The sequence below is a fragment of the Aeromonas sp. QDB62 genome, assembly GCF_027705695.1.
GTDB lineage: Bacteria > Pseudomonadota > Gammaproteobacteria > Enterobacterales > Aeromonadaceae > Aeromonas > Aeromonas allosaccharophila.
In genome coordinates, this window is sequence record NZ_JAPDCD010000041.1 from 1 (window position 1) to 48,540 (window position 48,540).

The following is a 48,540-nucleotide window of genomic DNA, read 5'->3' on the forward strand; positions in this document are numbered from 1 at the left end:
AGCCAAGGCCCCAGAGGTATAGTGTGAAAAAAGCCAATAAAAACAATGCCAGTCAGGCTTAACTGACTGGCATTACGCCCGCAGGCGCCGTTTTTTCATTCCCGTCATGTTGTTTTCATCGACGGGGCAAACAAGCCAGAGGCTTATTCGTCTTCCAGATAGGCGTAGCCTTGCAGACCCAGCTCCAGCTCGTCGAGCAGAGCTTTGCGGGTTGCGTCGTCCAGCGCCGGGTGGGAGGCGATCCGCTGGTAGTTCTCGCGAATGACAGACGGGTCAATGTTGACGTAACGCAGCAGCTGATCGACGGTATCGCCGCGTACCACGTTGCGAATGTCCATCTTGCCTTCCTCATCCAGCCACACTTCCGCGCAGTGGGTGTCACCGAACAGGTTGTGCAGATCCCCGAGGATCTCCTGATAGGCGCCGACCAGGAAGAAGCCGACGTGGCACTCTTCGTTCTCGCCGTAGACCGGCATCGGCAGGGTGCTCTCGACCCCCAGACCGTCGACGTAGTGCTCGACCTGACCGTCGGAGTCGCAGGTGATATCCATCAGGATGCCGCGACGGGTGAGCGGACGCTCGAGGCCAGCCAGCGGCATCACCGGGAACACCTGACCGATACCCCAGGCATCCGGCAGGGACTGGAACAGGGAGAAGTTGGCAAAGCACTTGTCCGCCAGCTTTTCACTCAGTTCGTCAGCCAGCGCACGGTGGTTGCGGTTGACCGGGTTGAGCAGCTCTTTCAGCGCCAGACAGGTGTTCTGGTGCAGCATCTCGGCCCAGGCACGCTGTTCAAGGTTCAAGAGACCCATGGTGTACTGGGTATTCACATCACCGAGGTCTGCCACCGAGTCGTGGAAGATCTCCAGCAGGGAGGGATCTTCGCTGCGCAGATCCAGCCAGCCTTGCCACATGTTCTGCAGAATGGTCGGTGCATCTTCGCCCGGTGCGCTGATGTCGTTCATCTCCACCCCTTCGGCACCAATGATATTGGTAACCAGCACGGCGTGGTGGGCGGTCAGGGCACGGCCAGACTCGCTGATGATGGTCGGGTGCGGCAGATCGAACTCGCGGCAGACATCGCCGATGCCCCACACCACGTTGTTGGCGTACTCGGAGAGGCTGTAGTTGGCGGAGCAGTGGCTCTGGGAACGGGTTCCCTCGTAGTCCACGCCCAGGCCGCCGCCGACGTCCACAACTTCGATGTTGGCACCGAGGCGACGCAGTTCAGCGTAGAAACGGCCGCACTCGCGGATGCCGCCCTGAATGTCGCGGATGTTGGCGATCTGGGAACCTAGATGGAAGTGCAGCAGTTGCAGGCAATCCAGCTTGCCCAAGCCGCGCAGACGCTCGATCAGTGCCAGGATCTGGGAGGCGGATAGACCGAATTTGGACATGGAGCCGCCGCTCGATTCCCACATGCCGGAGCCGGTGGAAGCGAGCTTGGCACGCACCCCGATGTTGGGCTTGATGTTGAGACGAGCTGACTCGTCCAGCACCATTTCCAGCTCGGAGGGCTTCTCCACCACGATGTAGACCTTGTGGCCCATCAGGTTGCCCAGCAGGGCGTGGCGGATATATTCGCGGTCTTTGTAACCGTTGCAGACGATCACCGAGCCTTGCTCATGGTGATGGGACAGCACGGCCAGCAGTTCCGGTTTGGAACCAGCTTCCAGGCCAAGCCGGGGCTTGTCGCTGTAGGACTGGCTGATGGTCTCGATGACACGACGCTGCTGGTTTACCTTGATCGGGTAAACGCAGAGGTAGTCCCCTTCATAGCCTGACTTCTCGATGGCCTGACCAAAGGCGTTGAACAGCGCATCGACCCGACTCTTGAGAATGTCGGGGAAGCGCAACAACACGGGGGTGGTCAGCCCGGACTGACGCAGCTGTTCGATGGCATCAGAGATGACGATATGCGCGTCAGGGCGTGATTTGTCGGGGGCGACGGTCACATGACCGGCGTCATTGATATTGAAAAAACCCGCACCCCAGTAGGGAACGTTGTAGACCTTCAAGGAGTCCTTGCTGGACCAGTTAGTCATGGGCTATGCCTCGCAAATGAGCGACCCAGAGTCGCCTTCGTTACCCTCAATCACATCCAGACCATCTAGTGCAGAGTGCGGCGGGTGCTGCCATCACGAGACGCAGCCACCCAAACCAGCGCTTTGCACATCGCGGCAAGCCAGAGGCTGCCTGGTGGATCTTGGGGAAGTAACGAGTCTTGATGTGGGGCTGGTGGCTTTACATCAAGCTCAACGGTATGCGGTGCCACCTTAAACGGGGCGCCGCGGTACTTTGATGACAGACGACATCAGCCACGCCGTCAGTTCATCATTCGGCAGCGATCCCGACAGAAGGAGAGGGTTCCAAGGAAGAGAAGCGAAGGCGCCAGCACGCATGCGTGTTGATAGACGACAACAACCACAGCCCACCTCACCGTCAGTGACCGCCCATGACAAGGGAAGATGATGAGCCGGTGGCCCACTCGGTCAAATGAAGGATGAGAGTCTGTTGTTCTCCCTGATACCGGAGCCTAACCGGTATTAAAGAAACCATTCCCCAGCAGTGTCTGTCGTTTCTGCGTGCCTCGCCCTATAGGCGTATGATCGGTCGGGTTTCTGGCGGCTCTGCCTGCTTCAGGGTTGCCCTTGGATCGGCGCGGAGTGTACACACTTACCGCAGGCGGTGACAATAAAAAATAGTGTTCAAAATCCCCTTTTAATAAGTCGATCAAATCTTGCTGGCGGGCAGGCGGGCTCTGGGATGGCGCAGGTTATGCGACAGCCCGCTTTCCCCTTGAAAAGTGTGTGAAAACGCCATGATGGGGCTGACGCCTTGCTGTGCGGTGGCCGGGGGGAATTTGGCCGTGACCGCCAGCGCCTAAATATCGCGATAAACGCAACATTTATGCGATCTCCCTCCCCGACGCTGCGCCGCGCGCCGCACATTCCCCGCCCTCCCCTTGCGTCAAAAAATGGGAAAAACCTGCGCTGACGCAATGAGTCGCCTGCACGGATTGGCCACAATGACCGCTCACAACCGGTTAGAGGCTGACTAATGGATACCCTGCTTGAGCGTTTTCTGCGTTACGTGACTTTTCATACCCGCTCCGATGAGACCAATCCTGCCTGCCCCAGCAGCGAAGGCCAGCTGATCTTCGCCCGTGCCCTGCAAGAAGAGATGAAGGCGCTGGGGCTGACCCAGGTCACCCTGGATGAGCACGGCTACCTCACCGGCTGCCTGCCGGGCAACCAGCCGGACGCCCCCGCCATCGGCCTGATTGCCCACATGGACACCGCCGACTACGAGGCGGAGCAGGTCAAACCCCAGATCATCGAAAACTATCAGGGTGGCGACATCTGCCTTGGCAAGGGTGACGAGGTGCTTGCCATCCGTGACTACCGTTTCCTGAAAAACTATCTGGGTCAGGATCTCATCACCACTGACGGCACCACCCTGCTGGGCGCCGACGACAAGGCGGGTATCGCCGAGATCCTTACCGCCATCGACCACCTGCAAGCCCACCCCGAGATCCCGCGCGGCGATATCTGGGTCGGCTTCACCCCGGATGAAGAGATCGGCCGCGGCGCCAACCTGTTCCCGCTGGAGAGATTCCCGGCCAAGTGGGCCTATACCGTGGATGGCGGCGAACTGGGAGAGCTGGAGTATGAAAACTTCAACGCCGCCAGCGCCAACCTGCGCTTTGTCGGCAACAACGTCCACCCCGGCACCGCCAAGGGCAGCATGATCAACAGCCAGACCCTGGCCGCCCGCTTCCACGCCGCCATGCCAGCCGACGAGACCCCGGAGTGCACCGACAGTTATGAGGGCTTCTTCCATCTGGCCCAGATGAGCGGCACGGTGGAAGAGAGCACCCTGCACTACATCATCCGTGACTTCGACGACGAGCGTTTCGCCGCACGCAAGGCTGAGATGCAGAGCCGGGTCGCCGCCATGCAAGCCGAGTATCCCAAGGCCCGCATCGAGCTGACCCTGACCGACAGCTATCGCAACATGCGCAGCCAGATTGAGCCGCACATGCATATCGTCGAGCTGGCCAAGGCCGCCATGGAGGCCGCCGACGTGGTGCCGAAGATCAAGCCCATTCGCGGCGGTACCGATGGTGCCCGCCTCTCCTTTATGGGCCTGCCCTGCCCCAACCTCTTCACCGGTGGCCACAACTTCCACGGCAAGCACGAGTTCATCCCGCTGCAATCCATGGAGAAATCGGTCGCCACCCTGGTGGAGCTGGTGCGCCTCACCGCGGCCTGGCGCGGCTAATCGGGTCGCTATCCTTACCACGACCACCGAGGGGGGAGCCGGTTAACCGGCTCCCCCCTTTGCTATCTGGCCGCGAGCCACTGGCCGCCGCTGCCATCAAACTGTCATCCCGCTGACATGTCGCGGGAACAGTGCCACACCATGCTGGGGACAACGGATCGCCGGAGCCCCCAGATGTTCACTATCGATACCCTGCTGACCCAGCACTTCCCCCGCCTGCTTGGCTACCCCCTGCTCACCCCGCTGTGCAAGCGGCTGCTGAGCTGGCTGCTCAACGAACGGGCCTTTGCCGACTTTGCCGCCCGCTACCCGCACCTGCGCGGCCTCGACTTTGTCGAGCAGGCGCTGACCCGGCTCGATTTCGACTATCGGGTCAGCGAGGCGCAGCTGGAGCATATTCCCGCCAGCGGCCGGGTCATTCTTGTTGCCAACCACCCAATCGGCTCGCTGGATGGACTGGTGCTGCTGCAGCTGCTCGGCCGCATCCGCCCCGATGTGAAGATCGTCGCCAACCAGCTGCTGGCCCAGCTCGCGCCGCTGCGCCCTTTGCTATTGCCGGTGGACAATATGGCGGGCAAGACCGACCGGCAGGCCATCCTCGCCATGAACGAGCACCTCGCCCATGAAGGAGTGCTGGTGATCTTCCCTGCTGGCGAAGTCTCCCGGCTTGGCCTCAAGGGGGTGAAAGATGGCCCCTGGCAGGCGGGCTTTATCAAGCTGGCCCAACGCACCCGCACCCCGCTGGTGCCCATCCATCTGGGGGGGCGCAACAGTCTCTGGTTCTATCTCGCCTCCTGGCTCAACAAGCCCGCCTCTGCCCTGTTGCTGGTGCGCCAGCTGTTTCGCCAGCAGGGGCAGACCCTGCCGGTGACCATAGGGGCGCGCATTCCGCTTGGCAGTTTTCAGGATCTGCCCGCCAAGACGGCGGCGCGGCTGGTGCGCAACCACCTCTACCGAATTGGTCGGGGCAAGGCGGGGCGCCTGCAGACCGAGGCCCCCATCGCCCTGCCGGAGGATCGCCGCCAGCTCAAACAGGCCATCGAAAGCTGCGAGCAGCTCGGCACCACCCCGGATGGTCAGGGGATCTACCTCTACCGCCGCCACGAACTGAGCCACTCGGTGATCCTGCGCGAGCTGGGGCGGCTTAGGGAAATCGCCTTTCGCGCGGTGGGGGAAGGGTCCGGCAAGCGGCGGGATCTCGATGGTTTTGACAACGACTATCACCACCTGATCCTCTGGGATCCGGCCCGGCTCGACATCATCGGCGCCTACCGGTTCGCCCCGGTGGCGGAGCTGCTGGCCAGCAAGGGGAAGGATGGTCTCTACAGCCACACCCTGTTCGGTTTCGAGGAGAAGCTGCTGCCCCGGCTGGAGCAGGCCATCGAGCTTGGCCGCAGCTTTATCCAGCCCGCCTACTGGGGCAAGCGGGGGCTCGATTATCTCTGGTTCGGCATCGGTGCCTATCTGGCCCGCTATCCCCGCTACCGCTATCTGTTTGGCCCTGTGTCGCTCTCCGGCAGCCTGCCACCGGCGGCCAAGGATCTGCTGGTGAGCTTCTACCGCCAGCACTTTGCCCCCGAGCTGGCGCTGGCCCCCTCCCGCCGTCCCTACCCCGAGACGCAACCTCTGTTCGACGGGGTGGACTACGGCGCCGACCTCAAAGCACTCAAGGCCCGTCTCGACAATCTGGGCTGCGCCATCCCCCCCCTCTACAAGCAGTATTCCGAGCTGTGCGAGCCGGGCGGGGTGCAGTTTATGGATTTTGGCATCGACCCCGACTTCAACCACTGCATCGACGGGCTGGTGTGGGTGGATGTGAGCCGCATCAAGCCCCACAAGCGCGCCCGCTATATCGGCAGCCATCTGGCCGAGCCGCGCCCATAGCCCCGCAGGTGCCAGGCAAACAGCCAAATGCAAAAAAGGAGAGAGAGGCCATGGCCTCCCTCTCCTTTCGCTCTAATGCTGAACACCTTTTCGAGGCGCCCGGCCCATCTGGCGTTACTCGGCCGCTTTGCGATCCGAGTGGCCGAGATCCCGCTCAGGGGCGATAACATCGCGCACCCGCTGCTTGATCTCCTTGGCCTCGGGGAAGCCGTCATCGACCACCCGATCCCACACCTGCACCCCGCCCACCAGAATGCGGAACTCCCCCTTGCTGGCCGGCACCAGCGCCACCTCTCCCAGATCGCTGTCGAAGGTGGAGAGCAACTCCTGCGCCAGCCAGGCGGCGCGCAGCATCCAGCGACAGAGGGTGCAGTAGCGGATTTCGATGCGGGGTTTGCTGATCAGGGTTTCAGACTCGGTCATGAGTGACTCCATAAAAAAAGCGGCCAATGGCGGGAAGTGGCGTACCGCCGCCCAATGGCCGCTCCCGGTTTGGTCAAATCAGTGCTGATCAACCCCATGAAAATCGGCCAGCCAATGGCGGGCAATGGTACGCATCGCCGATTCTGGCAGCTCGAACAGGCCGGGAGCAAGGGGGCCTGCCGCCAGCATCCGGATCCCTTCCATGATCTCCGCCAGCACCAGATAGACGTATTCGCCAATCACGGCGCCATGGACAAAGTTGACCGCCTCGCCCCGATTGAGCAGGTAGATCTGGCTGCCATCCGGCCGATTAAGGGCCAGCACATGGGGGCACACCTCTTCGCTCGGCCACGGCAGCTGGGCCAGCGAGAAGGCGAACTCGTCGTCGGCCGAAGTGACCGAGGCCACCATGGTGCCGGGGCGCAGCGCCTGCAGATCCGCCAAGTCCAGCGAGCCATTGCCGGTGGAGCAAATCACCAGCTCGGCGCGGCCGAGGGCCTCGGCCTTGGTGATCAGGCGAAAACCGTGGGAGAGCGCTTCCACCTGTCGCAGCACATCGGTCTCCACCAGTCCGAGATGGAGGTTACGACAGCGCAGGTCGCGGGCGATGCTGCGCCCCACCTTGCCATAACCAAACAGCACGGCTTCGCAGACGTTGAAGGTGCGGTTGAGGGTGCGCGCCAGCGACTCGGCGGAGTAGACCACGCTCAGACCAATCTGGATATCCTCGGCCTGCTTGAGGGGACTGCGTGCCACCGATACCACCGGGGTCGCCAGCACCTCCTGCTCATAGCGCTGATGGCCGTTCTCGGTCATCTCCACCACCCCGAGGAAACGGGGGCCGAAGTATTCGCTCAAGATCAACTGGGTTCTGGCGAAGTAACCGCCGATATCGAGGATCAGCAGCCGCTCGTGGGGGGCCACCAGCGGTGCAATCTGCTGGATGAGGCTGTCGGGATCATTGGTCCAGTGCCGGTTGAGGGGCAGCACCGGATAGTGTTGGGATACCCACTCCAGGGTCGGGCCGTGTACCGATTTCGGTTTGGGCAAAATGGCGCCGATCCGCCCAATCCGGGAAAGCGCTTCGATAAAACGGGGGCGATCGGGAAGCAGGTGAGTGACCAGCAGAATGCAGAGACCGTCGATACGTCCCTGTCCGGTGAAATGGCGAAAAAACAGATGCTCAGATCCTTGACTGCGCAACTGTGGCCTCCTTATGTGCCGCAAAGCAGGCAAACAGAACCCGGCTCGGCCGGGTTCTGTGTGTGTCCAAATAAAATGAAAATCCTTTTTATCTGAAACACATAGGGGGCTCAATCATTATCTGCCAAGAGTATGAGCGGGTATGCAAAAATGACTGTAATTGCCTGTTTTTCATGCAAAAATCAGTACAAAGAAGCAGCGGGCCACACCCACCACAGGCTAAGTCCGGTCCCCGCCGCGGCGAGCAGGATCAGTGCCCCCCAACGCAGCGGCCACGGCTTGTCACGCAGCGCCCACTCCAGCAGCGGCAGCAGCCAGACCGGCAGCAATACCACCAGCGGCACCTCCACATATTGCCAGGCGAGCATCTGGACAAAAGCGAGGGCCAGCGCCAGACCGGCGGGAGCCACCTTGATGCCAACAAAGGTGGCGAGCAGGGCGCGAAAACCGGCGAAAGCGGCCAGCGCACCGGCCAGCTGGGCAATCAGCAAGCTGCCATCGATGCCGATCACCAGCGCCAGCCAGATAAAGCCGAGAGCAAACCCGAGCCCCTCGCGGCTGTCACAGCGCAAGGTGCTCCAGCCAAACCAGCAGATGGCGGGCAGCAGCGCCAGCCAAGTCACAGGCTCGCTCGCCAGTACCGAAGCCAATCCCTGCCACCACACCAGCGCACTGAACACGGCAAAAAGCAGCAGCGAACCGCGCAGATCGCTCACCTGAGCCGCAATGGCGGGCACCAGCAGGGTCAGCGGCAGCCACTGCCACGCCTTGGCCGGAATGCCATAGAGGCCGCCAAGCAAGGAGCCCACCAGCCAGAGCGCCAGCGCGCCCCACAGATAACCCAGTCGCGGCCAGCGCCACGATAGCAAAGCGGCTCCCAGAGGAGCCGCCAGGGTTTGCAGCAGAAGTTCCGCGCCCATTACTTGCGCACGCCTTCGACAAACAGGTTGATGTTCATCTCGTCCGGGATGCCGGGCAGCATGTAGCTCACGCCAAAGTCACTGCGCTTGATGGTGGTGGAGGCGTTGAAGCCACTGCGGTAGCCGCCCCAGGGATCCTTGCCCTCGCCGATCTTCACCAGATCGAAGGCCACTTCTTTAGAGACGCCGTGCAGGGTCAGGGTTCCTTTCAGCACGCCTTTATCCTTGCTGCCCTCGTAAGCGGAGCTGACGAAGGTCATCTTGGGATACTGCTTCACGTCGAGGAAGTCCGGGCTGCGCAGGTGCTTGTCGCGGGCTTCGTGATTGGAGTCGACGCTGGCGGCATCCACTTCAAAGCTCGCCTTGGCGGCCGCCGGGTTGGCGTCATCCATGCTGAAGGTGCCGCTGAAGGTGTTGAAGCGACCCACCAGCTCGGAGAAGCCCAGGTGACCCACCTTGAACTGCACCGTGGTGTGCGCCGCATCCACATCGTAATCCGCCGCCATCAGAGGGGTAGCCATAAACAGGCAGGAGGCCAGCAGAGCCTTGGTCATTTTCATCCGTTCGTTCCTTCATCTTGGGGTTCACATCAGTGGCTAAAATGCTAACCTCGTTCTGAAGATGAATAATCAGTGATTTATTAAATTCATTATTTACTGAGGATGGAAAATGGACCAGATCGCCGCCATGCGCACCTTTATCAAGGTGGTGGAGTGCCAGAGCTTTACCAAGGCCGCCAACCAGCTCGGCATCTCGGTCGCCATGGCCTCCAAACTGATGCAGCAGCTGGAAGAGTCCCTCGCCACCCGGCTGTTGTCGCGCACCACCCGTCAGGTCAATCCCACCGAGGCGGGCCAGTTCTACTACCAGCGCTCCCTCGCCCTGCTGGCAGAGCTGGAAGAGACCCATAGCCAGCTGACCCACCACAACCAGCAGCCGAACGGCACCCTCAAGCTCTCGGTGCCGATGGATTTTGGCTATCTGCACCTCTCCCCCGCCCTGCCGCTGTTTCGCCAGCGCTTTCCCGATCTCAAGCTCGACATCGAGTACAGCGACCGGCGAGTAGCGCTGGTGGAAGAGGGATTCGATCTGGCGCTGCGTATCGGCCATCTCAGCGACTCCTCACTGGTGGCGCGCCAGCTGGCCACCATCAAGCTGGAGCTCTGCGCCAGCCCCGCCTATCTGGCTCGCAAGGGGGCGCCACAGAGCCCGGAGGATCTCAAGCAGCACGACTGTCTGATCTATACCCTGACCCAGCCGGAGTGGCACTTCAAACAGAGGGGCGAGGCCCAGAGCATCCGGCCGCAGGGGCCGCTGCGGGCCAACAACGGGGTGGCGCTGACCCGCGCCGCTTGTGATGATCAGGGCATCATATTGCAACCCACCTTTATCGTGGGGGAGGCGCTGCGAGCAGGGCAACTGGTGAGCCTGCTGCCGGAGTGGGACAAGGGGGAGGTGGGGCTCTATGCGGTCTATCCGCACCGCCGCTTCGTTTCAGCCAAGGTGCGCTGCTTTATCGAGTTCGTGCAGGAGCGCTATCTCGCCCCGCAACAGTGGGATACGCCGACCTGATTACCAGAGCAGAGAGTACGGCCTGAATGTCCGGCCTGCTGGCCCGGCTTGAACCCTAGCGCTGGCCTGGGGCCGCGGCAGGAACCAGCTTCGCCAGCAGACGCTCCTGCTCGAGACTCAACTGCCAGCGCGGCAGCCGGGTGCGGATCACCGACAACTGCGGTTCACTGAGGGCATAGGGGAGCGCCACCTCCAGCTCGGGGCAGTCAAACATGGCGGCCAGCTGCAGGATCAGAATGAGGTTTGCCTCGTCGGTCTTGTGCTTGTTGACCCGTTTGCGGATCTCGTGGCGCAACTGGGTTTCCGGGTCCTGGGTCATCGCCTGCCAGCCGAAACCGAACAGCGGCACCAGCGCACTGACAATCCCCAGCGCCGTCATCGGCTGCTTGGGGGGATGATAGAGCTCGTTGAGATCCAGCAGAACAGGATTCTGACGAACCTCACCCTCACCAAATAAAGTCGTTTTCGTCATTGGATTACCCGTTATATTCCACTAGACTGCGCCGCATATTTTACCCCGATATGCCAACGAGGTGCTGATGCTAAGCGATATCGAGATCTCCCGCCAGTCCCCCCGTCTCTCCATTCACGCGCTGGCCGAACGCCTCGCCATCCCCCAGCACCTGCTCAGCCCCCATGGCCACTACAAAGGCAAGCTCAGCCTCGACCTGCTCAAGTCTCAGCCCAAACAGCGCGGCAAGCTGGTGCTGGTGAGCGCCATCACCCCCACTCCGCTCGGTGAAGGGAAGACGGTGACTACACTTGGCCTCTCCATGGGGCTCAACCATATCGGCCAGCCCAGCATCGCCACCATCCGCCAGCCGAGTCTCGGCCCGGTATTCGGGGTCAAGGGGGGGGCAGCCGGTGGCGGCCACGCCCAGGTGGTACCGATGGAGGAGATGAACCTTCACCTCACCGGCGATTTTCACGCCCTGACGGCGGCCCACAATCTGGCGGCGGCGGCCCTCGATGCCCGCCTGTTCCACGAACAGAAACTGGGTGCCGAGTTCACCGCCAAAACCGGCCTGCAGCGGCTCGATATCGATGCCGACAACATCCTCTGGCCGCGCACCCTCGACATGAACGATCGCGCCTTGCGCCACCTCACCATAGGTCAAGGTGGAGCAGCCGATGGTGTGGAACGCAGCGATCGCTTCGTCATCACCGCCGCCTCCGAGCTGATGGCCATTCTGGCGCTGGCGAGCGATCTGAAAGACCTGCGCCAGCGCATCGGCCGCATCCAGCTGGCCCGCGATATTCACGGCAACCCCATCACCGCCGAACAGTTGGAAGTGGCGGGCGCCATGACGGTGCTGCTCAAAGATGCGCTGCAACCGACCCTGATGCAGACCACCGAGCAGACCCCGGTGCTGGTACACGCTGGCCCCTTTGCCAATATCGCCCACGGCAACTCCTCGGTGATCGCCGATCGCATCGCCCTTGGTCTCACCGACTATGTGGTGACCGAGGCGGGTTTTGGCTCCGACATGGGGCTGGAGAAGTTCTTCAACATCAAGAACCGCCAATCCGGTATTACCCCTGCCTGCGTGGTGCTGGTGGCCACGGTGCGCGGCCTCAAGGCCAACAGCGGCCTGCTCGATATCCGCCCGGGCCAGCCGCTGCCAGCCAGCCTGCAAGGGGAAGATCTGCCGACCCTCAAGCAGGGCTGCGCCAACCTCGCCTGGCATATCCAGAACGCCCGCCGCTACGGGGTGCCGGTGGTGGTCGCCATCAACCGCTTCCCCACCGACAGCGAGGCCGAACTGGCGCTGCTGGCCCATGAAGCGCAGCAAGCCGGTGCCTGCGGCGCAGCCATCTCCAACGCCTTCACCCAGGGTGGTGCCGGTGCCAGCGAGCTGGCCCGCGCCGTGGTGGCCGCCTGCGAGCAACCCGGCAAGGTGAAACTGCTCTACCCCGACGAGATGAGCCTCGACGCCAAGCTGGCGACCCTGGTGGAGTGCGGCTACGGTGGCCGCGGGGTGCAACTCTCCGACAGAGCCCGCCAGCAGCTGGCGCAACTCTCCGCCGAGGGGTGGGACCACTTGCCCATCTGCGTGGCCAAGACGCCGCTCTCCATCAGCCATGACCCCGCCCTCAAGGGGGTACCGACCGATTTCGAGGTGCCCATCGACGAGGTAAAGCTCTGCGCCGGTGCCGGGTTCGTCTATGCGCTGGCGGGCCCCATCATGACCATGCCGGGGCTGGGCAGTCTGCCCGCCTATCGCCATATCGATATCGATGAAGATGGCGAGATAGTCGGCCTGAGCTAAGCCCTTCCATAACGCCAGAAACAACAAGGCCCCGCCAATTTGGCGGGGCCTTCTGTTATCCTGGCGTCATGGTTTAGAGGGTGAAGCGCTGGGTCATATGGTGCAGGGTGTTGGCCAGCTTGCTCAGTTCACCACAGGCCTGGGCGATCTGATGGGCGCCCTGGGCATTCTCGTCAGCGGCATTGTGAATGTTGACGATGCTGCGATTGAGCTCTTCTGTCACCGCGTTCTGCTCTTCGGTGGCGGTGGCGATCAGGGTGTTCATGTCGGTGATACGCACCACGGCACCATTGATGGTGTCGATACTGGTACCGGCATCCCGTGCCAGACCGACGCTCTCCTGCATTTGATGACGGCTCAGTTGCATGGCGTTGCCCGCCTCGGCGGCACGGCTCTGCAACAGCTCGATCATCTTGCTGATCTCGGCGGTGGAGTCCTGGGTACGTTGGGCCAGGGAGCGCACTTCATCGGCAACGACTGCAAAGCCACGGCCCTGCTCACCGGCACGGGCTGCTTCGATGGCGGCGTTAAGGGCCAGCAGGTTGGTCTGACCGGCGATATCGCGGATCACATCCAGCACCACGCTGATGTTGGCGCTGTCGGCCTCCAGCTGCTGCACCACGGTGCCCGCCTGCTCAATCTTGACCGACACCTCTTCGATGCTGGCGATGGAGCTGCGTACCACTTCGCTGCCGGCCGCGGAGGTGCGGGAGGCATCCTTGGCGGCGCTCATGGCATCCGTGGTGTTACGGGCCACTTCGTTAACGGTGGACTGCATCTCGTTCATGGCGGTCGCCACCTGGGAGACTTCGCTCTGCTGGATGGCCATGCCGCTGGCAGACTGGCTGGAGATGGCGCTCACCTCCTCCACTGCGCTGCTGAGCTGGCTCACGGAGCCAGCGATCTCGCTCACCAGATCGGAGAGGGAGCCCTGCATCCGGTTGATGGCGGAGCCCAGCTGACCCAGTTCGTCGCGGTTGAAGCGGCTGTCGCGGATCCACTGCTGCAGTTCGCCCTGACCCAGCTCGCCATTGGCAATGCGTTGGGCCTGACGGGCCAGCATGATCAGCGGATCGCGGATCTGGCGGGTCAGTACCATGGAAAGCACCACCACCAGTACTAGACCAAACACCAGCGCGATGGTGACGCTCAGCTTGGCGGATTGGTAAGACTCCACCACATCATCACGGGATTCAGACGCATAACCGTGGTTGATCTGGATAAGATCGGCCACCGACTTGTTAAGTTCGGTATAAATAGGGATACCTTCAGCCAGAAAGATACGCTGGGCTTCTGCGAGCTGATCGCTATCTTGCAGCTGCTTGACACGCTGATGCAGTGCCACATAACGATCCCAGTTAGATTTAACGGTATCGAAAGTGCGGCGTTCCGCCACATCCTCAGCCCAGATAGTCTTGTCATGGGCGGCCAACTGTTGCGCAATCTGGTTGAGCTTTTGATTGGCGACATCACGGTATTCACTTCTCTTTACCGGGTCAGCCGCCACCACGAAGTAGCCCAGCTCATAGCGGCGCAGCTCACTAATGGTGTCGCCAATCGCACTGGTGCGATTGACCGCAGGCAAGATGCTGTCGGTAAAGCGAATGGCAACGTCATTCATATTGCCAAACTGGACAAGGGCGAAGCCGCCGATAAAGGCGACCATCAAACCGAGCACGGCAAAGCCGGCGGTGAGTTTTTTGCCTATGGTCATGGAACTGGTATTCATGGCGTATCCTGGTGGTCGTTAAATTCGTTGCACTCGTCCGGTTCACGCCCTCCTGGCATGAACTATCTGGCCACCTGTTCAGTGGCGCACCATCCAACCTTGATGAATAACTCTGAATTCCATGAGCGGCAGCGAGAGCCGTGAGGGACGCTAGAGTAACCGGATTGTGGCGGTTCGGAAAGAGTCTGGCTGGTTACTTTTTGTAAGGTGAAAGTGAGAAATTTTTCATGCCCGATTAAATATACCGCTCAGATGAATAAATCGAAGCACGGCACAACGTTTGCGACATCTCCCCTTGATGGCCAAGCCGTTGCGGGCCGCCGCTCTCATCCACGGCCAATGAAAAACGCCAGCAATGGCTGCCGGCGTCTCGTTTATTCAGCGTGGCGGTTACAAAATAACCGCCATTTTATCCGCGCAGACCACCGAGAAACTCGGCGCGGGTATCGGGCTGGGTCTTGAACACCCCACCGAGGGAGGTGGTAGTGGTGTAAGAAGTCGAATCCATCACCCCGCGCGCCTTGACGCAGTAGTGGGTCGCCCGGATGTTGATGGCCACGTCCTGAGTGCCGAGCAGGGTCTGCAGCGCCAGCAGGATCTGCTGGGTCAGCCGCTCCTGCACCTGGGGACGGCGGGCGAAGAACTGCACGATGCGGTTGATCTTCGACAGGCCAATCACCTTGCCACGAGGGATATAGGCCACATGGGCCAGCCCGTCGATGGTGACGAAGTGGTGTTCGCAGGTACTGGTGAGGCTGATGTCCCGCACCATGATCATCTCGTCCACCTGCATCTTGTTCTCGATCACCGTCACCTTGGGGAAGGTGGAGTAATCGAGGCCGGAGAAGATCTCGTTGACGTACATCTTGGCGATGCGGTGCGGCGTCTCGGCCAGACTGTCATCGGTCAGATCGAGCCCCAGCGTCTCCATGATGGCGCGCATATGGCCTTCGATCTTCTCCCGCTTCTGCTGGCTGTTCAGCTCGTTGGTGACCAGGGGAGTTTCCAGTCCCTGGGCTTCGAGGGCTGCCCTGACCAGCAAGGCTTCCGGACTTAAGGTTGTCATTATCTTCTCTCCCACGCTCAGGGACGGTGAGGGCCGCTTATCGAGCAACCCCTTATGTTATGGCGGCGCACAGGGCCGACGGCATCGCTGTAATGGTAGCCACATGAGATGTGGTGGCCATCTGTTATGGCGGCATAGTAAACGGCCATTGCCGCCAAGATTCAAGTCAACTTGTGCGTCACCTCATACTTTATGACCATCTCACCCCGTTTCAGCGCCGATTACCTCGAGATTCCCTTGAGATAACCTGCCCATCCCCGGGGAATTTTGTGATAATCCCGCCTTCAATCATAAAAGAGGTCATGACGATGGGATTTGATACCAGCGGACTACTCTCCTTAAGCGATGCCCTGCAAGGGATGCTGGAACAACTCGCCTGCTGCTGCGACTGCGAGCAGCTGCCCCTGCCAGAGGCCCTTGGCCGGGTTCTTGCCAGCGATATCGCCTCCCCCCTCGCCGTGCCCCCCTTCGACAACTCCGCCATGGATGGTTACGCCGTGCGCCTTGCAGATCTCGCCACCGGCACCCCGCTCATCATGGCGGGCAAGGCGTTTGCCGGTCAGCCCTATCAGGGCGAGTGGCCCGCTGGCCACTGCGTGCGGATCATGACCGGCGCCCCGGTACCGGCCGGTACGGATGCGGTGGTGATGCAGGAAGAAACGCAGGCCGATGGCGATCGGATCACTTTTCTGGCGCAACCCGAACCGGGCCAGAATATCCGCCGCGCCGGCAGCGATATCGGCAAGGGCGCCTGCGTGCTGCCAGCCGGTACTCGCCTCACCCCGCGCGAAATGCCGCTGCTAGCCTCCCTCGGCGTGGCCACCGTTGCGGTGCGCCGCCCGCTGAAAGTGGCTATTTTCAGCACTGGTGACGAGCTCAAACCGGTCGGTACCCCGCTCGCCCACGGCGATATCTATGACTCCAACCGCTACGGCGTGCGCGCCATGCTGGCACGCATGGGCTGCGACTGCCTCGACCTTGGCATTATCCCCGACGACCCCGCCCAGCTGCGTGCCGCCTTTATCCGTGCCGATGAAGAGGCCGACGTGCTGATCACCACCGGCGGCGTCTCGGTGGGGGAAGCGGACTTCACCAAACAGCTGCTGGACGAGCTCGGCGAGATTGGCTTCTGGAAGCTCGCCATCAAACCGGGCAAGCCGTTTGCCTTCGGTCGCCTGCCCCGCGCCTGGTTCTTCGGCCTGCCGGGCAACCCGGTCTCCGCCATGGTTACCTTCGATCAGCTGGTGCAGCCGGCGCTGGCCAAGCTCGCAGGCCAGCAGTTCGAGCGCCCGCTCCAGCTGCAAGCCATTGCGGCTGAGCCACTCAAAAAGAGCCCCGGCCGACTCGACTTCCAGCGCGGCATTCTGAGTCAGGGACCGAACGGCCTCGAGGTACGCAGCACCGGCTCGCAAGACTCCGCCGTGTTCAGCTCCCTGTCGCGGGCCAACTGCTACATCGTTCTTGAACGGGAACGGGGCCGCGTCGCTGCGGGCGAGACGGTGACTGTCGAACCATTCGGGGGATTGCTGCTGTGAGCGAGATCCTGAGCGACGCCGAACTACTGCGCTACAACCGCCAGATCATCCTCAAAGCCTTCGACTTCGAGGGGCAGGAGGCGCTCAAGCAGGCGAAAGTGCTGGTGATCGGCGCCGGTGGCCTCGGCTGCGCCGCCAGCCAGTATCTGGCGGTGGCCGGGGTCGGCCAGCTCACCCTGGTCGATTTCGACCAGGTGGAGCTCTCCAACCTGCAGCGTCAGGTGCTACACAACGATGAGCGCATCGGTCACTACAAAGTAGACTCTGCCGCCCGGTCGCTGCGCATGCTCAATCCCTGGCTCAAGGTGGAGACCCACGCTGCCGTGGCCGATGAGGAACTGCTTGATGCCCTGTTGCCCCAACATCAGCTGGTACTCGACTGCACCGACAATCTGGCCATTCGCAACCTGCTGAATCAAAAGGCACGCCAGCACAGGGTGCCGCTGGTCAGTGGCGCCGCCATCCGGCTGGAGGGGCAGCTCTGCAGCTTCACCTGGCAGGAAGATGAGCCCTGCTACGCCTGCCTCAGCGCCCTGTTTGGCGAGCAGGCCCTCACCTGCGTCGAGGCGGGGGTACTCGCCCCCGTGGTGGGTCTGGTGGGCAGCCTGCAGGCACTGGAAGCCATCAAGCTCCTGGCAGGTATGGGCAAAAGCTACAGTGGCCGCCTGCTGATGATCGACGGCCTAAGCGGCACTTTCCGCGAGATGAAGCTGCCCAAGCGCCCCGACTGCCCGGTCTGCTCCCATCCTTAAACCCGAGTGATACCCACAAAAAAGCCGAACCCTGTGGTTCGGCTTTTTGCATCAAGCTTGCGCAGATTAACCGGCGCAGTAGACCCGAGCCTCGCGCGGGGTGTAGATTCCAAACGTAATCGCACCAAGCAGTCCATTGACGAAGGTGTGCTGGGCTTCAACCCGTACAACTTTGTCAGCACCATTGCACACGGTAGCAGCATCGATGTCTTTGCTCTGACCCAGACCAGAGATGAAGAAGTGATGAGTTACCTCTTTGGTCGGTGCAACCGCAGTACCCGGATGAACCGTGAAACCTTGCTGGGCACAACCAGCCATCATCAGCGCTACCGCTGCAGTCAATATCATTTTTTTCATTTTACTGTCCCTGACAACATTATTATTTCCCGTTCTAACCGGATGAAAAGAGGCGAGTTTTTTACAGTCAACACGGTGTAAACATCCCCCTCTTACACCACCCAAGTTAATGAGATTAATCAGCTACTGCAACATGGCAATTGTTTCAAAATGCGACGAGTCCAGATCATGGCAAAGCTCAGTTTTAATGGGTGGTCAATATCCGGTGAAGCAAATGATTAAATCCGGAAGGATCTTCCGCTGGCCAGGCGTGGTGGCCATTGGGGGTATGGATGGTGGCGTTGGGCAGGGCGGCAAACTGCTCCACCCGTTTGGCGAGCGGCAGGTAGTCGTGACTGGTGGAGATGATGGCCACCGGCTGCCAGATGGTGCCGAGCCGGGCGCGTACCGACCAGCCGGGGAGCGCCTCCAGTAGCGCTTTGTAAACCTTCTTTTTATTGCGCACGAAACGCAACCTGAAGGTGTGGCGCACCTGCGCCAGATCCGGGCCCGGGAAGAGCTCGCGTCCCAGCCACCATGCGAGCGGGCGCATGCCAAACCAGCGCAGCCACTTGAGGCGCTGGGCGTAACGCTCCTGCTCTTTGGGTGTTTCCAGCAGAAACTCGCTAACACCGTTGACCAGCACCAGCCCCTGTACCTTGTGGGGCAGTTGCAGCGCCAGCTCCAGCGCCACCATGGCCCCCAGTGACAATCCCACCACCCAGGCGGGCTCTGGCTGTGCATCGAGCCAGCTCACCACATCGGCTGCCAGGGTTGAGACGTCGAACGGCCCCTCCTGCATACTCTGGCCGTGGCCGCGCAGATCCAGCGCCACCACCCGGTAGTGTTCGGAAAACCGTTCGATCTGCGCCTGCCAGTCGAGGCTGGAGGAGCCCAGCCCGTGCAGCAGCAACAGCAAGGGGCCCTCCCCCGCACTGCGCAGGGCAAGACCATTGAATTTCATCACCTGATTGCGGCGCATCAGTGTATTGCCTCTCGACTCATCACCTGAACCATCTCTTGTTGCTATGTTGCCCGTGGCCATCCTGCCACGTTATCAGCACGGCGCCCAATCAGCCTTCGCTGACCAGACTAACCGCCTTGATATAAGCGTAGATCTGCTGCTGCGGCGCCAGCGCCAGCCGCCTGGCTGAGCGGCTGGTGATCCGGGCCAGCAGTATCTGCTCACCCAGAGCCAACTGCAACAGGGTCTGGCCGGGGCGCACCTCGCGCACCGCCAGCAGACGGGTGACGAGACAGTTGGAGAGACTGGAGTGCTCGATGGGGGCGGTGGCGATCACCACATCGCGCCCCGCCACCTTGATCTGCAAGGGGCCACTCTCGTCCGGCACATGGGTCATGGTGACCCGCAGTCGCTGCTCGCCGAGCTGCAGGGTCGCCATCTGTTCGTCGTCATCGTAGTGAGCCAAGGTCGCATCCAGCATCACCCCGGCATCGTCACGGCTGGCGAGCGAGAGATCGGTACGGGCGAAGATCTCGCTCGGCTGGCCTTGCGCCTCTACCCTGCCACTTTCCAGCAACACCAGCTGATCGCAGAGCAGGCTCACCTCCTCCATGGCGTGGCTGACGAAGATCATGGGAATGCCGCTCTCCTGTTGCAAGCCTTTGAGCACATGGGCCTGATGGATGCGGCTGCGCCGATCCAGCGCCGAAAAAGGCTCATCGAGCAGCAGCAGATCAGGCTCGGCCAGCAGCGCCCGCCCCAGCGCCACTCGCTGGCGTTGACCGCCAGATAGGGCATGGGCAGGCTGCCCCAGCAGATCGGCAAAGCCAAGCCGCGCCGCCAGCGCCTCGGGTTGCCAGCGCCCTCGCCCCTTGCGGGCCGCCAGTTGCAGATTGCCGAGCACCGTCAGATGGGGAAAGAGGCGCGCGTCCTGAAACACCAGCCCGATCCGGCGCGCTTCGGGCAGCAGAGCGGCGCACTCCCTATCGCGCCACAGCAAGCGATCCCCGCTTTGGCGATCGAGCCCGGCGATGATGCGCAGCAGAGTGCTCTTGCCGCAGCCGGAGGGACCAAACAGGCCGAGGATCCCCCCCAGCTCGAGGGTCAGTGCGCAATCGAGGGTAAAGGGGCCAAACTCGCGCCGAGCATTGATGCTCAGGGCGTTGTCTTGCGGAATAGTGGCTGCTTGGTTCATCCAAACACTCTCCGCTGTCTGCGCTGCAGCACACCATAGACCAGCACCAGCATCACCAGCGAGAAGGCCATCAGGCCGCCCGCCAGAATATGTGCGTTCTGGTAATCCATCGCCTCCACATGATCAAACAAGGCGATGGAGAGCACCTGGGTTTCGCCGGGGATATTGCCGCCAATCATCAGCACCACGCCAAACTCTCCCAATGTATGGGCAAAGCCGAGGGCCGCCGCCATCACGAAGCTGGGCAGGGTCATCGGCAAGATGATGTGGAAGAAGCGCTCCAGCGGGCCGAGCCCCAGGGTAGCAGCTGCCTCCAGCTCCTTGTTGCCCATATTGACGAAAGCGGAGGTGAGCGGCTGCACCACGAACGGCAGCGAATAGAGGATGGAGGCAAACAGCAGGCCGAGAAAGCTGAAGGCAAGGGGGGCGCCAAAGGTGTCGCGCCACCAGGCACCGAAACCATATTCGGGCGAGAAGGCGAGTAGCAGGTAAAACCCCAGCACAGTGGGGGGCAGCACCAGCGGCAGCGCCACCAGCGCCTCCACCAGCGGCCGCAGTCGGTTCTGACTGCGCGACAGCCACCAGGCCAGCGGCGGCGCCAGCAACAGCAAAATCGCGGTGGTACAGGCCGCGAGCTTCAGGGTGAGCCAGACCGCCAGCAGATCCCCTTCACTCATTGCCGACCTCCCGGTTGATAAATGCCCCCAACGGCATGGTATCCATCCTCATTGCAAAGAGTGGCCGACCCGAAGGCCGACCACTCAGGGTATCGCATCCGGCCCATCCCCTTATTGGGGCAGGGCATAACCCGCAGCCTTGATCTGTGCCTGACCCGGCCCCTTGAGCCAGGCGACCAGCGCCTCGACCGCAGCACCTTTCTTCAATACCAGCCCCTGCTGCTCGATGGGGGGATAGAAGTCAGCCGGTACCGCCCAGGCTTCGCCGGTCTTGCCCGCTTCCACCAGATTGGCCCAGGCGACGAAGCCCAGCTCGGCATTGCCGGTGTCGACAAATTGCCAGGTCTGGCCGATGTTGGCGCCAGTCAGCAACCGGTACTGCTTGGGATCGATCTTGAGATGGGTGAGGGTCGCCATGGCGGCAGCACCATAGGGTGCAGTGCGGGCATTGGCGATGGCGAGGTTGCCTTTCCAGCTGCGCAGAGTCGCCTCGTCAGGGGTTGGGCCCCCTTTCTTCCACAGCCCCAGCTGGCCGATGGCGTAGGTGAAGCGATCGCTCCCCTTGCCCTCTTTTTCCAGCTTCTCGGGGGTCGCCACATCGGCGGAGAGGAAGAGATCAAACGGTGCGCCGTGACTGATCTGGGTGTAGAGCACTCCGGTGGCGGCAGACGAGATGGCCAGGGTATGGCCGGTCTTGGCGGTAAACTCCTTGCCGATACGCTCGATAGTGCCCTTGAAGTTGGCGGCCACGGCCACCTTCACTTCATCGGCCTGCACGGCACCGGTATGCAAGGTGGCGGCGCAAATGCCGGCGATCACAACAGATAACAGCGGTTTCATTCCCTTTCTCCTGATGGGGCCCGCACATCCGCGCCCCGAAACGGGGCCGTGGTTCCCGTTGAACCTGCGCCCCTCGTGATGAACAGGTCAGGCTTGCCAGCGGGCGGCGGCGGCGTTGTCGCTCTCCTTGGCCTCGACCCAGCGTTGCACACCCTCGGCGGTCAGCTCTTTTTTCCAGAACGGCGCCCGGGTTTTCAAGAAATCCATGATGAAGTGACAGGCATCAAAGGCCGCGTCGCGGTGGGCACTGCTCACCGCCACCAGCACGATCTGATCGCCAAGCCACAGCTCGCCGATGCGGTGGATCAGGGTGCACTCCTGCAGCGGCCAGCGGCGACGGGCCTCTTGCACAATATCGGCCAGCGCCTTCTCGGTCATGCCGGGGTAGTGTTCGAGGGCCAACCCCTTCACCTCCTCCCCCTGATTGAAGTCGCGCACCTTGCCAACGAAAGTGACAATGGCGCCACTGTCAGCGCGGGTGGCGAGGCGGGCATATTCGTCCGCCAGCGAGAAATCGGCCCGCTGCACCAGAATACGATCTGTGATGGTTGCGTCGCTCATCGTCAGCCTCCGGTCACCGGCGGGAAAAAGGCCACTTCATCGCCATCATTGAGGGGCGTGTCGAGGGGTACCAGGGTCTGGTTGACCGCCACCAGCAGTTTGCCAGCCTCCAGCGCCAGCGCCCACTTGTCGCCGCGCTCACAGAGCGCCGCACGCAGTTGTTCGGCGGTGGCATAGTCACACGGCAGACTCAGCTCGTCGCAAGCCACCAGCTCTCTTACTTGCGCAAAAAACAGTACCTTGATCATGCTTGCTCCCCGCTATTTGACCCCAACTGAAAATGGCCGGACTTGCCGCCCCTCTTCTCGACCAGTCGCACCTGCTCGATCACCATGTCCTTTTGCACCGCCTTGCACATGTCGTAGATGGTCAGCGCTGCTACCGATGCCGCCGTCAGCGCCTCCATCTCCACCCCTGTCTTGCCGGAGAGTTTGCAGAGAGTGCGGATATGCACCTTGTGCTGCTCGGGCAGCGGCACTATCTCCACCTCGACTTTGGTCAATGCCAGTGGATGGCAGAGGGGGATAAGATCGGAGGTCTTCTTGGCTGCCATGATGCCGGCGATGCGGGCGGTGGCGAACACGTCACCCTTGTGATGCTGGCCGCTCAGGATCAGCGCCAGCGTCTCGGGGGCCATGGCAACAAACGCCTCGGCACGGGCTTCGCGCTCGGTCACCTGCTTGTCGGTCACATCCACCATATGGGCTTCGCCGCTCTGGTTAAGATGCGTCAGGTTGGGCTGGGTCTGCTTGGGATCGGTCTGGTTCATCGTTTGCTCTCAGAGGTGGGAGACAAAGTTGCACGGCTTGGTGCGGGCATCGAGCTGATCGCGGATCAGTTGCTCCCAACCCAGCTGGCAGGCACCGGTGGAGCCCGGCAGGCAGCAGATCAGGGTGCGATTGGCGAGTCCCGCCAGGGCACGGCTCTGCATGGCGGAGCCTTTAATCTCGGCAAAAGAGAGCTGACGGAACATCTCGCCAAAGCCCTGTACGGTGCGCTCGAACAGCACGCCGACCGCTTCCGGCACCCGGTTCTGCTCGTTGAAGCCGGTGCCGCCGTTAATCAGCACCACCTGCACCCCCTCATCGGCGATCCACTCGCTCACCCGCGCCCGGATGCGAAACAGGTTATCCGGGCAGAGCGCCCGATCGGCCAGCTGATGGCCCGCGTCGGTAAGGGCCGAGACCAGATAGTCGCCCGAGCTGTCATCGGCGGCGGTGCGGCTGTCGGAGACCGTCAGCACGGCGATCTTGAGGGGGATAAATGCGTTGTGTTTCTGTCCCATCGGGCAGCTCCTTGTGGCTATGGGCCGTCAACGAGGCAGGAAGAGAAGGGGTATGAGAGGCCGGCTGTCAGGGCGCAAAAACTGATGCAGACAGGAGTGACCAACTTGCTCAAGCGTGTGACGGCGGGCTGATTCTATCAAAGGTTTCACGAGATATGGGATTTAAAAGACACACAAATCTGATGCTTGTCCCAGATATGAACAAAACGCAGGCCGGGGAAACCCGGCCTGTCGTTGCAGGATCAGAAACCTTTCACCCCGGTCATGTCGGGCAGCTGGTGAGCAATCCCCTTGTGACAGTCGATGCAGGTGCCCTGCCCCTCCTTGCCGAGGTTGGCCGAGTGCATCTTGGCGGCACGCTGCCCCTGCAGGGAGAAGTCCATGTACTCGAAGTTGTGGCAGTTGCGGCACTCGCGCGAATCGGTCTCTTTCATTCGTTGCCACTCCCGCTCCGCCATCTCGCGCCGGTGCGACTCGAACTTCTCGCGGGTATCCACCTTGCCGGTGATCATGCCCCACAGCTCCTTGGAGGCCTGCACCTTGCGGATGATCTTGTAGGTCCACTCGTGCGGCACGTGGCAATCCGGGCAGCTGGCCCGCACGCCGGAGCGGTTGGCGTAGTGGATGGTGTCGCGGTACTCCTCGAACACGTTGTCCTTCATCTCGTGACAGCTGGTGCAGAAGGCTTCGGTGTTGGACGCTTCCATGGCGGTGTTGAAGCCGCCCCAGAAAATCACGCCGCCGAAGAAGCCCATCAGCAGCAACACCCAGAGGGCCGCCTTCGACGGAGACTTGAAGGTGGTCCACAGACGCTGGATAAAGCCGGGTAATTTCATCGATAGGCTCCTCAGTTCAGCGCTTCAACCGGTTTAAAGGTATTTTCCACCAGCGGCTTGGCATCCGCTTGCGGCACATGGCACTGCAGACAGAAGTAGCGACGCGGCGACACTTCACCCAGGGTCATGCCGTCGCGGGTCTCGAAGTGAGTCGGGCTGATCTTGGGTGCCTTCATGGCGCTGGCATTCTTGAAGCTGTGGCAGGCCAGGCACTTGTTGACCTTGGTATCCACCTCGTAGTTGCGAATGTCGTGGGGGATCAGCGGCGGCTGATGCATGTACTGGCGATCATAGGGCGCGCCATCCTTGCGGAAATTTTTCAGCGGTGCAGCGGTGTCTTCGGTCACCAGATCGGTGGCACCACGCTCGGACTTGAGGCCACCGGTACTATTGGTGATCTCGGGTGCCGCTGCCATCAAGGATCCCGCCATCAGGCAGGCCAGCATTGCTCCAATCAGCTTTTTCATTATTTGTTCTCCGACGTTTTTTCTGCCTTGACGGCAAAACCTACAGTGATTTCAAAAACTTGTTCCGCGCAGACATCGATGCAGCGGCCACAGTTGGTACACTCCTGAGCCGCAATCAAGGGCCCGTGACCGCGCTTGGCACCGTGAACAGGCCCGCGCAGAATGGGACGCTCCGGGCAGACCGCATAACAATCCATGCAGTTGTTGCACCGCTCGCGCCCCTTGGCAGAAATCTTGATAAATCCGACCCGGTTGACCAGGGCATAGAAGGCCCCCACCGGACAGAGATGACCACACCAGCCCCGCTCAACAACGAAAAGATCGAACAGGAACAGCGCCACCAGCAGGGCCCAGCCCGCCCCCATGCCAAACAGCAGACCACGCATGGCGAGCGACACCGGATTGACCAGCTCCCACGCCATCACCCCGACCACCGCTGGCACCACCAGCACCATGGCCAGCAGCCAGTAGCGGGTCGCACGGCTGAACTGGCCATTGCCCTTGAGGCCAAGTCGCCCCCTGAGCCAGGCTGCAGCATCCGTGATGAGGTTGACCGGACAGACCCAGGAGCAGAACACCCGCCCCCCGACCAGCCAGTAACCGATCAGCACGATGGCAGCCCCCAGCCAGAGAGTGGTGATGGGCCAGTGACCCGCCGCCAGCGACTGCAACAGCGTGAGGGGATCGGTCAGCGGCACCGTCTCCAGCAACAGCGAGCTGGAGAGGTTGCCCTTGAGGATCCAGATGCCCGCCAGCGGCCCCAGCAAGAACAGCCCGAGTACGCTGAATTGGCTGAGGCGACGCAGCAACAGGAAACGGTGGGAACGCCACCACCCCAGCTTGATGCGAGCCTCTTCCCCCGGATAACGACTCATAACCCCTCCGGTTTGCGGGTCGGCAGGGTGAGCCGATCGCCGATGAGCGACTTGTTCCCCGCTTTGGTCTTCTCTTCCCAACCGAGTCGATAGTGATGACCCAGCTCCCCCTTGGCGAGCTGGCGTGGCACCACCTTGATGGCAGCTTCCTCCAACACGCAGGCGTGCTCGCACTTGCCACAACCGGTGCAGATATCGCTGTGCACCGTGGGCAGGAACATGGCGTGCTTACCGGTGCGCTGGTTATGTTGCAACTCCAGGGTGATCGCCTTGTCAATCAGCGGGCAGACCCGATAACAGACATCGCAGCGCAGACCCAGATAGTTGAGGCAGGTCTCGTGATCGATGAGCACTGCCACTCCCATCCGCGCCTGATCGATGTCGGTCATCTGCTGATCCAGCGCCCCGCTCGGGCAGGCCACCACGCAAGGGATGTCATCACACATCTCACAGGGCACGGCACGCGCCTTGAAATAGGGGGTGCCGGTGGTCACAGGGTCAAACAGCCGGGCGAGCTTGAGGGTGTCGTAGGGGCACGCCAGGGCGCAGAGCCCGCAGCGCACGCAGGCGCTGAGGAACTCCCCTTCGTCGAGAGCGGCAGGCGGACGCAGCGCCTGGGCAGGCACAGCGTGTGCCTGCTGACGGGCCACGCCACCGAGCCCCACGCCAAGCAGGCCCACACCGCAAGCCCCCTTGGCCATGTCGGCCAGAAACTGGCGACGACTACGACTCATCTCGTACTCCCCCGCCTTATGCCTTCATCACCTTGACGGCGCACTTCTTGTAATCGGTCTCTTTCGAGAGCGGATCGGTGGCGTCCAGGGTCAGCTTGTTGACCAGCTGGCTCGCATCAAAGAAGGGCATAAACACCAAACCTTTGGGCGGTTTATTGCGACCACGGGTCTCGACACGGGTCTTCACCTCGCCACGGCGGGAGGAGACGATCACCTCTTCACCACGACGCACGCCGCGGGCCTTGGCATCGTCCGGGTGCATAAACAGCACCGCATCCGGGAAGGCGCGATAGAGCTCGGGTACCCGACGGGTCATGGTGCCGGTGTGCCAGTGTTCCAGCACCCGACCGGTGGAGAGCCAGAGGTCATACTCTTTGTCCGGTGACTCGGCGGCGGGCTCGAACGGCAGCGCGAAGATAACCGCCTTGCCATCGGGCTTGCCATAAAAACGCACCCCCTCGCCCGCTTTCACATAGGGGTCGAACCCTTCACGGTAGCGCCACAGGGTCTCCTTGCCATCCACCACCGGCCAGCGCAGACCGCGCGCTTCGTGGTACTGATCGAACGGCGCCAGATCGTGACCGTGGCCGCGACCGAAGGTGGCGTACTCTTCGAACAGTCCCTTCTGGACGTAGAACCCGAAGTGTTCGGCTTCGTCGTTCAGCAGTCCCTTGCTCTGCTCTTTCGGGAACTGGTTGACCTGACCGTTGGCATAGAGCACGTCGAACAGGGTTTTGCCCTTCACTTCCGGCATCTTGGCAATCAGTTCAGCCGGCCACACTTCCTCAACCTTGAAGCGCTTGGAGAACTCCATCAGCTGCCACAAGTCGGACTTGGCCCCTTCTGGCGCCTTCACCTGCTGGTGCCAGAACTGGGTGCGGCGCTCAGCGTTGCCGTAGGCCCCCTCTTTCTCCACCCACATGGCGGTGGGCAGGATGAGGTCAGCGGCCTGGGCGGTAACGGTCGGGTACGGGTCAGAGACCACGATGAAGTTGCGCGGGTCACGATAGCCAGGCAGGCGATCGGTATTCATGTTGGGACCGGCCTGCATGTTGTTGTTGCACATCACCCAGTAGGCGTTGAGCTTGCCATCTTTGAGCATGCGGTCTTGCAGCACGGCGTGGAAACCCACCTTGTCGGGTATGGTCCCCTCCGGCAGTTTCCAGATCTGCTCGGCGATGGCGCGGTGCTTGGGCTCGGTCACCACCATGTCGGCAGGCAGGCGGTGGGCAAAGGTACCCACTTCCCGCGCGGTGCCACAGGCAGAGGGCTGACCGGTCAGTGAGAAAGGACCATTACCCGGCTCGGAGATCTTGCCGGTCAGCAGGTGGATGTTGTAGCAGAGGTTGTTGGCCCAGACGCCACGGGTATGCTGGTTGAAGCCCATGGTCCAGTAAGAGACCACCTTCTTGCTCGGATCGGCATAGAGCTTGGCCAGCTTTTCCAGCTTCTCTTTGGAGACGCCGGAGAGCTTGGAGACCGACTCCACATCGTAATCCGCCACGAACTTGGCAAACTCCTCGAAGGTCATCGGAGTGGCATCGCCGCTGTCCGGGTTCTTCGCTTTTTGCTGCAACGGATCGGTCGGGCGCAGGCCGTAACCGATATCGGTGACCCCCTTCTTGAACACGGTGTGTTTGTTGACGAAGTCCCAGTTCACCTTGTCATTCTGGATGATGTAGTTGGCGACATAGTTGAGGATCGCCAGGTCGGTCTGCGGAGTGAACACCATGCCGTTGTCAGCCAGCTCGAAGCTGCGGTGCTCGAAGGTCGAGAGCACGTGCACCTGTACATCCGGATTGGAGAGACGGCGATCGGACATCCGCGACCAGAGGATGGGGTGCATCTCGGCCATGTTGGAGCCCCACAGCACGAACGCATCAGCCTGCTCGATATCGTCGTAGCAGCCCATCGGCTCATCCATGCCGAAGGTACGCATGAAGCCGACGACCGCGGAGGCCATGCAGTGACGGGCGTTGGGGTCGATGTTGTTGGTGCGGAAGCCGGCCTTCATCAGCTTGGCGGCGGCATAGCCTTCCCAGACGGTCCACTGGCCGGAGCCGAACATGCCGACAGCAGTTGGGCCCTTCTCTTTCAGGGTCGCCTTGAACTTCTCGGCCATGATGTCGAACGCCTGATCCCAGCTGATGGGGGCGAAGTCGCCATCCTTGTCGAACTGGCCGTTCTTCATCCGCAGCATCGGCTGGGTCAGGCGATCCTGGCCATACATGATTTTGGAGAGGAAGTAACCCTTGATGCAGTTGAGGCCACGGTTGACCGGCGCATCGGGGTCGCCCTGAGTCGCTACAACCCGGCCATCCTGAGAGCCCACCAGAACGGAGCAGCCGGTACCGCAGAAGCGGCAGGGAGCCTTATCCCAATGGATGGCAGTCTTGTCGGTACTGGTGATGAGATTGGCTGCCAGCGTGGGGGCACTGACACCGGCCACGGCAGCGGCAGCTGCCACCGCGTTGGCCTTCATAAAGTCGCGTCGACTCAGCTTCATGGCATATCCTCACATTGCTTATCGCGTAATAGTTGTCGAATCTGTCGAACGGGAGCCAACCATCAGCGGCAGAGGGCACGCCAGGCATCCCATCACTCTTTTCAGTGACCGCCCAGTTCATCGAACTGGTGGTAAATCAGGGCGGCAGAGAGCACACCCGGCATCGCCTGTATCGCATCAATGGCCGCCATGATCGGCCGCTGGCTCGGACCTTCCAGGGTCACGACCAGCTTGCCCTCGTCACTGACGGCGTGGATCTCGGCCCCTTCAAGGGCACCAATCTGCTCGGCGAGCTGATGGCGCAAGGGGGGCTGGGTCAGCACCACCAGACTCGATACATGGAACTCCTGATCCATTGTGGCTTCTTTCTGACTCATTCTGACTCCTGCTTGAGGGTGGGCTGGCTCGCACCACCGGATGGGGCGGCTCGCCCGTCGACCTTGATGCTGCCAACCGGACAATCCTGCACGCAGGCGCCGCAGCCATTACAGCGATCCGGCTCCACCGTCGGGGTCGGCACGCGCCCCAGCACCGGAATAAAGCGAATGGCATTGGGCTCGCAGCTGTCCTGACAGCGCTGGCAGAACACCTGGCCATTGGCCAGACAGTTGGCCTCGATATGGGCCTTGTAGTGCCAAGGGGACTCGCTGGTCGGGCGAAACAGCGGCGCCTTGCAGACCGTGACACACTCGGCGCAGAAGGTGCATTCGCCACGCTGGAAATCGACCACCGGAAAACCGCCCTCGCCATTCACCAGGATCTGCTCCGGACAGGCAGCCAGACAGTCCCCGCAGCGGGTGCAGTCAGCGACAAATGCCGACCAGTTGACTGACCAGGGCAACTGCACCGGCGGTTCGGCAGTTCTCAGCCGCCCCCGGAACAGGCCTCGGCGGGCAAGATCGATCTCATCCGGCATGTTGACTCCTGTTCTGGTGAAGAAGGGGACAGTCCGAGTCCATGATTGGCATTCTTGATACCAATTATAAGAGTGGGTGTATATTGCGGCCCTGACAAGGTAAGGGATATACCACCAGGGAGATAAACAGGGGGGATTCTTGCGCCAGATCAAAGCCTTGCAGCGCAATAAAAATGGAGGTGTCGGTTAAAATACCTCCATGTGAGGATTGCTATTTAATCGTTGGCGATTTTTTGCGGTTATCCGCCGATCGAGGCGAGATGAGGGGTGATGCCGGCATTGCCCTCATGGAGACGATGGGTGGCACTCTTGCCCGCCAGTGCCGCGCGAATGCGCTGTTGCAGCTCATCAGATTGTGCATCTGCGCCGAGCAGATCCCGCAGGTCGATACCGTTGTCGCCAAACAGGCACAGATGCAGCTTCCCCAGCGAGGAGACCCGCAGCCGGTTGCAACCGGCACAGAAATCCTTGCTGTAGGGCATGATAAGCCCCACCCCACCTTGCGAATCGGGGTGCATAAAGACCTGCGCCGGACCGTCATCCGAGCCCCGCAACTGCTGCACCCAGCCGCTCTCCAGCAAGCGCTGTTTGATCTGCTCGCCGCTGACATGGTGGTCACGAAACAGGGTATCCATCTCGCCGGTCTGCATCAGCTCGATAAAGCGCAGCTCGATGGGCTTGTGCCTGATCCAGCCCAGAAAGGCATCAAGCTGGTAGTCGTTGAGCCCCTTGAGCAGCACCGCATTGATCTTCACCGATTTGAAACCGGCGGCCAGTGCTGCTTCGATCCCCTCCATCACTTCGGCCAGCTTGTTCTCACCGGTGATCTGGTGAAACTGGCGCGGGTCGAGACTGTCGACACTGACATTCAGCGCGTTGAGTCCGGCATCAAACCACTCCTGAGCCCGCTCCTTGAGGCGATAGCCGTTGGTGGTCATGGCGACCTTCTCGATGCCCGGGGTGGTGGCAATCACCTTGACGATCTCGGTGAAATCGCGGCGCAGGGAGGGCTCGCCCCCCGTGATGCGCACCTTGCGGGTACCCATGGCGGCAAAACCGCTGACCACACGGCGGATCTCGTCAATCGAGAGAAAGGGTTGACGCCCCGCTTTGTGACCTTCGGGGGGGCGATAGCCGTCAGGCAGGCAATAGGTGCAACGGAAATTGCACACATCGGTCACTGACAGACGCAAATAGTAAAAACGACGGGAAAAACCATCTTCAAGTGGCAACATAAACACCTTTCCAAATACGGGAGGCCAGGGCATTTCTTTCCTGACCCTTACAGCTCGACGATTGTGTTCAACTGTCGGCTGACGGCTGGTTTTCCCCTATCGCTAGGACGTAGGCAAAACCGCTCGGAGTTCATCTAGTTTTTCGATGCTAACACAAGTTGGAGTACACTCCCACGCATCTTGCGGGGTCCTTATCACTATTCAGAGGTGCGCATCAGTATGGGAAAACGGTTCAGGGTCCATTCGGTCAGCAGTGCCATTGGCCGCGCCATGGTGTTGATCCTCTTCATGGCCAGCCTTATTGCGCTGGTCGCCATGGTCACCCTCTTCTACTCGGTACCCGATGCCAAGGCGATCAACCTCTCCGGTTCGCTGCGGATGCAGGCCTACCGGATGGCCTACGAAATCGAGCGAGGCGACAGCGTGCTGGGACGCCTCTCACAGTTTGAAGAGACCCTGCACGCCGAAGAGCTGCAGGAGACCCAACGCTGGATCACGCCCGCCTCTCTGCGTCGCACCTATGGCGAGGTGCTTAGCCAGTGGCAGGTAATGCGCCAACACATCGAGGATCGCACTCCCAGACGGTACACCGATAACACCGAGCAGTTTGTGGCAGCCATCGACAATTTCGTCAATCAGATGCAGTACCACGTGGAATTCAAGGTGCGAATGCTGGCGCTGGCGGAGGGGCTCGGCCTGCTGGCCATCATCACCATCGCCTGGTTCACTGTGCGCTTCACTCGCCAGCAGGTGGTCGCCCCCCTCAACCAGCTGGTCTATTGTGCCCGCCAGATCCAGCGGCAAGACTTCGACCTCCAGTTGCCCGCCCACGGCGAAAATGAGCTGGGGGAGCTGTCGCGCGCCTTCGTCACCATGGCCGACGAGCTGGGCAAGCTCTATCGGGAGCTGGAAAACAAGGTGGAGGAGAAAACCGCCAAACTGCAGCAGGCCAACGACACCCTCTCGTTTCTCTATTCGACCGCCCAGAAGCTGCACGCCGCCCCGCTCAGTACCCGCACGCTGATCAAGCTGCTGGATCGCGCCGCCGCTCACCAGCATATCGACCACATCCGGCTGACCCGCTTCGAACACAACGCCATGCCGGTCTACATCTCGGGGCGCACCGGCTGGCCCGGCGACCTCGATGCGGTCGCCAGCTTCTATCTGCAGATGGATGAGCAGGAGTTCGGCCGCCTCGACATCATCAGCCAGCACCCCATCGACGAGCGGTTGATCAAAAACTTCACCATGCTGCTGGCCCAGGTGCTGCACAAAGACCAGACCCTGCTGCAACAGCAGCGACTGCTGCTGATGGAGGAGCGGGCGGTGATCGCCCGGGAACTGCACGACTCGCTGGCGCAGGCCCTCTCCTACCTCAAGATCCAGTCCACCCTGCTCAAGCGCTCCTACGCCAAGGGGCAACAGGAGAAAGCGCAGGAGGCGATGCAGCAGATCGACGAAGGACTCAGCAATGCCTATACCCAGCTGCGCGAACTGCTCGGCACCTTCCGCCTCACCATAGGGGATGCCAATCTGGGGGAAGCAATCCGGGTGATGCTCGATCAGCTGCAACCCCAGACCAAGGCCGAAATCCGGTTCCATTACGGACTGGCCGACAACGACCTGGAGGCGGGCCAGCATATCCACATTCTGCAACTGATCCGTGAGGCAGTGCTCAACGCCATCAAACATGCCAACGCGCAAGTGATTGATGTTAGCTGTGAGACCCTCGCCAGTGGTAACATCGAGGTTCAGATTTCAGATGACGGGGTCGGGATCGGACTCGCCAGCTCGGCGATCAACCATTACGGTTTGAGCATCATGAACGAGCGCGCCAGCAAACTGCATGGTCTGCTGACCATCAACGAGCAGCAACCACAAGGCACCCGCGTGCATCTGACCTTTCCCACCAGCCTAACGAGAGACGCCTGATGGACGAGATGAAATACACTGTTCTGGTCGTAGATGACCATCCCCTCATGCGCAAAGGGATTGTGCAGTTGCTGGCTCTGGAAGAGAACATGGAGGTGACCGGTGAAGCCTCTAACGGCACCGATGCCGTGGCACTGGCCAAAGAGGCCGAGCCGGATCTGATCCTGCTCGACCTCAATATGAAAGGGCTCTCCGGCCTCGATACCCTCAAGGCGCTGCGGGCCGAAGAGATCACCTCCCGGGTGGTGATCCTCACCGTCTCCGATGCACGCCAGGATGTGGTGGCCCTGCTCAAGGCCGGTGCCGATGGCTACCTGCTCAAGGATACCGAGCCTGATCTGCTGCTGGCCCAGCTGGCAGATGTAATGACCGGCAAACAGATCCTGAGCGAACCGCTGCGCCCCTATCTCGAAAACATCTACGAGCTGGATCACCTGCAGCAGAAACTGGAGAGCTTAACGCGTCGCGAAATGCAAATCCTGCGCGAAATTGCAAAAGGCCTCTCCAACAAACAGGTCGCCTCGGTACTCCATATCTCCGAGGGAACGGTCAAGGTTCACGTGAAGAGCCTGCTGAAGAAACTCGAGGCGCAAAGCCGCGTGGAAGCGGCTGTCATGTATCTGGAGCAGCGCAACTAAGCGCCCTCTTCCTGCCGAAAAGCCACCATCCGGTGGCTTTTTTCATTCTCTGGCACAGTCGCTGCATTGTCCTATTCAGCAACTACTCAATGGAGGATGGAACATGAAACTACAACCTTTGGCACTGTTCCCCTTGCCTTCCCACATACTGCCGGGCGGCAAGCTTCCTCTGCGTCTGTTCGAGCCACGCCACCTGCAGATGCTCAAGGAGTCGTTCATTAACGATCAGGGCTTTGGCATCGTGATGGAAGAGTCCACCACCTCGGGACAATCCGGCCGCATTCTGCCGGTGGGCACCCGGGTCAAGGTGACCGACTTCTACACCCTCAATGATGGCCTGCTGGGGGTGACGGTGCTGGGACTGGAGCGCTTCTGCATCCACGAGATGGAAACAGATGAGATGGGCCTGCGCCGGGCTAAGGTGGAGATGCTGCCGAACTGGCCGAGCACCCACTCCGATTTCAACGACAAGCTGCTGGTCAATCGTCTGCGGGAAGTGTTCGAGCAGTATCCGGAGCTTGATGAGCTCTATCCGGACAAGCGCTTTGAAGATGCCGCCTGGCTCTGCCAGCGCTGGCTCGAGATATTGCCGATGCCGATTTATGAAAAGCAGATGCTGATTGCCAAACAAAACAGCGAAGCGGCCCGTAAATTCCTGCATCGCCTGATTTCACAATGACAGATACAGCGTTGCAAATTGCAATTATTCCAATAATGAAAACATGAAATTCGCACTTTGCAATTAACAAAAAGAACAACAAAGCATTACAAACGAGAGCCGATGCGCTAAACGGCCAGAATTGAACACGAAAGAGTCCCAAAAAAGTTGGCACAGATTTTTCATATAGATTGATACAACCCGATTTATCCCGTGCTCTCTTCAGTATTTGCTGAAGAACTGGTCAACCCACAAAGTTGACCATTTTTTTTATCCGCGCGTCGGCAACCGCTGACCAAAGTGACGCTGCAAACACTCTCTCAGCCGTGACAAGGTGATGGGCTTGGCGAGGAAATCATCCATCCCCTGCGCCAGACAGCACGCCTTGTCCTCCGCCATCGCATTGGCCGTCAGAGCGACGATAGGCATGGTGCATCCCAGCTCCCGCAACCGTCGGGTCGCTTCCAGCCCGTCCATCAGGGGCATCCGCATATCCATCAGGATCAGATCCGGGCGCTGCTCATCCACCTGCGCCAGCGCCTCCAGACCATTGGCGGCCAGCCGCACCTTGCCAACCAGCTTTTGCAGCATCAGCGACACCACCAGCTGGTTGACCGGGCTATCCTCCACCACCAGCACATCCAGCGGCAGCAACGTAGCAACACTCTCTTCCCGCAGTGGTTGACAATGGCAAGGCAGCGCCATATCCGACAGCTCGAACCAGAAGCAGCTTCCCTTGCCCGGCTCGCTCTTCAGCTGGATCTCCCCCCCATCAGGGCGACCAGACGCTTGCTGATGGCTAGGCCAAGGCCGGTTCCGGAAAAACGCCGGGTGGCCGAGTTGTCAACCTGGGAGAAGGGTTCAAACAGCCGCGCCTGATCCGCGTCGGCGATCCCGATCCCGGTGTCGGAGACCGAGATCCGCAACTTCTCATCCTGCCAGCCAAGGTGCAGTGTGACCTGCCCCTGCTCGGTAAATTTGAGGGCGTTGTCCAGCAGATTGCCCATCACCTGCGACAGACGCATCGGGTCCCCCTGCAACTCCAGAGGGACGGACTCATCAACCCGATAAACCAGCGCAATCCCCTTGGCGGTGGCACGGGCCTGCAGCGGTTCGACCAGGGATTGGCAAAGCTGGACTGGCTGCAAGGTCTCGCAGTGAAACACCAGGGTTTGCGACTCAATTTTCGAAAAATCGAGCACGTCATCGATGATGGTTTGCAGCAATCTGGCCGAGTGGGTGGCGTGGCGCAGCAGGCTCTGTTGCTCCGGCGCCAGCTCGGCATGCTGCACCAGATCGAGCATCCCCAACACCGCATTCATGGGCGAGCGGATCTCGTGAGTCATCATGGCCAGAAACTGGGACTTGGCACGGTTGGCCGCTTCGGCCTCATCCCGCGCCCGCGCCAGCTCCTCTTCACGGCGGATCTGGGAGCTGATATCCCGGGCAGTACCGCGATAGCCGGTAAAGAGACCTTCATGGTCGAAACAGGGCTCGGCGCTCACCTCCATCCAGCAGGGGCCATCAAGCAGCGCCACCTGCATCCGCACCCCTCGCACCGGCTGGCGCTGTTCCAGCAACCGCAGGTATTGCTGCGCCTCGCAGCTCTGCTTGTTGCAGACATAGTCATAGAGGGTCGGCCGGATCGCCTGCGGAGTCAGCTCATCCAGATAACCCGGTTCGGAGGCATAACTGAGGCGATGCTCGGCATCGGTCTCCCAGAACCAGTCGGAGGCCATGGCGGCGAAGCTGCGAAAACGGCGTTCGCTGGCCTGCAGCGCCTCGGTCTTCACCGCCACCTGCTCCTGCAAGCGGGCGCGATAGGTGATGTTGACCAGCGCCTGGGCGATGAGCGGGCGGCAGCGCTCCATGGCCGCCTTGCTGGTGAGATCGAAGGTGCCCGCCCGGGCGTGGCGGCAGATGAGGGTGGCGGTAAAACCGGGTGCCTGCAGCCCGGTCAGCATCACGCTGGCCCAGCCCGGCTCGTTCGCCAGTGGCGCCAGCTCGGGCAGTTGGGAGGGATCGTAAATCACCAGGGTTTCACCGGCGATGGCACGGGCAAAGGCCGGGGTCATGTGCCAGCTGTGGGCAGCGCGCATCGGCTCGGTACTGAGGTGGGTACTCCCCCGCTCCCCTTCCCAGGCCACCACATCCGCGTGCTCAAAGCCGATAAAGGGTTTGAGCACCTGGATAAGGCTCTCCAGTACCTGCTCCAGCGTCTTGGCATCGGCGAGGGTGGCCACCCCGCCCAGCAGGGTCTGGGACTCGTGACGATATCTGGCCTCGCGCTCGCGGCAACGCATAAGATCGACCAGGGTGGTCTGCAATTTGTCGCCGAGGGCTTCCAGTTCACTGCTGCCAATCATCTTGTTGCCTGCTCTGTTATGTTCTGCCGACTCAACGGGTCAGGAAAATCACGCTCGATACCATCAGGTTACCGTGAGCCAGCTCGCCATTGGGCAACCGCCCCTGCTCGCCGAAGGTAAAGGGGGTGATAAACGGGATCTTGCCGAGACGAGCCTGGCTCTGCTCGACGAATTGGCACAACATATCACCTAGCGCCAAACGGCAACCAGCACAAAAGATGATGAGGGCGCCGATCGGCTGCCATTCCACATCGACCCCATAGCCCGGCTCAATGCGCATGGCATTGAGGCTGCGCTGCAGCAACCCCTCCTGACTGCTGTACATCAGCAGCAGGCGCTCCCCCTGCACCACATCGGTAAAGAGCCGTAGCCCGCCCTGTTCGGTCACCGCCTCGGGATGGGACAGCTTGTAGTAGGGAATGCCATCCAGCGATCCCACTTGACGGGCCAGCGGGGTGAGCGTGGTCTCCCGCAAAATCGCCCCCACCGGCCAGGGCTGCTCGCGTCCGCACCAGCGGGCATAAACCTCGGCGGCGGGCTGGTGATCGATGGTGAACACCTCTCGCCCGTCGCAGGCGGTGATCTCGCCACTGAATTCGGCAGGGACATACCCAGAATGAAACTGAAAGGCCAGCTGGCAATCGGGATAGAGCACCGCCAACGCGATGCCATCCTGACTCACCGCCTCATCCCAGCAGAGTTGCCACTCGCCGCTGACGCTGTTGTCTGCCGCGGATCCACCAACCACTGGCACCGAGGCACCGAGCTCGGCCTCGATACCGGCCAGCAGCCCCTCCTCCTTGCCGGGACTGGCGTGAAACAGGATCAGCTGGGGCAACTCGCCCGGTCGACCGCAATCGCTCATGGCGCTACGCAGCAACTGCCGCACATCCACCCCGTCACCGCTGGCACCGGCCACCCCGAAGGCCCCTTTCTCGTCATAAAAAGCTGCCACCGCCACTCCGAACCCCTCTATGGCGTGGTGTCCCATCTCGGTCATGACGCCGCCGCAGGAGCTGCACCCAAGCAGACGGGTGGTCGGGAACTGGCGTTTGAGCGCGTCGCGCAGTATCGCCCCGTCATGAGCTTGGGTAAAATAGAGCAGCAGCAGGGAGGGCGCCTGATCGGCATGGTGGCGCAACTGCGTGCAGATCTCTTGGGCCGCCAGCGATGAATTCCGGGCGAGGGAGTGAACGGTCAGAAATTTCAACACCATCTCCTTGTTTTATCGGATAGCAGTCGCAAGCAAAAATCATACCCTTATCAAACAATTATCTCGCTTCACTTGCTAACATAGCGGTCAACTGAGACCAATGACAGGATGCCCACATGTGGCAAAAAAACATCAATGACTTCGATCGGGTCGTTGCCATCGGTGGTGGCCACGGCATGGGTCGCGTACTCTCGTCCCTCTCGTTCCTCGGTCAACGGCTCACCGGCATCGTCACCACCACAGATGATGGTGGCTCGACCGGACGCTTACGCAAGAGTCAGGAGTGCATCGCCTGGGGCGATCTGCGCAACTGCCTGAACCAGCTGGTGACCGATCCCAGTATCGGCAGCCTGTTGTTCGAATACCGCTTCGCCGGCAAAGGCGAGCTGGCGGGCCACAACCTTGGCAACCTGATGCTGCTGGCGCTCGATAATCTCTGTGTCCGTCCTCTTGATGCTATCAAGCTGATCAGTGACATGCTCAAAATCGAGTCACAATTGCTACCCATGTCTGAATTTCCCACCGACCTCTGCGCCCATATGGAGTGTGGCACCCAGATCCTGGGAGAAGTCTCCATCGATCAACTGGCCACGCCGCCCCTCTCCCTCGGCCTGATGCCGGAGGTGCAAGCAACCCGGGAAGCGGTGCTGGCACTGCAGCAGGCGGACATGATCATTCTGGGGCCAGGCAGTTTTCTCACCTCCATCATGCCGCCACTGCTGCTGGCCGAGATTGCCCAGGCCATCAACGAGAGCAGCGCCATGCTGGTCTTTGTCTGCAATCTGGTGGCGGAAAACGGCCCTGCCAGCCAGCTGGATCTGATGAGTCAGTGTCGCTGGCTGGAGTCCCGGGTCGGTCAGGGTCGGCTGGATGCCATCCTGGCCCCCCGGGGCGCGGGTGATGCGGGAGCCTGGCAGGGTCGGTTGATCGACGCCGATCTGGGTGAGCTCGAATTGCCCCATCGGCACGATCGGTTGAAGCTGAAACTGGCGCTGGACCGGATCATCCAGCACCTGCTCAACCAGCGTTAGGCAACGGCCACGGCGGCCCGGCATCCCTGCATGGCGCCGCTACTGATAATCGGACAGAAACGCCAGCACTTGGGGCAAGGAGGCCTCCAGCAGTTGCAACTGGCGCTCTGCCTCGGCCACATCCGCCTGCTTGCAGGCCATCTCCAGCGCCATCACCTGCTGATAGCTCGGCATGGCGCCGTAGCTGCCACAGGATGATTTCATGCTGTGCGCCACTCGGGCCAGCGCCTCCCACTCTCCCTGCTCATAGAGGGGCCTGAGCTGACTCAGCTGCTCTCCCACCTCTTCAATAAATACTGCGATGACCACGGGCAGCATATCCTGACCAATATCCTCTGCCAGCTGCTGCAACACCTTGCGATCCACCCACTCCATGCGAGGCTCCTCCAGAACGGTATTCAAACAGACCATACTATAGATAGTTTTCGATGTCGTGGCTCACGGCCAGACAGTGATGACCCATCCGACTGGATAGCTCGGGGAATGAAGTGGAAAAAAAATGTGATCGGTATCGAAATAGCGATGCAGAAACGCCCGTCAAGACAACAACTTCATTGCCAAACATTAACAATTGCTCAACACTCAATTCCGTCAGAGTGATGATGCTCAGCAACACCTCTCATCCCTTTTGCCTTTTATGGCTGCTGCGAAGAACCAGGGTAGGAATCTACCCTGGTATTTTTTTATCTCGCTCAGGCACGACCTGATTGGTCGCCACCCGCTCCCCCATGCGAAACAGATTGAATTCGCCGGGTGCCATCCTGACCCAGTTCTCATTGCCGGTCAGCGGACGGGTGGTGATCAGGGTCACCACATCGTTGGGGGTGGTCTCGCTTTGAAAGTCGATCACCACCTCCTCATCCAGCAGGCTCGCCTCGCCAAAGGGCGCGCAGCGGGTCAGCCAGTGCAGGTTGTTGCTGCAGTAGCTCATCACATACTCCCCGTCCGAGAGCAGCATGTTGAATACTCCCAGCCCTCTGAGCTCATCACACAAGGTGGCCATATAGCGAAACATGGCGGGAAAGTTGGCAGGACGCTTGGGATATTTTTGCTCCAGCCGATCGAGCAACCAGCAGAAGGCGTGCTCACTGTCGGTATCCCCCACCGGACGGTGACGGCCGGTTGGCAGCTTCTTGTAGCCGGTCAGCTGACCGTTGTGGGCGAAGGTCCAGTAACGGCCCCACAGCTCACGGGTAAAGGGGTGGGTATTTTCCAGTGACACGCAGCCACGGTTGGCCTGCCGAATGTGGCTGACCACGGCGCAGCTCTTGATGGGCAGCGCCTGTACCAGTCTGGCGATGGGAGATTGGGCGCTGGGCTCGGGATCCTTGAAGGTGCGAAAGCCCTTCCCTTCGTAAAAGGTAATGCCCCAGCCATCCTTGTGGGGCCCTGTCTTGCCGCCGCGCAGCATCAACCCGGTAAAGCTGAAGCAGATATCGGTCGGCACATTGGCACTCATGCCGAGCAGTTCGCACATATCCGGCAGACTCCTTTCATGATTTGGCTTGTGTCATGTTCGACCAGCACGCTGGTTCGACAGAGCGCAGGGGAAGGCACAATCCCTTCCCCTGTGACTGGCAACAACCGGCCGATGGCGAACCATGCAACCGGTGCTGCTCTTGTCTGATCGCGATAGCCTGATTACTTGGCCATCTCTTTTTCGACCAGCTGGATCAGGATGTGGATCACCTTGATGTGCACTTCCTGAATACGGTCGGCATAACCAAAGTGCGGCACCCGGATCTCGACATCCGCCAGACCTGCCATCTTGCCGCCATCCTTGCCGGTCAGGGCGATCACTTTCATCCCTTTGGCGCGGGCAGCCTCGATGGCTTTCAGGATATTGCCGGAGTTGCCGCTGGTGGAGATGCCGAGCAGCACGTCGCCACGGCGGCCGACTGCTTCTACATAGCGGGAGAAGACATAGTCATAGCCAAAGTCGTTGGAAACACAAGAGAGGTGGCTCGGATCGGAGATGGCGATACCGGCATAACCCGGACGGTTTTCACGGTAACGACCGGTCAGCTCTTCGGCGAAGTGCATGGCGTCACAGTGGGAACCACCGTTGCCACAAGAGAGCACCTTGCCCTCTTCTTTGAAAGAGTCAGCCAGCAGCTTGGCAGCCGCTTCGATGTTTTTCAGGTTCTGCTCATCAGCCAGGAAGGCCTGCAGTACGCTGGCAGCTTCGGTCAGTTCATTGCGGATCAATTCTTGGTACATGATGTCTCTTCCACGGTTTTTAGTGTGCGTGTAGCTCGCGACTATTCTCGCACAAGCCAAGCGCACAGTCGCCCCCCTGCGAGCTACACCGCTGGCGACTCGTGAGCGTTATGGGGATCACAGAGAGAAGGTAATGAAGATGTAAACAGCTTGATAACTTTGTGCGTATGAATTACAACAGGGGCCATATCCAACAGGTCAGACCTCTGGATCAGTTACGCCACGTTGGCAACCTAACCACGCAAGGAGCAAGCAATGACGACGACCCTCACTCTGCTCGGGGTGATCCTGGTTATCGGAGCCCTGGCCTATCGCCGGGCATCCCTGTTCATCTCCACCCTGATCACCGGCGCCGCCCTGGTGCTTGGCGCCATCTATGGTCATGTGCCCTTGCTGGTATGGGCGCTGTTCGCGGTGATCGCCATCCCGCTCAATCTGGTGGAATTTCGCCGCAATCAAATAACCAAGCCGCTGTTCAAGATCTACAAATCGATCATGCCGGAGATGTCCCGCACCGAAAAAGAGGCGATTGAAGCGGGCACCACCTGGTGGGAAGCCGATCTGTTCGCGGGCAACCCGAACTGGAAAAAGCTGCACGCCATCCCGATCGCGACCCTCTCTGCCGAAGAGCAGGCCTTTATGGATGGTCCGGTCGAGGAAGTGTGCCGCATGGTGAGCGACTGGGAAGTGACCCACGAGCGCGCGGATCTCTCCCCCGAGGTGTGGCAATACCTGAAGGACAACAAGTTCTTCGCCATGATCATCAAGAAGAAATATGGCGGTCTGGAGTTCTCGGCCTACGCCCAGTCCTGCGTACTGCAAAAGCTGTGCGGCGCCAGCGCCGTGCTCGCCTCCACCGTCGGCGTGCCCAACTCGCTGGGCCCGGGCGAACTGCTGCAGCACTATGGCACTGACGATCAGAAAGATTACTACCTGCCCCGTCTGGCGGTCGGCAAAGAGATCCCCTGCTTCGCACTGACCAGCCCGGAAGCGGGTTCTGACGCCGGTTCCATCCCCGACTTCGGTATCATCGCTAAGGGCGAGTGGGAAGGAAAAGAGGTGCTCGGTATGCGCCTCACCTGGAACAAGCGCTACATCACGCTCGCCCCCATCGCTACCGTGCTGGGTCTCGCCTTCAAACTGCGTGATCCGGAACACCTGCTGGGTGAAGAGGAAGAGCTCGGCATCACCTGTGCGCTGATCCCGACTCACATCAAGGGTGTCGGCATTGGCCGTCGTCACTTCCCGCTCAACGTGCCGTTCCAGAACGGCCCGACCCAGGGCAAGGATGTGTTCGTCCCGCTCGATTTCATCATCGGCGGCCCGGCCATGGCCGGTCAGGGCTGGCGCATGCTGGTCGAGTGTCTGTCAGTCGGTCGCGGCATCACCTTGCCCTCCAACAGCACAGGTGGCGTCAAGATGCTGGCCCTGGCGAGCGGCGCCTATAGCCGCATCCGTCGCCAGTTCAAGCTGCCCATCGGCAAGATGGAAGGGATTGAAGAGCCGCTGGCCCGCATCGGCGGCAACGCCTACATCATGGGCGCCGCAGCCAACCTGACCGTGACCGGTATCGACCTTGGCGAGAAGCCCTCGGTCATCTCCGCCATCGTCAAATACCACCTCACCGACCGTGCCCAGAAGTGCATCATCGATGCCATGGACATCCACGGCGGCAAAGCCATCTGCATGGGCCCCAACAACTATCTGGCCCGTGGCTATCAGGGTGCCCCCATCGCCGTTACGGTGGAAGGGGCCAACATCCTGACCCGCAGCATGATCATCTACGGTCAGGGCGCTATCCGCTGCCACCCGTATGTACTGCCGGAGATGCTGGCCGCCAGCCATCCCGACAAGGAGCAGGCGCTGAAGGACTTCGACAAGGCAGTATTCAGCCACGTCGGCTTTGCCATCAGCAACCTGGTACGCAGCTTCTGGCTCGGTATCACCGGCGCCCGCTTTGCCGCTTCACCGTACAAAGATCAGACCAAGGGCTACTACCAGCAGCTCTCCCGCCTTTCGGCCAACCTGGCGTTCCTGTCAGATATGGCGATGGGTACTCTGGGTGGCGAGCTCAAACGCAAGGAGCGGGTCTCCGCTCGTCTTGGCGACGTGCTGAGCCAGCTCTATCTCGCCTCCAGCGCCCTCAAGCGCTATCAGGATGAGGGACGCCAGCAGGCCGACCTGCCGCTGCTGCACTGGGCACTGCAAGATGCCATGTTCAAGGCCCAAGAGGCGATCGACGAGCTGCTGCGCAACTTCCCGAACCGCTGGATTGGCCTTGCCCTGCGTGCCGTGGTGCTGCCGCTTGGCCGTGACCTGAACCGTCCGTGCGACAAGCTGGACCAACAGGTTGCCCGTCTGCTGCAAACCCCGAGCGAGACCCGCAGCCGCCTGGCCAAGGGCCAGTATCTGACCCGCGAAGAGGGTAACCCCTTCGGTCTGCTCGAACAGGCGCTCGATGACGTGCTGGCCGCAGAGCCGCTGTTCGAGAAAGTCTGCAAGGCAGATGGCATCAAGCGTCCCTTCATGGCGCTGGACAAGGTGGCCGACATTGGCCTGGCCGCTGGCGTACTGACCCAGAGCGAAGCCGAGCTGCTGCGCCGCGCCGAGGTAAGTCGCCTGCGCACCATCAACGTCGATGATTTTGACCCCATCGATCTGGTGGCCAACAAGAAGCTGTTTGAAGCCTCCGCTTACCATCACGCGGCCTGATAACCAGCTATCGACAACGCCTCCCTTGTGGAGGCGTTTTTTATGGGCGCTCGCCACTATTCACGGCCCTCACAGACATCACTCGCACGCACAGCTCCCCCGACCAGCTGCGGGCCCCGTGTGGTCAGCCGGGAAAAAAGGCACAATAGCCGACATATCGAATCACCAAGGAAGCCAAGATGACCCTTGAGCACCTGATCCTTTGGCGCCGCGACCTGCACCGCCTGCCGGAAGCCGCCTGGAAAGAGTTTCGCACCACCAGCCTGATTGCCCACCACCTGAGCGAGCTCGGTTATCGCATCGTGCTCGGCGACAAACTGCTGGCCAGCAACCTGATGATGGGCCGTGATGTGGATGTGGCGGCCGAGAAGGCTCGCGCCCGCCGTCAGGGAGCCCATCCCGACTGGCTGGAGCGCATTGGCGATGTCACTGGCCTGATGGGGGAGCTGGATACCGGCCGTCCCGGGCCGACCCTGGCCTTTCGCTTCGACATCGATGCGGTGGAGGTGGAAGAGTCCGACGCCGAACAGCACCAGCCGCAGCAGCAGGGTTTTGCCTCCCACAACAAGGGGTGGATGCACGCCTGCGCTCACGATGGCCACACCGCCATCGGCATGGGGCTGGCCAGCCAGTTAATGGCGATGAAGGAGCTGCTGTGCGGCCGCATCAAGCTCTTCTTCCAACCCGCCGAAGAGGGGTGTCGCGGTGGCAAAGCGCTGGCGGCCGGTGGCGCACTCGATGATGTGGATGCCCTGCTTTCGCTCCATATCGGTATTCACGCTGGCAGCGGCGAGCTGGTGATCAACCCCACCGAATTTCTCTGCTCCACCAAGTTCGACGTCCACTTTATGGGCACCGCCGCCCACGCGGGGCTCGAACCGAATGCCGGCAGCAATGCGCTGGCAGCCGCCTGCATGGCCACCACCACCATGCTCGGCATTCCCCGCCACCGCGACGGCATGACCCGCATCAACATCGGCCAGCTCCACGGCGGCAGCGGGCGCAACGTCATTCCTGACCATGCCGAGCTGCACGGTGAAACCCGTGGCGCCGACAGCACCCTCAACGACTACATGTTCAGTCAGGTACAGCGCATCGTCGAAGGCACCGCCCTCGCCCACGGCGTCACCTACCGCATCATCAAGCAGGGTGAGGCTATTGCGCTCGACAACAGCCCGGCGCTGCAAGCCGAGCTGGCGGCGCTGGCCCGCAAGCAGGGGCTCGCCACCATCCAGACTCGCCGTTTTGGCGCCAGTGAAGATGCCGGTTTTCTGATGGAGCGGGTGCAAAAACAGGGGGGCGAAGCGGCTTACCTGATCCTGGGGGCCGATCTGGCGGCGCCACACCACCATAACGAATTCGATTTCGATGAGCGGGTGATGCAAAGCGGGGTCGAGCTGCTGGCAGCCTGGGCACGCGCCCGGCTGGGCGTGACAGAACCAGCCCTCAGCTAACGCGGCCCTTCCTTGACATTCCGTTCGACCAGATGACTGGCTAACGGGATCAAAAAAGGCGCCTCGGCGCCTTTTTCTGCAACAAAACCTGAGCGCTATTCGCGGAGCTTGCGATGCACATCGGGTCGGCCGCCGGTCACGCTATCGGCTCGCCCCTCCTCTTTGGCCTTCTCGGCGCGTTTTTTGCGCATCTCGCGGGGATCGGCGATGAGCGGGCGGTAGATCTCGATGCGATCGCCGTCGTGCAGCAGCTCGCTCCCTTTCACGGGGCGGCTGTAGATACCGAACTTGTTGACCGCCAGATCGATCTCGGGGTGCTTTTGCACGATGCCGGACTGCTCGATGGCCGCCTGCACAGAGGTCTCGGGCGCCACCCGCAGCGCAATCACCGTCTGCTGCTGCGGCAAGGCATAAACGACTTCGATATTGAGCTGGTCAGACACCGTATACCACCTTGGCGCGGTTTGAGAAGGCAGAGACCATGGAGCTCACCAGATCGCGGAACACCTGACCAAAGGCCACCTCGATCAGCTTGGAGGTGAATTCGAAATCGAGATCAAACTCCACCTTGCAGGCGTCCACATCGAGCGGGGTAAAGGTCCACCAACCCGCCAGCTTGCGGAACGGGCCATCCACCAGCTCCATCCTGATCTGACGGTTCACATCCAGCTGATTGCGGGTGGTAAAGGTCTTGGCGATGCCCGCCTTGGCCACATCGACCGACGCCATCATGTAGTCATCGCCAGCCTCGTGGACACGGCTGCCGACACAGCCGGGCAAAAACTGCGGATAGGCATCCACATCGTTAACCAACTTGAACATCTGTTCTGCACTGAACATCACCAGGGCACTGCGCGTAATTCGGGGCATGGCTTTTCCTCATCCAATCGGCGCGATTTTATCACCATGTTTCGGGTTGTGGAGGTAAAACCTCAGCCAAACCGCTCACAAAGCCACCACTTGACCTGCTGCGCGTTTTACAGCCGCTCACGCCTACGTATAATACGAGCCTCCTAGTCATTGCCGGAAATCGCCCGTCATGAGCAAAAAAAACAGTAAAAACAAAGCCGGGTCCAGCACCATTGCACTCAACAGAACCGCCCGCCACGAATACTTCATCGAAGAGAGAGTGGAAGCCGGTCTGTCCCTGCAAGGGTGGGAAGTCAAATCCCTACGGGCGGGCAAGGCCAACATCAGCGAAGCCTATGTCATCTTCTTGCAAGGAGAAGCCTTCCTGTTTGGCTCCACCTTCCTGCCACTGAACGCGGCATCCAGCCATGTGGTCTGTGATCCGACCCGGACCCGCAAACTGCTGCTGAGTCGTCGCGAGCTCGACAAACTCGAAAGCCTGACCGCCCGTCAGGGTTACACCATAGTGCCACTGGCCCTCTACTGGAAAGAGTGCTGGGTCAAGGTCGAGATCGGTCTGGTGAAGGGCAAGAAAGAACACGACAAGCGCGAAGATACCAAGGCCCGCGAATGGGATCGGGAAAAAGCCCGCATCATGAAGAACAAGAATCGCGGCTAATCGGCCGCCCACCGGTTCCAGACGCCCATTCACCTTCCCCCTGCGCAGCGGACCCCTGGTTCAGCTGCGCACAATAAATCGGCAAACAGCGTGGTTGCCAGAGGGAATGGGCATCAACGCCTTGCTATCACAACATTTTTGCGTACAATCACTTTTGACAACTTGGGGCTGATTCTGGATTCGACAAGATTCACGAAACCCAAGGTGCATGCCGAGGTGCGGTAGGCCTCGTTAACAAACCGCAAAAAAATAGTCGCAAACGACGAAAACTACGCACTCGCAGCTTAATAACCTGCGCTGAGCCCTTCTACCCTAGCTTGCCTGTGTCCTAGGGAATCGGAAGGTCATCCTTCACAGGATCGTGTGGAAGTCCTGCTCGGGGCGGAAGCATTAAAACCAATCGAGCTAGTCAATTCGTGGCGTGTCTCTCCGCAGCGGGTTGGCGAATGTAAAGAGTGACTAAGCATGTAGTACCAAGGATGTAGTAATTTTGGACGGGGGTTCAAATCCCCCCAGCTCCACCAAATAATGTTCCGGCCGGGAACGAAGAAGTACAGAAACCCGCACAGCGTAAGGCTTTGCGGGTTTTTTGTTGTCTTACGCTGTCCAATGGGATGCGTTGTCATCCAGCCCTTTTAGGCATATCGTTAGGCATATCGTTTTGTATGCCTTCCGGAGCGTATGCCTATGCCTCGAATCACCCGCCCTTTGTCCCCAACCGAGATCAAAGCAGCCAAGCCCAAGGAGAAGGAATACACACTCTGCGACGGAGCTGGCTTAGAGCTCGTAATCAAGCCCAATGGTTCCAAGTTGTGGCGCCTGCGCTACTACCGCCCTCTCACTAAGCAACGAAATATGATCAGCTTCGGCTCTTGGCCGGAGATGTCGTTGGCTGAAGCGAGAGAGAAACGCTCCGAAGCCAAATCTCTGTTACTGCAAAACATTGATCCCCAGCATCACCGCGATGAGCAAGCATCCGCCGCGTTATCACAGAGCGAGCACACTTTTGAAGCCGTCGCCAAGCGCTGGTTTGATGTCAAACGCCCTTCCGTCACCCCGGCTTATGCCGAGAATCTCTGGCGTTCGCTCGAAATGTATCTGTTCCCCGAGATTGGCACTGTGCCTGTTATGGATATAAAGGCTCAGAGGGCCATCAAGATCATCGAGCCCATCGCCGCTGCTGGAAAACTCGAAACCGTGCGTCGCCTCACCCAGCGGGTGAACGAAATCATGACCTTCGCCGTCAACTCTGGTCTGATCGACGCCAACCCTTGCTCGGGGATCAACAAGGTATTTCAGCGTCCAGCCAAACAGCACATGCCCAGCATTAACCCCAACCAGTTGCCGGAACTGATGAACAGGCTATCGAAAGCCAGTATCAATTTGCAGACCCGCTGTCTCATCGAATGGAGCCTGCATACCTTAGCTCGCCCCAGCGAAGCAGCCGGAGCCCGGTGGGCAGAGATCGATATGGAAAAGAAACTCTGGCGGATCCCACCAGAGAGAATGAAGAAGCGCAGAGGTCATGATGTGCCATTAACACCACAGACCCTTGCCTATCTGGAACTCATGCGACCGATCAGTGGCCATCGTGAATTTATCTTCCCTGGTATCCGTAATCCCAAAACGCACACCAACGAGCAAACTGTAGTGGTCAACTAAATCCGGACACTTGGTTAGGCCGAACCTCGGCTTTTGCTGGCGGTATCCCGTCATTGTGTTG

45 protein-coding genes, 1 other RNA gene, 1 pseudogene and 1 riboswitch are annotated in these 48,540 nt (G+C 60.6%); of the genes and pseudogenes, 15 read left to right on the forward strand and 32 right to left on the reverse strand.

Annotated elements, in window-relative coordinates:
• Positions 1 to 143 precede the first annotated feature (143 nt).
• A complete protein-coding gene (gene speA / locus OKC27_RS17910) occupies positions 144 to 2,045 on the reverse strand; it encodes a biosynthetic arginine decarboxylase (RefSeq protein ID WP_042655958.1) in 1,902 nt (633 codons plus the stop codon).
• A 1,015-nt stretch (positions 2,046 to 3,060) separates the two neighbouring features.
• Between speA and pepT the strand changes: the two genes are divergently transcribed.
• Positions 3,061 to 4,284, forward strand: coding sequence for a peptidase T (pepT, locus tag OKC27_RS17915; RefSeq protein ID WP_270806533.1), 1,224 nt, complete (start codon positions 3,061 to 3,063; stop codon positions 4,282 to 4,284).
• 174 nt (positions 4,285 to 4,458) lie between these two features.
• Positions 4,459 to 6,168, forward strand: coding sequence for a lysophospholipid acyltransferase family protein (locus tag OKC27_RS17920; protein WP_270806534.1), 1,710 nt, complete (start codon positions 4,459 to 4,461; stop codon positions 6,166 to 6,168).
• A gap of 114 nt (positions 6,169 to 6,282) precedes the next feature.
• Here the strand turns inward: OKC27_RS17920 and OKC27_RS17925 are convergent, their stop codons facing one another.
• The 4 genes from OKC27_RS17925 to OKC27_RS17940 all read right to left on the reverse strand — a co-directional run bounded on the left by OKC27_RS17925 (position 6,283) and on the right by OKC27_RS17940 (position 9,274).
• Positions 6,283 to 6,591, reverse strand: coding sequence for a SelT/SelW/SelH family protein (locus OKC27_RS17925; protein ID WP_019445942.1), 309 nt, complete (start codon positions 6,589 to 6,591; stop codon positions 6,283 to 6,285).
• Between the two features lie 78 nt (positions 6,592 to 6,669).
• Positions 6,670 to 7,794: an adenosylhomocysteinase gene (locus OKC27_RS17930; protein WP_270806535.1), complete on the reverse strand. Its 1,125-nt coding sequence runs from the start codon at positions 7,792 to 7,794 to the stop codon at positions 6,670 to 6,672.
• Between the two features lie 182 nt (positions 7,795 to 7,976).
• Positions 7,977 to 8,714, reverse strand: coding sequence for a hypothetical protein (locus OKC27_RS17935; protein ID WP_270806536.1), 738 nt, complete (start codon positions 8,712 to 8,714; stop codon positions 7,977 to 7,979).
• Complete coding sequence (locus tag OKC27_RS17940) at positions 8,714 to 9,274, reverse strand: YceI family protein (protein WP_139408144.1); 561 nt, start codon at positions 9,272 to 9,274, stop codon at positions 8,714 to 8,716. Before OKC27_RS17940 ends, OKC27_RS17935 begins: the two co-directional genes overlap by 1 nt.
• Before the next feature lie 109 nt (positions 9,275 to 9,383).
• Here OKC27_RS17940 and OKC27_RS17945 point away from each other — a divergent pair, with 109 nt between their 5' ends.
• Positions 9,384 to 10,286, forward strand: coding sequence for a LysR family transcriptional regulator (locus OKC27_RS17945; RefSeq protein ID WP_270806537.1), 903 nt, complete (start codon positions 9,384 to 9,386; stop codon positions 10,284 to 10,286).
• Positions 10,287 to 10,341: 55 nt separating this feature from the next.
• Here the strand turns inward: OKC27_RS17945 and OKC27_RS17950 are convergent, their stop codons facing one another.
• Complete coding sequence (locus tag OKC27_RS17950) at positions 10,342 to 10,758, reverse strand: hypothetical protein (RefSeq protein ID WP_270806538.1); 417 nt, start codon at positions 10,756 to 10,758, stop codon at positions 10,342 to 10,344.
• A 67-nt stretch (positions 10,759 to 10,825) separates the two neighbouring features.
• On the opposite strand from OKC27_RS17950, the gene OKC27_RS17955 reads away from it, so the two are divergent.
• Positions 10,826 to 12,556: a formate--tetrahydrofolate ligase gene (locus OKC27_RS17955; RefSeq protein WP_270806539.1), complete on the forward strand. Its 1,731-nt coding sequence runs from the start codon at positions 10,826 to 10,828 to the stop codon at positions 12,554 to 12,556.
• Positions 12,557 to 12,629: 73 nt separating this feature from the next.
• Here OKC27_RS17955 and OKC27_RS17960 read toward each other — a convergent pair whose 3' ends face one another.
• On the reverse strand, positions 12,630 to 14,285 hold the full coding sequence (locus OKC27_RS17960) for a methyl-accepting chemotaxis protein (protein WP_270806540.1): 1,656 nt from the start codon (positions 14,283 to 14,285) through the stop codon (positions 12,630 to 12,632).
• Positions 14,286 to 14,694: 409 nt separating this feature from the next.
• Positions 14,695 to 15,351, reverse strand: coding sequence for a GTP cyclohydrolase I FolE (gene folE / locus OKC27_RS17965; protein WP_270806541.1), 657 nt, complete (start codon positions 15,349 to 15,351; stop codon positions 14,695 to 14,697).
• A 308-nt stretch (positions 15,352 to 15,659) separates the two neighbouring features.
• Here folE and moeA point away from each other — a divergent pair, with 308 nt between their 5' ends.
• A complete protein-coding gene (gene moeA / locus OKC27_RS17970) occupies positions 15,660 to 16,886 on the forward strand; it encodes a molybdopterin molybdotransferase MoeA (protein ID WP_270806542.1) in 1,227 nt (408 codons plus the stop codon).
• A complete protein-coding gene (gene moeB, locus OKC27_RS17975; protein ID WP_270806543.1) occupies positions 16,883 to 17,638 on the forward strand; it encodes a molybdopterin-synthase adenylyltransferase MoeB in 756 nt (251 codons plus the stop codon). The genes moeA and moeB overlap by 4 nt, the downstream gene beginning before the upstream one ends.
• 66 nt (positions 17,639 to 17,704) lie before the next feature.
• On the opposite strand, the gene OKC27_RS17980 is transcribed toward moeB, so the two are convergent.
• The 17 genes from OKC27_RS17980 to moaA form a co-directional block, all read right to left on the reverse strand.
• Complete coding sequence (locus tag OKC27_RS17980; protein ID WP_182937873.1) at positions 17,705 to 17,995, reverse strand: Bor family protein; 291 nt, start codon at positions 17,993 to 17,995, stop codon at positions 17,705 to 17,707.
• Positions 17,996 to 18,179: 184 nt separating this feature from the next.
• Positions 18,180 to 18,956 carry an alpha/beta fold hydrolase gene (locus tag OKC27_RS17985; RefSeq protein WP_182937874.1) on the reverse strand — a complete coding sequence of 259 codons (777 nt, stop codon included), beginning with the start codon at positions 18,954 to 18,956 and terminating at the stop codon, positions 18,180 to 18,182.
• Between the two features lie 91 nt (positions 18,957 to 19,047).
• Positions 19,048 to 20,133, reverse strand: coding sequence for a molybdenum ABC transporter ATP-binding protein (modC, locus tag OKC27_RS17990; RefSeq protein ID WP_182937875.1), 1,086 nt, complete (start codon positions 20,131 to 20,133; stop codon positions 19,048 to 19,050).
• Positions 20,130 to 20,810, reverse strand: coding sequence for a molybdate ABC transporter permease subunit (gene modB, locus OKC27_RS17995; protein WP_005361814.1), 681 nt, complete (start codon positions 20,808 to 20,810; stop codon positions 20,130 to 20,132). Before modB ends, modC begins: the two co-directional genes overlap by 4 nt.
• A gap of 111 nt (positions 20,811 to 20,921) precedes the next feature.
• On the reverse strand, positions 20,922 to 21,650 hold the full coding sequence (gene modA / locus OKC27_RS18000; RefSeq protein ID WP_042655943.1) for a molybdate ABC transporter substrate-binding protein: 729 nt from the start codon (positions 21,648 to 21,650) through the stop codon (positions 20,922 to 20,924).
• An 87-nt stretch (positions 21,651 to 21,737) separates the two neighbouring features.
• Complete coding sequence (moaE, locus tag OKC27_RS18005) at positions 21,738 to 22,211, reverse strand: molybdopterin synthase catalytic subunit MoaE (RefSeq protein ID WP_042655942.1); 474 nt, start codon at positions 22,209 to 22,211, stop codon at positions 21,738 to 21,740.
• Positions 22,212 to 22,213: 2 nt separating this feature from the next.
• Positions 22,214 to 22,459, reverse strand: a complete 246-nt coding sequence (gene moaD / locus OKC27_RS18010; protein ID WP_042655941.1) for a molybdopterin synthase sulfur carrier subunit — start codon at positions 22,457 to 22,459, stop codon at positions 22,214 to 22,216.
• Positions 22,456 to 22,980, reverse strand: a complete 525-nt coding sequence (moaC, locus tag OKC27_RS18015) for a cyclic pyranopterin monophosphate synthase MoaC (protein ID WP_182937876.1) — start codon at positions 22,978 to 22,980, stop codon at positions 22,456 to 22,458. The genes moaD and moaC overlap by 4 nt, the downstream gene beginning before the upstream one ends.
• A gap of 9 nt (positions 22,981 to 22,989) precedes the next feature.
• Positions 22,990 to 23,496, reverse strand: coding sequence for a molybdenum cofactor biosynthesis protein B (moaB, locus tag OKC27_RS18020; protein ID WP_005344126.1), 507 nt, complete (start codon positions 23,494 to 23,496; stop codon positions 22,990 to 22,992).
• A gap of 242 nt (positions 23,497 to 23,738) precedes the next feature.
• Positions 23,739 to 24,332: a cytochrome c3 family protein gene (locus tag OKC27_RS18025; protein ID WP_042058070.1), complete on the reverse strand. Its 594-nt coding sequence runs from the start codon at positions 24,330 to 24,332 to the stop codon at positions 23,739 to 23,741.
• 11 nt (positions 24,333 to 24,343) lie between these two features.
• The gene (locus OKC27_RS18030) at positions 24,344 to 24,799 is read right to left on the reverse strand and encodes a nitrate reductase cytochrome c-type subunit (protein WP_042058072.1); all 456 of its coding nucleotides are present in this window, start codon (positions 24,797 to 24,799) and stop codon (positions 24,344 to 24,346) included.
• Positions 24,799 to 25,674 carry a quinol dehydrogenase ferredoxin subunit NapH gene (gene napH, locus OKC27_RS18035; RefSeq protein ID WP_075112563.1) on the reverse strand — a complete coding sequence of 292 codons (876 nt, stop codon included), beginning with the start codon at positions 25,672 to 25,674 and terminating at the stop codon, positions 24,799 to 24,801. The genes OKC27_RS18030 and napH overlap by 1 nt, the downstream gene beginning before the upstream one ends.
• A complete protein-coding gene (gene napG / locus OKC27_RS18040; protein WP_270806544.1) occupies positions 25,671 to 26,408 on the reverse strand; it encodes a ferredoxin-type protein NapG in 738 nt (245 codons plus the stop codon). Before napG ends, napH begins: the two co-directional genes overlap by 4 nt.
• 16 nt (positions 26,409 to 26,424) lie before the next feature.
• Positions 26,425 to 28,914: a nitrate reductase catalytic subunit NapA gene (napA, locus tag OKC27_RS18045; protein WP_058052139.1), complete on the reverse strand. Its 2,490-nt coding sequence runs from the start codon at positions 28,912 to 28,914 to the stop codon at positions 26,425 to 26,427.
• A gap of 101 nt (positions 28,915 to 29,015) precedes the next feature.
• Positions 29,016 to 29,270: a chaperone NapD gene (locus OKC27_RS18050; protein ID WP_031227438.1), complete on the reverse strand. Its 255-nt coding sequence runs from the start codon at positions 29,268 to 29,270 to the stop codon at positions 29,016 to 29,018.
• Between the two features lie 17 nt (positions 29,271 to 29,287).
• Complete coding sequence (napF, locus tag OKC27_RS18055; protein ID WP_270806545.1) at positions 29,288 to 29,830, reverse strand: ferredoxin-type protein NapF; 543 nt, start codon at positions 29,828 to 29,830, stop codon at positions 29,288 to 29,290.
• 239 nt (positions 29,831 to 30,069) lie between these two features.
• Positions 30,070 to 31,065: a GTP 3',8-cyclase MoaA gene (gene moaA, locus OKC27_RS18060; protein WP_043821348.1), complete on the reverse strand. Its 996-nt coding sequence runs from the start codon at positions 31,063 to 31,065 to the stop codon at positions 30,070 to 30,072.
• A riboswitch (molybdenum cofactor riboswitch) is annotated at positions 31,053 to 31,206 on the reverse strand. Its footprint overlaps the gene before it by 13 nt.
• A gap of 78 nt (positions 31,207 to 31,284) precedes the next feature.
• On the opposite strand from moaA, the gene narQ reads away from it, so the two are divergent.
• The 3 genes from narQ (at position 31,285) to OKC27_RS18075 (ending at position 34,314) form a co-directional block, all read left to right on the forward strand.
• Positions 31,285 to 32,997 (forward strand): nitrate/nitrite two-component system sensor histidine kinase NarQ, encoded by a 1,713-nt coding sequence (gene narQ, locus OKC27_RS18065; RefSeq protein ID WP_270806546.1) that lies wholly within the window; start codon positions 31,285 to 31,287, stop codon positions 32,995 to 32,997.
• Positions 32,997 to 33,635: a two-component system response regulator NarL gene (narL, locus tag OKC27_RS18070; RefSeq protein WP_058052140.1), complete on the forward strand. Its 639-nt coding sequence runs from the start codon at positions 32,997 to 32,999 to the stop codon at positions 33,633 to 33,635. Before narQ ends, narL begins: the two co-directional genes overlap by 1 nt.
• 103 nt (positions 33,636 to 33,738) lie before the next feature.
• Complete coding sequence (locus OKC27_RS18075; protein ID WP_005334473.1) at positions 33,739 to 34,314, forward strand: LON peptidase substrate-binding domain-containing protein; 576 nt, start codon at positions 33,739 to 33,741, stop codon at positions 34,312 to 34,314.
• Positions 34,315 to 34,563: 249 nt separating this feature from the next.
• On the opposite strand, the pseudogene OKC27_RS18080 reads toward OKC27_RS18075, so the two are convergent.
• Positions 34,564 to 36,659, reverse strand: a pseudogene (locus OKC27_RS18080) (ATP-binding protein).
• 31 nt (positions 36,660 to 36,690) lie between these two features.
• Complete coding sequence (locus tag OKC27_RS18085; RefSeq protein WP_270806547.1) at positions 36,691 to 37,875, reverse strand: FIST signal transduction protein; 1,185 nt, start codon at positions 37,873 to 37,875, stop codon at positions 36,691 to 36,693.
• A 113-nt stretch (positions 37,876 to 37,988) separates the two neighbouring features.
• Between OKC27_RS18085 and OKC27_RS18090 the strand changes: the two genes are divergently transcribed.
• The gene (locus OKC27_RS18090; protein WP_042058092.1) at positions 37,989 to 38,903 is read left to right on the forward strand and encodes a gluconeogenesis factor YvcK family protein; all 915 of its coding nucleotides are present in this window, start codon (positions 37,989 to 37,991) and stop codon (positions 38,901 to 38,903) included.
• Positions 38,904 to 38,942: 39 nt separating this feature from the next.
• On the opposite strand, the gene OKC27_RS18095 is transcribed toward OKC27_RS18090, so the two are convergent.
• From OKC27_RS18095 to lpcA, 3 genes are all read right to left on the reverse strand, one after another.
• Complete coding sequence (locus OKC27_RS18095; RefSeq protein WP_042058094.1) at positions 38,943 to 39,278, reverse strand: Hpt domain-containing protein; 336 nt, start codon at positions 39,276 to 39,278, stop codon at positions 38,943 to 38,945.
• Between the two features lie 292 nt (positions 39,279 to 39,570).
• Positions 39,571 to 40,380 carry a class II glutamine amidotransferase gene (locus OKC27_RS18100; protein WP_182937883.1) on the reverse strand — a complete coding sequence of 270 codons (810 nt, stop codon included), beginning with the start codon at positions 40,378 to 40,380 and terminating at the stop codon, positions 39,571 to 39,573.
• A gap of 164 nt (positions 40,381 to 40,544) precedes the next feature.
• Complete coding sequence (gene lpcA, locus OKC27_RS18105) at positions 40,545 to 41,123, reverse strand: D-sedoheptulose 7-phosphate isomerase (RefSeq protein WP_005334485.1); 579 nt, start codon at positions 41,121 to 41,123, stop codon at positions 40,545 to 40,547.
• Between the two features lie 255 nt (positions 41,124 to 41,378).
• Here lpcA and fadE point away from each other — a divergent pair, with 255 nt between their 5' ends.
• Positions 41,379 to 43,835, forward strand: coding sequence for an acyl-CoA dehydrogenase FadE (gene fadE / locus OKC27_RS18110; protein ID WP_270806548.1), 2,457 nt, complete (start codon positions 41,379 to 41,381; stop codon positions 43,833 to 43,835).
• 179 nt (positions 43,836 to 44,014) lie between these two features.
• A complete protein-coding gene (locus OKC27_RS18115; protein ID WP_270806549.1) occupies positions 44,015 to 45,289 on the forward strand; it encodes an amidohydrolase in 1,275 nt (424 codons plus the stop codon).
• Between the two features lie 95 nt (positions 45,290 to 45,384).
• Here OKC27_RS18115 and OKC27_RS18120 read toward each other — a convergent pair whose 3' ends face one another.
• Positions 45,385 to 45,732 carry an RnfH family protein gene (locus OKC27_RS18120; RefSeq protein ID WP_270806550.1) on the reverse strand — a complete coding sequence of 116 codons (348 nt, stop codon included), beginning with the start codon at positions 45,730 to 45,732 and terminating at the stop codon, positions 45,385 to 45,387.
• Positions 45,725 to 46,159: an SRPBCC family protein gene (locus OKC27_RS18125; RefSeq protein WP_042062520.1), complete on the reverse strand. Its 435-nt coding sequence runs from the start codon at positions 46,157 to 46,159 to the stop codon at positions 45,725 to 45,727. The genes OKC27_RS18120 and OKC27_RS18125 overlap by 8 nt, the downstream gene beginning before the upstream one ends.
• Before the next feature lie 169 nt (positions 46,160 to 46,328).
• Between OKC27_RS18125 and smpB the strand changes: the two genes are divergently transcribed.
• The 3 genes from smpB (at position 46,329) to OKC27_RS18140 (ending at position 48,479) form a co-directional block, all read left to right on the forward strand.
• A complete protein-coding gene (smpB, locus tag OKC27_RS18130; protein ID WP_042062518.1) occupies positions 46,329 to 46,817 on the forward strand; it encodes an SsrA-binding protein SmpB in 489 nt (162 codons plus the stop codon).
• 164 nt (positions 46,818 to 46,981) lie between these two features.
• Positions 46,982 to 47,341: a transfer-messenger RNA gene (ssrA, locus tag OKC27_RS18135) on the forward strand.
• A 163-nt stretch (positions 47,342 to 47,504) separates the two neighbouring features.
• Positions 47,505 to 48,479, forward strand: coding sequence for a phage integrase central domain-containing protein (locus OKC27_RS18140; protein WP_270806551.1), 975 nt, complete (start codon positions 47,505 to 47,507; stop codon positions 48,477 to 48,479).
• Positions 48,480 to 48,540: the final 61 nt, after the last annotated feature.

Bases quoted from the DNA above. Each gene is read 5' to 3' on its own strand.
- speA (WP_042655958.1), bottom strand. From the start codon at position 2,045: ATGACTAACTGGTCCAGCAAGGACTCCTTGAAGGTCTACAACGTTCCC.
- pepT (WP_270806533.1), top strand. From the start codon at position 3,061: ATGGATACCCTGCTTGAGCGTTTTCTGCGTTACGTGACTTTTCATACC.
- OKC27_RS17920 (WP_270806534.1), top strand. From the start codon at position 4,459: ATGTTCACTATCGATACCCTGCTGACCCAGCACTTCCCCCGCCTGCTT.
- OKC27_RS17925 (WP_019445942.1), bottom strand. From the start codon at position 6,591: ATGACCGAGTCTGAAACCCTGATCAGCAAACCCCGCATCGAAATCCGC.
- OKC27_RS17935 (WP_270806536.1), bottom strand. From the start codon at position 8,714: ATGGGCGCGGAACTTCTGCTGCAAACCCTGGCGGCTCCTCTGGGAGCC.
- OKC27_RS17940 (WP_139408144.1), bottom strand. From the start codon at position 9,274: ATGAAAATGACCAAGGCTCTGCTGGCCTCCTGCCTGTTTATGGCTACC.
- OKC27_RS17945 (WP_270806537.1), top strand. From the start codon at position 9,384: ATGGACCAGATCGCCGCCATGCGCACCTTTATCAAGGTGGTGGAGTGC.
- OKC27_RS17950 (WP_270806538.1), bottom strand. From the start codon at position 10,758: ATGACGAAAACGACTTTATTTGGTGAGGGTGAGGTTCGTCAGAATCCT.
- OKC27_RS17955 (WP_270806539.1), top strand. From the start codon at position 10,826: ATGCTAAGCGATATCGAGATCTCCCGCCAGTCCCCCCGTCTCTCCATT.
- OKC27_RS17960 (WP_270806540.1), bottom strand. From the start codon at position 14,285: ATGAATACCAGTTCCATGACCATAGGCAAAAAACTCACCGCCGGCTTT.
- folE (WP_270806541.1), bottom strand. From the start codon at position 15,351: ATGACAACCTTAAGTCCGGAAGCCTTGCTGGTCAGGGCAGCCCTCGAA.
- moeA (WP_270806542.1), top strand. From the start codon at position 15,660: ATGGGATTTGATACCAGCGGACTACTCTCCTTAAGCGATGCCCTGCAA.
- OKC27_RS17980 (WP_182937873.1), bottom strand. From the start codon at position 17,995: ATGAAAAAAATGATATTGACTGCAGCGGTAGCGCTGATGATGGCTGGT.
- OKC27_RS17985 (WP_182937874.1), bottom strand. From the start codon at position 18,956: ATGCGCCGCAATCAGGTGATGAAATTCAATGGTCTTGCCCTGCGCAGT.
- modC (WP_182937875.1), bottom strand. From the start codon at position 20,133: ATGAACCAAGCAGCCACTATTCCGCAAGACAACGCCCTGAGCATCAAT.
- modB (WP_005361814.1), bottom strand. From the start codon at position 20,810: ATGAGTGAAGGGGATCTGCTGGCGGTCTGGCTCACCCTGAAGCTCGCG.
- modA (WP_042655943.1), bottom strand. From the start codon at position 21,650: ATGAAACCGCTGTTATCTGTTGTGATCGCCGGCATTTGCGCCGCCACC.
- moaE (WP_042655942.1), bottom strand. From the start codon at position 22,211: ATGAGCGACGCAACCATCACAGATCGTATTCTGGTGCAGCGGGCCGAT.
- moaD (WP_042655941.1), bottom strand. From the start codon at position 22,459: ATGATCAAGGTACTGTTTTTTGCGCAAGTAAGAGAGCTGGTGGCTTGC.
- moaC (WP_182937876.1), bottom strand. From the start codon at position 22,980: ATGAACCAGACCGATCCCAAGCAGACCCAGCCCAACCTGACGCATCTT.
- moaB (WP_005344126.1), bottom strand. From the start codon at position 23,496: ATGGGACAGAAACACAACGCATTTATCCCCCTCAAGATCGCCGTGCTG.
- OKC27_RS18025 (WP_042058070.1), bottom strand. From the start codon at position 24,332: ATGAAATTACCCGGCTTTATCCAGCGTCTGTGGACCACCTTCAAGTCT.
- OKC27_RS18030 (WP_042058072.1), bottom strand. From the start codon at position 24,799: ATGAAAAAGCTGATTGGAGCAATGCTGGCCTGCCTGATGGCGGGATCC.
- napH (WP_075112563.1), bottom strand. From the start codon at position 25,674: ATGAGTCGTTATCCGGGGGAAGAGGCTCGCATCAAGCTGGGGTGGTGG.
- napG (WP_270806544.1), bottom strand. From the start codon at position 26,408: ATGAGTCGTAGTCGTCGCCAGTTTCTGGCCGACATGGCCAAGGGGGCT.
- napA (WP_058052139.1), bottom strand. From the start codon at position 28,914: ATGAAGCTGAGTCGACGCGACTTTATGAAGGCCAACGCGGTGGCAGCT.
- OKC27_RS18050 (WP_031227438.1), bottom strand. From the start codon at position 29,270: ATGGATCAGGAGTTCCATGTATCGAGTCTGGTGGTGCTGACCCAGCCC.
- napF (WP_270806545.1), bottom strand. From the start codon at position 29,830: ATGCCGGATGAGATCGATCTTGCCCGCCGAGGCCTGTTCCGGGGGCGG.
- moaA (WP_043821348.1), bottom strand. From the start codon at position 31,065: ATGTTGCCACTTGAAGATGGTTTTTCCCGTCGTTTTTACTATTTGCGT.
- narQ (WP_270806546.1), top strand. From the start codon at position 31,285: ATGGGAAAACGGTTCAGGGTCCATTCGGTCAGCAGTGCCATTGGCCGC.
- narL (WP_058052140.1), top strand. From the start codon at position 32,997: ATGGACGAGATGAAATACACTGTTCTGGTCGTAGATGACCATCCCCTC.
- OKC27_RS18075 (WP_005334473.1), top strand. From the start codon at position 33,739: ATGAAACTACAACCTTTGGCACTGTTCCCCTTGCCTTCCCACATACTG.
- OKC27_RS18085 (WP_270806547.1), bottom strand. From the start codon at position 37,875: ATGGTGTTGAAATTTCTGACCGTTCACTCCCTCGCCCGGAATTCATCG.
- OKC27_RS18090 (WP_042058092.1), top strand. From the start codon at position 37,989: ATGTGGCAAAAAAACATCAATGACTTCGATCGGGTCGTTGCCATCGGT.
- OKC27_RS18095 (WP_042058094.1), bottom strand. From the start codon at position 39,278: ATGGAGTGGGTGGATCGCAAGGTGTTGCAGCAGCTGGCAGAGGATATT.
- OKC27_RS18100 (WP_182937883.1), bottom strand. From the start codon at position 40,380: ATGTGCGAACTGCTCGGCATGAGTGCCAATGTGCCGACCGATATCTGC.
- lpcA (WP_005334485.1), bottom strand. From the start codon at position 41,123: ATGTACCAAGAATTGATCCGCAATGAACTGACCGAAGCTGCCAGCGTA.
- fadE (WP_270806548.1), top strand. From the start codon at position 41,379: ATGACGACGACCCTCACTCTGCTCGGGGTGATCCTGGTTATCGGAGCC.
- OKC27_RS18115 (WP_270806549.1), top strand. From the start codon at position 44,015: ATGACCCTTGAGCACCTGATCCTTTGGCGCCGCGACCTGCACCGCCTG.
- OKC27_RS18125 (WP_042062520.1), bottom strand. From the start codon at position 46,159: ATGCCCCGAATTACGCGCAGTGCCCTGGTGATGTTCAGTGCAGAACAG.
- smpB (WP_042062518.1), top strand. From the start codon at position 46,329: ATGAGCAAAAAAAACAGTAAAAACAAAGCCGGGTCCAGCACCATTGCA.
- OKC27_RS18140 (WP_270806551.1), top strand. From the start codon at position 47,505: ATGCCTCGAATCACCCGCCCTTTGTCCCCAACCGAGATCAAAGCAGCC.